Raw genomic sequence first — 57103 nt, 5'->3', positions numbered from 1 at the left:
CGCGACACCTTACCATCTGTGGATGCCTTCAGCACCATACGTCCACGCTGCAATTCCAAAGTTTTGAGTTGAACACTCAATGCCTGCTTTTGTTGAGCCAGAAGATCCACATTGTATTCGCTATTCTTAACATCTTTTCGTGTTTGCGAGGTTTGAGTCAAGGCTTCCTTGGCCTTTTCTGTTTTGATACGAGCCTGCTGGCGTTCCTCAGCAGTTGCACCCGCCTCCATTTTATCCAAAGCGGTTTGCTGCTGAGCGATCCCATTTTTAGCAATGTCCGATTGTTTGCTAGCCGCTGTAATCTGGTTATTGGCAATTTCAACCTGATCCTTAGCTGTATCTAACGCGATTTGGGCATTATCCAGTTGGTTTTTAGCGTTATCCAGTTCTGCTTTGGTTCCAGCTCCGGCATCATATAACGCTTTGATACGGTTGTAATTCACTTTAGCCAAGTCCAGAGCCTGATGTCTGGATGATACTGTTTTTTGTGCGATTTCCGCATTTCTTTTGGCTGTCTCTACTCCTGTCAGAGCTGCGTCCAACGATTGCTGTGCTGCTTCAATAGCCAGCTTTTGTCTTACAATATCCTCCGCACGTGTGCCTTGGTTTAATAAGGACTCTCCCGCTTGCGCGGCTTGAATGTCCAATTGCCCCTGTTTTTCTGAATTCGAAATTTTCTCCGACTGATTTTGCAACCCGTCTTTAGCCTGTTTTATTTTCACATCAGCCTGTGCGATATCCGTTTTTAATTTCTCAATTTGCAAATCAAGGTCTACAGGATCGAGGGTCATGAGCACATCCCCTTTTTTCACCTGTTGTTCTTCCTTCACCTCAATCGTGTTTACTCTTCCCCCTACGCCCTGAAAAGCAACATTCACGGTATCTGCCGTAAGCAGTGTATTTTTTTGTTGGGCTGCCATACTCACAGCATCCTTGCCGCTCATTGCCATTAGCGTACCCCCGGTACCTAACGCGACAACAAGTAAAACGTACACGATGATCTTTTTGTTCATTACAATAAACTCTCCTTCATGATGATTTAGCCAATGATAGTTAAAAATAATAGTCAAAAACAAATAAGGAGCCTGATAGTACGACGTCTAACTATTTAAGCCGGGAAATTTGATTATTCCTGTTTTATCCGTTCAACACCTGAGGAAAGCTTCTGTAAGAGTGTTGCAAAAAGATCATGATCCTCCTGCGTAAATTCATTCATCAAATCCGAAAAAAGCTGAATGAACAGTGGAATTCTTTCCGTCATTAACTGTTTTCCTTCATCAGTCAAAGAAATCGCGGTCATACGTCGATCCGACAACGTACTTCTTCGGATGATCCCGTCCCGTTCCAGCTTGTCAATTACGCTGGTTACTGTTGAACGTGTAACTCCGGAATACTCAGCCAACTCGGACGGAGTTAATGAACGGTCATACAAATACAAAGGCATTAGAATTTTAAGATTTCCAATAGATACCCCATACTCAGACAGTCTGGAAGACACCCCATTGTACACCTCGTGAGCTGTCTGCACGAAAAGTACTAACGTATTCAACGATCGGGAATCCACATTTGGAAACTTTTCAGTCAATAAATTTATTTTCCTGGGATCAGCATTGATGTTAAAATCAGAATTCAACGTGAAGGTCCCCCTCTATAATTTGTAACCATACTATACGTCGCCATATAGTTATAAGTCAATACCTTTTTTTTGATTACCTCTACTTAAAAAAGGTCTCCAAGCTCCTGTATTGGAGTCGTGGAAACCTTTCTGCCTTAGAAAAACCGTCCCTTTTTCAGCACTAGCGGAATCCCGCCAATGATGAACAGATAGCGGATATCTACGATTTTTTTCAACTGTGCTGCGATCCAGCCTTTTATTTTACGTTTGCCCACCACGGCGACGGCTTCGCCTTTTCCAAGCGAAGCAACCGTCCCTTTGTTGGAAAATACAAACTTGTGCAATTCCTTTTTGCGAAGAGTAGCGGCCAGATTCTTGGCACAAAGGACCCCTTGCTGCATCGCAATTTGGGCAGTCGGTGGATAAGGACGTCCTTCGGGATTAAACATCAGGGAGCTGTCCCCGATAATAAAAATATCATCGTGGCCCGGTGCACGCAGAAAATCGTCAATTTTCACCCTTCCGCGCATCACTTCGAATCCGGCTTTCTCAATTAATCCGTTCCCACGAATCCCTCCCGTCCAGACCACCGTGCACGCTTCGATTTTCTCACCCTCACCAACGATTACACCATCCTGCAAGCATTCCTTAATCGGAATTCCAATGCGGAAGGTGACCCCCTTGCGCTTAAGGACATCCATCGCATATTCCACCAGCTCAGGATCGAACCCTGGCAGTGCCGTAGGAGCTGCCTCGACGTTAATGATTTGAATCCGGTTGAAATCGATGTCGTACGCTCTAGCGAGCTGTGGTAAACGATCCGCCAACTCCGCTACAAACTCAATGCCGCTGAAACCAGCGCCCCCGACTATAAAATTGAGGCGACCTGGCTTACCGTCATTTTTATACAAGGCCAGCTGGTATTCAATATGCTCACGAATCAGGCGAACCGAGTTAATACTGCGAATCGTCAGCGCGAACTTATCCATCCCCGGAATACCGAATGTTTCGGGCTCCCCGCCTAGTCCGATGACCAAATAATCGTAGGACAGCGAGCCATCCTCCAGCACGATTTTTTTCTCCTTTGGTATGATTTCCTTAACCGTTCCTTTGACTAAATCCACCTTGAACTCATCGATTAGCTGCGCAATTGGAATCCTTGAATGTTCAATCGTATCTGTACCTGCCGCAGGCATATGAAGATGTGTCGTAATATAGTGGTAATCATGACGGTTGATCAGCGTGACATCCGCCTCATTGTGCTTGAGCTCCTTTTGCAATTGCTGTGCCGTCAATATACCGCCATATCCGGCGCCCACAATGACAATTTTGGGAATACTGCTCATGCTTCTACCCCTTCCGATATACATAATTATTCAAAGCTGTTCTCTCAAAACGGTTAATTGATACTCACAGAAAAGTCTTCATCAAATATTAATCGCTTTAACTTTGCAAGCGGAACCCAGCAGTTTATAATGATAAACAGTGAATCATGCGTTCGGCGGCTATCTGAACCTCTATGCGGCTGATTCAATATCTACAAATCCCATACTATCCCTTTCGGAGGTGTTTTTAGAGTGACAGCTCAATCCACAGGTGCGGAGATCCGCGATCTGATTATTATCGGAGGCGGTCCAGCCGGTATTTTCGCCGCTTTTTACGGAGGAATGCGTCAGGCATCCGTCACCTTAATTGAAAGTATGCCCCAACTGGGCGGCCAGCTTGCAGCCCTTTATCCTGAAAAATATATTTATGACGTTGCTGGCTTTCCTAAAGTGACTGCACAAGAACTGGTTAACAATTTGGTTCAACAAATGAACCACTTTAATCCAGAGGTGCAGCTAGAAGAGAAAGTCGTATCGTTAGAGAAAAAGGAAGAACGCCACTTCATCGTAAAAACAGACAAAGGTGGCGAGTATCATGGTAAAGCGGTTATTATTACCGCTGGCGTTGGTGCTTTCGAGCCGCGCAGACTGGAGCTTCCAGGTGCCGAGCGTTTTGAAAAAACGAACCTGCATTACTTTGTCAGCGACCTGAGCAAATTTGCAGGCCGAAAAGTGCTAATCAGTGGTGGTGGTGACTCTGCTGTAGACTGGGCACTTATGCTAGAACCGATTGCAGAACAGGTTACATTGATTCACCGCCGTGACAAATTCCGTGCGCATGAACACAGTGTCGAAAACCTCCTTGCTTCCAAAGTAAACGTTATTACACCAACGGAAATTACAGAATTGCATGGAGAAGACACGATTACAAAAGTCACTCTTGCTCATGTAAAAACCAAAGAAACACAGGAAATCGAAGTGGACGATGTGATCGTTAACTTTGGATTTGTATCCACACTTGGCCCGATTGCTGAATGGGGAATTGAAATCGAAAGTAATTCCATCGTGGTCGATTCTCGCCAGGAAACCAATATTCCCGGCATTTTCGCCGCAGGGGATATTACAACCTATCCAGGCAAGCTCAAGCTGATTGCGGTCGGCTTTGGTGAAGCTCCTACGGCAGTCAACAACGCCAAGGTCTATGTAGATCCAGATGCCAAGTTGTCTCCCGGCCACAGCAGTAACATGAAATTGTAGTCTAGTTTAGACTATGACAAAAAAGGGTATTTCACTCCAAATTTGAATCTTTGGAGTGAAATACCCTTTTTTACGGTGTGCCTATTCGTTGCAGTGATTGTCTGTAAAGTCATTCGAACCCTGAATGACTTTACAGTCGCAGTACGAGAGCTTGTCCGGTCTAATGAAGGACTACGGCTGTATTCATCTCTAGATTTCTTTTGTGAATCTCAGCCAGCAACAGTGCAATGAAGTCACATTCAAGTTTAAGCTCGATTGCCATCTGATAGGAATCCAAAAGCATTTCATCCGTCAGCATAGCCATCCTCGACACAACCTTTCCTTTTATTTCAAAATCTATTCTATCAAAATACCAAAATCGGAACAAGCGTTCTGTTATCCACAGTCAATTGTGGAAATCCTGTGTATAAATTGTTGGTAAGTGTCGTTAACCCATATATGTGACAGGGGATAATGTGGACAATATTTATACACAGAATTTTGACGCTCGAACACAAAAAAAATATTTTTATTATTTATACAAATATATTATATTTAGCGTCTTGTTAATAGATTAAATTGGAATTTTATTGAAGAAAACAGAAATTATTGAGGTCTTGTATTAACCTCTAAAATCCATACCCGTCCATTCTGATCAAGCCCGTAATCAAATCCCAGTTGTCCGATCCCGGGAAATCTCCTTTCCAGTACAGGAATACAGCGTTGTGTAAGTTCAATGATCTCTCGCCGCTTTTGAATAGCAAGCCGCCGGGGATATATCATCCGAAGTGCCTCTGTTCCCTTCAGCAAAGTGCCCCCCTTGCACAGATTCGTAATGACCAGCCCAGGCCGAGCATGACGTGCAACCACCGCACGAAAATCCCATCTCTGCCCTTCCTTCACAACTTTGACTCGATAGTCGACAGGTCTACCTTGAATACTTGCCAGTTGGATGCCTTGTTGAATGAGATATGGACGTTGGATTCGGAGCTTATGGATTCCGATTACAAGCGCTCTAAAATGACTGAACCGGTGCGTGTGCTCCATACGCGTACAGGTGTATCCCCTACGCTCCTTTGCCACACGCATGACTCCGACTCCTCCGCCTCCTTTCACTGGTTTTATAAATACAAAAGCATGCCGCCGCAGCATCATGCGCAATTGTTCTTCACTATATAGACAGGTTTCCGGTATATAAACGGCGGTATGTGGATGGTGGAGCAGCGCCTTCGTCTTTAGCCATTTGCTTGCAAGTTGTCTCATCTAACCCTCTCCTTTCGCCGTCAGTTATACTTATACATACTCAACAGGAATGTTCTATTCTTGGATGATTGTCCGCGGCATGTGCCTATTTCGACAAGATCATGGCGAACGGTAGCATGCACCGAACATCACTGGTACAATGACAATAATCTACTACCATTTGCACGGAGCAACGGAAATTACCGGCAAATCGTTTTTTCAACAAGGAGGTCAACTCATGAATAGCAAAATTGGCATCATGGACATTGGCTCAAACTCCATACGTCTGGTGATCTATGAAATGACAGAGACAGGAGCCTATCGAATTGTGCAGGAATGCAAAGAAGCTGCCCGACTGAGCGAAAAGGTTGGGGCCAACGGCCGTATGGAACGGGAGGCGATTCGAAGCATCGCTCCATTGCTGCGCCAATTTATGGCGGTATGCCATATGCACGGGGTGGTCCGTATGCGTGCAGCAGCAACAGCAGCCATCCGCAATGCCACGAATTCGGACGAAATCGTCCAATGGATCGCGGAGGAGACAAATTTAACACTGGAAATACTGAGCGGGGAGCAAGAAGGCTATGCCGGTTTTCTGGGCGTAGTGAACACTATGAATGTGAGTGACGGAATCATTATTGACATCGGGGGTGGCAGTACCGAAATTACGCTGTTCCGCGATCGAGAGCGGCTGCATACGGTGTCATTTCCTTTTGGCGCCGTCAATATGAATTGGCGCTTTGGACGTGAGGTTAAGAATGGCGAATGGTCTCCTCAGCAGATTGAGGAAATGGAGAGCTTTGTCCGTTCTTCACTGCAAAATCATGATTGGATCTTCTCCAATCCGGGTCTGCCATTCATCGGGCTGGGCGGAACCCTGCGTACTTTGGCTAAAATCAATCAGAAGCGGCAGGATTACTCACTTCCTGTGACGCACCATTACGAAATGACGATAGAAGATGTCGATTACTTCTATGGCAGTCTGCCCCATCTTCCCTATGAAAAACGCAAAAAAACAGCCGGCCTGTCCAAGGACAGAGCCGACATCATTGTACCGGGTCTTATTATATTGAAAACGATATTTGAAGCTGCTCAAGGCTCCGCGTATTTGGTCAGTGGAGCGGGGCTGCGAGACGGCCTATTTCATGAGCTGGTCAACGCTGAACAGCCCGTGGTAGCTAATCCGCTTATCACATCCATTCGCAATATCCTTTCGTTTGCTGTCCCGGTTAGCGAAGCGCATGTCAAGCGGGTTAACGAGTACGCCGTCCGTCTTTATGACACATTAGCTAACGGAACCTCAGCTGCTATGGACAAGCGCTTGTTACTGACCGCAGCAACTCTTTACAAGACGGGGGCTGCCTTGAATTATTATCATTTCCGCCAGAATTCCGTGTTCTGGATTTTACATGCAGGCATTGGCGGTTTATCCCATAGGGAAACGGTACTAGCCGCGTTGATCGCGGATTACCATCCCAAGAACCGGACTCCCCGTTTGCTACGCACACATGCCGATATTTTGGAGCCTTCCGACGAGGAACGTGTACATCGGCTCGGCTCGCTGCTCCAGCTCGCGATTGGCATGGATCGGAGTGAGTCGGGAATGATTACCAGCATCAATCCCACTACAGGGGATGACGCACTGCATCTTCGTCTGGAAAGCAAGAGTGAACCCATATTAGAACAACGGGAGCTAGAATCGGTGGCCAAGGATTTTCAAAAGGCGTGGAACCTTACATTGTCGTGGTCCATTCTACCTTCTTCCAATTTCTAACCTTCATCGCTTCAGATTGGCTCCTGATAGGAGCCTCTTTGTCGTTTCTGGATACAAATTGATAGCTGCCGTTAGGCAAAAGCTGGCGCGCCTTCACATTATCCCTTAACGATAAATGCAGAATATCTGCCAGCATTTCTTTGATCCCGTCATCATAAATCGGGCACATCAGTTCAATTCGGCGGGTCAAATTGCGCGTCATCCAATCTGCACTGGACAGAAATAACTCGGACTTGCCTCCATTTTCAAAATAAAACAATCTGGAATGCTCCAGGAAGCGGTCTACAATACTGATGACACGTATGTTCTCGCTGAATCCTTCCACACCGGGACGCAAACAACAAACCCCTCTAATGATAAGATCAATCTTCACACCTGCCTGGGAAGCTGCATATAGTTCATCGATCATCTCTTGATTGGATAAGGAGTTGATCTTGGCAATAATCCGGGCGGGCTTACCTGCCAATGCTTGCTCAGCTTCCCTACGGATGAGTTCAAACAGCTTGTTCTTCATCCCCGTTGGAGCCACCGTAAAAGCTTGCAAAGTCTTGAGCGCAGAGAATCCCGTGATTTCATTAAACAGTTCGGAGGCATCCTCGCCAAGTACCGGATCTGACGTAAACAATCCGATATCCGTATACACGCGCGCCGTGCTTTCATTATAATTGCCTGTGCCTACGTGCACATATCGTTTGAGTGCGTTGCGCTCATGACGTATGACAAGAATGATTTTGGCGTGCGTCTTCAAGCCAACCAACCCATACACTACATGACAGCCTGCTTTTTCAAGCTTACGCGCCCAGGCAATATTACGTTCCTCGTCAAAACGGGCTTTCAGCTCTACCACCACCGTTACCTGCTTGCCCGATTCGGCCGCACGTGCCAATGCCGGAATCAACTTCGATTCCCCGTTGACACGGTACAGGGTCATTTTGATTGCCATCACATCCGGGTCTTCTGATGCCTCAATGATAAAATCAGTTACCGCATCGAATGATTCATATGGATGGTACACGAGCACGTCCCGTTTGCGAAGTACGTTGAAAATATCCTCTTGTGGGGGCAGTTCTTCCGGATACAGTGGTTTGATTGCCGGAAATTTCAAATGCGAATACCCCTCCAAATGATCGGCAAAAGACGACAAAAATGTCAGATCCAACGGCCCGTCCATCTCAAACACATGATCGAACAGCTTGAATTCGCGTTGAAGCTCCATCAAGGCATAGGGATGAATCCCTTTTTCTACTTCCAGTCTAACCGGCGCCCCCCGGCGTCTTCGACGCAGCTCTTTTTCAATCTCTTCGAGCAAATCTTCGATCTCTTCTTCATTAATGGATAAATCGGAGTTACGCGTAACACGAAAGGCATGAACCGCCTCCGGAACATATCCGGTGAACAGCGTTTGGATGTGATGCTTGATTAGTTCCTCAATTAAAATAAATGATTTCTTCTTGCTGTTCGACCGCAAAGGCACCGTAACAACACGTGGAATATTCGAAGGCACCTGCACAATGGCAAAAAGCGGTTTATCCTCCTCCGTATCCCCGGGACGTCTCAAGACGACCGCTAAATATACGTATTTATTGTGAACGAGTGGAAAAGGACGGCTCTGATCGACCGCCATCGGCGTGAGTACCGGAAATATAATTTCATGAAAATATGCATCCAGCGACTTGCGCTGTGTTGTATTTAAGTCTTCATATTCGAGCAGTAAAAGACCTTTTTTCGTCAAGAGGCGAGAAATATCACGATAGGTCCGGTATTGTTCCGATACCATCGAGGCGGTACGCTTGATCAGCCGTTTGTACAAACCGGAGGGGGTATATCCCGTAAAATCCTTTTGCATAAAACCCGCCTTGATCTTCTCGCGCGTCTCTGCAACACGAACAGCCATAAACTCATCCAAATTGCTAGATACAATCGCCAAAAATTTGGCTCTCTCCAGCAACGGTGTATCTGCATCCTGAGCTTCCTGAAGCACACGGCGATTAAATTCAATCCAGCTTAAATCTCGGTTAAAGTAACGTTCTGACCCGGCTTTATCCTTATTCTGACTCTCTATCAACATATGGCCTCCATCAATTCATGCAGTATAGTTACCCTTTATTGTACTATTAGATGAAACGCGCTAGCATCACAGAAGTGTAAACGCAATGTAAAATGTGTGTAAACACAAACTGGATGTTTGAAAAGGTCATTCGGATGCTTTACAAAAATAGCATTAAGCGGTACAGTGTTTACGTCTGTTTCATAGAGTAGATTGACGAACCGTTCCTTTTTCAGTTGTTTATGTTCATTATGATGTGTAGTAACCACTTAGAAGCCACGTTCAATTGCTGATTTTCAAATGGCATGATATAGGGAGGATTTACGTTATGGAACCCAAGAAAACGCCACGCGTACTGCAAAAAAACATCGAATTTTTCACCGCGGCGCTGTCTCAACACCTCGTTTCGGTCTGGCAAGAGGACCCTACAGGTGTGTACTGTGAGATTGGCTGTGGATATATCGAGTTATTCAGTAGCGAGATGATTCGGGTGCGCAATCAAGATGGAACCCCAAGCCATTATGACCGCAATATCACCATGTTTCAGTTAATCACGAAGGATCAGCCGATATAATTATTATATGCTATGCCTGCGCTGTTCTTCCAGATTAGAATTGTTTTATATTACAATTACCGATTTTGATATCTGCTGAATCTTGCAGATTTTCCAAAAAGCGCCTCAGAGCGCTTTTTTTGTCGACTTTTTTTGAACATCGTTTCGAAAAGCAGTATGATAAGGGAGCATATTACCTAAATTTAAAGGGGAATCAACCGATGGAGCATACAACATCAGATGGGCGCATCCTGGTTATGACCGCGGTTGAAGCCGAACGGGAAGCTGTACTGCGGGGCCTGAAAGGCGATACCCGTTTTGTGGTCGAGCTGGCTGGCGTGGGCGCACCGTCCGCAGCGGCTTCAACCGCGCTAGCATTGGCGACAGCTGGTGACTACCGTCTGGTCATCAGCGCCGGAATTGGTGGCGGCTTCGTGGAGGTCGCTGCACTGGAGAGCGTCGTTGTTGCTGACGCGATCATTGCCGCCGACCTGGGAGCAGAAACGGCAGAGGGCTTCAGCAGCGTGGACGAGCTGGGTTTCGGCTCAAGCCGAATTGCCGTGAACGTTGCCACCGCGCAGCGATTCGTTCAGGCGTTGCGTGCCGCTGGACAGACGGCTGTCGCGGGGCCGATCCTGACCGTTTCCACAGCCACCGGTACGGCGGCAACAGAGGAACGGCTGGCCAAACGCGTTCCCGGAGCTGCTGCCGAAGCGATGGAAGGCTACGGCGTAGCCGTGGCGGCAAATAGACTGGAACTGCCGACGATGGAAATCCGCACGATTTCCAATGCTGTCGGTCCACGTGACCGTGCAGCCTGGCGGGTCAAAGAGGCTTTGCAAGCGTTGGAAGCCGCATTTTCTACATTAACGGAGGTTATATAGATGCAAATTGCTTTTTCGCCTTGTCCCAACGACACTTTTGTCTTCCATGCCCTGGCGCATGGATTGATTCCGGACGCACCCGCGCTGGACATTACATTTGCCGATATCGACATCACCAACAATCTGGCGATCACACCAGACGGACTGGATATCATGAAAATTTCGTATGCTGCACTCCCTTGGGTGCTGGATGAATACGCCCTGCTGCCTTGCGGAGGCGCACTGGGCCGGGGGTGTGGTCCGCTCGTGCTGACCAAGGAAGGTTCCGGCGTCGAAGGTCCGGAAGCCCTGTCCGGCAAGCGTGTAGCCGTTCCGAGTGAACGTTCCACTGCCTATCTGCTGTTCCGCCTGTGGGCAGCCAAGCATGTGCCTGGGGGTGTCGGCGAGATCGTCGTGATGCCGTTCGACCAAATCATGCCTGCTGTCCGTGACGGGGAGATAGATGCCGGGCTGGTCATTCATGAAGCACGGTTCACGTATCCGTCCTACGGACTTAGTAAGCAAGTCGATCTGGGGAACTGGTGGGAAGAAGATACAGGGCTGCCGATCCCGCTCGGAGCCATTATTGCCCGCCGTACGCTGGATTTGGATGCGATCACAAACTGGATACGTGCCTCTGTCGAATACGCTTGGAAGCATCCAGAAGCTTCGCGTGAATATGTATTGTCTCATGCGCAGGAGCTTTCACCCGATGTCGCCCAATCGCATATCGACCTATATGTTAACGATTTTACCGCCAATCTGGGCGACAACGGATATGCCGCCATAGAAGCTTTGCTCGGTCGCGCAGCGCAGGAAGGGCTGGTACCTTCGTTTGATTTAGCCCAACTGCGCCCTACTTCCACAACAACACGTTAAAAGGAACAGACATGCCATGCATGTTTTCCTGCTGAATAGATTAGTTTAAACATATAAAACCTCCCGAACGAGCACATGGCCTAGCCATGCGCCCCATTCGGGAGGTTTTATCATTTCATATGGCGAATCCACATTCGGACTCGCTTGATCCTTATTCTTAGTTCTGTTCCTGCTCCACAACCTCGGTCTTAAATACGTTATCCAATTTGGTACCCAATCTTTTGACCAGTGGTACCTTGATATCCCGGCTCAGCTCCTTGAAAAAAGCGTCCATGTCACAATTAATCTTATCCAACACGACCTTTACGGTGCCCTCTGCCAAGATCTGCTCATTCAGATCCTCCGGTACGGTAACCGAGATATCATACTTCTTGCTTAACGTTTTAATGTAGCGGGTAAAGATTTCGATAAGCTCCTCATTGTTGAACTTCTCAACTGCAACTTGCCCTTTGTTGGTAAATTTCAAATTCACTCTCACGTTAGCATTTCCCCTTTTCCTTTTGACCATTTATTTTGGATAAACGTTGAACCTTTCAGAGGCTCTTCAAAGAAAGGGCCTTACCGGTCGTTTTAGACTCTTGTCCTTTGATATACTAAGTATAACACATTAAGGCCGTTTTCATTTCCCAACTTGTCGTTTTATGATAAAAAATGATACAATTTGCGCATTTTCAGCATAAATTCTTTCTTTTCATGCCAATCATTAGAAATAGTTTATACACAAATACACAAAAAAACGCCTATCTCGCAGAAGAAAGACGTTTCCGTGTAGATGCTTAAGTGGTATGCATTTACAGAGGTTTCGTACATTCCCAACCGTGTGAACGATACTCACGCACAGCGTCTCGTATATCCTCAATATCATCAGAATGCAGCAAAATGGCAGGTAGAATTACCCAATACTCATTCTCCGCTAGATCAATAAATACGTCCTCGACATCATAATATTGCATATCGCCAAATGCCATATCCCTGATTTTCTGTCCAACCAAAGGTGTAAACTGGGAATCAAATGTTTTCATTACCTTCGTATATTCCTTCACGCCCGTTGCCGAGATCTGCTGTGAAATAATGACGCTCAATGATGTTACCTCCCTGACCTAATAATGCTCATTATACCCTTCTCTCAGACCTTCTACAAAACCTTGTGCAAAATCTTGTGCAAAAAAAATCATAAAAATTAATAGTCCAATACCAATAGCTACGGAGCTGATTACGATAATGAAGATACCCTGCGTGTCTCTTTGTTCCATCTTTTTAGTCAAAATTCCGAAAACAAGACCTATGATCCCCAACAAGCCTCCAACGACAAAAAAACTAAATACGAACCCCAAACCTGCAAAAATCCAGCCAAATAGAGCGAGCACCCAGCCCTGCGGCTGTGGCTCACTCTGTTTCATCTGCCAGCGTTCCCTCGCTGTAGGTGTATATCTGTCCATTCCTTAGCTCCCCCGCTCCACTTGCATTCCTTAAGACAAAAATTCGCTCGCCTTCTCCCGATGGACAGGCTTGATATGCATGTCCAACACTTTCAAAGCTGCTAGCACAACCCCCGCATCATCTGTAAAACCCAACATCGGAATAACATCTGATATAGCATCTAGTGGAGAAATAAAATACGCTAAGGCTCCGAATGCTACCCCTTTGGCATAAAGAGGCGTTTCAGGATCTATCGCACAATAGTACATAGCCACCGCATCCTTCACAAAGGGAACTTTTCCAGCCGTGGACTTCACCTTGTTGAAAAATCCCTTTTTCACCTGTTCTTCCTGTTTTGGATCATACTTGGCTTTGGTTACGTCAAAATCCTTCATAGGTTCCTCCTATTGCTGACCGGTGAGTTTGAAAGTGCCACCTTCCCGCTTACCAAGCGGATAATTTTGAACCGTCATTTCCACTTTCGTGTTCTTATCCCATACCGGAAGCTTGTCAGATGTACCGTACCCTTTCATAGCTATGTTTATGACTTCCTCCGCCTTCTTCGTCAATGCAGCAGAGGACATATTATATTTACCATAACCTTGATAAGCACCGCCAAAACTGAGATTAGGTTGATTGTTCACATTCAGTAGCACACCCTTCAACGTGCCATCTTCTGTTACATCAAAAGTCACTTTTTCCAATACAAAATCATCGGTGACGACAGATGTCTGCTCTAACATATGCGTTATGGCTGACAGGTTTGCTGTTAATCTAACTCGTTCCAGTAGCGCCGCTGTATCGTTTTGTTGCTTCGTTAATGCTTGTGTTGTCTTATTTAGTGAAGCGTTCGCACTAGTTAAAGTATTTACCTTCGTATTCAGATTATAATTCCATACCCCCAAGGCTATACATCCTAGTACGGCTACTCCTGAAATGACTGTTGCTACAACTGCGAGCTTACGAACAGAATGTGGTTGCGGCTCCACAGACTGAGTATGACTGCTTAATTCTCCCATACCAAACTTCCTCTCTACTTATATAGTCATATTTTACTATCCCCCTCTCTGATAATCTAGTATATTTTTCCTAATTGCATATTACTATGCATTTGTACAGGAATTCGTTTCATCAGTCTTTGAGCTTCGGTTCTTTCGTTTTCCGGGAGATGCTGTATTTACCAGATACACACTGCCTGCAATCAGCACCAGCCCCACAACAAACGTCAAAGTAAGTGATTCCTTGAGCATTACCATACTAAAGACCGTGGACAACACCGGTACCATAAACGTATATGAGCCGACGGTTCCTGCATCTCCGTTATCGATCAGTTTAAAATAAATCATCCAGCCCATCGCAATCACGAATATCGAAATAAACAATAAAATCGCGATAAAGGAGGTCGTCCAGTGAATATCGCTCCATTTCTCGGTCGTAAATCCAATCCCATTGAGTATGATTCCCCCAAAAATGAGCTGCATCGTCACCGCCCAAATGGAGTCCAATTGATTGCTTTTTTTCTTCATATAAATCGTTCCGAGCGCCCAGCACAGTCCTGAAGCTAGCCCCAACACAATGCCCAGTACCGACAAATGACCTGCCATCCCACCAGAGCTAATCACAATCACCCCGCCAAAACCCAGTACCAGTCCAATGACCTTCAGGGGAAACATGCGCTCCCCCAACCACATCCAGGAGAATAATCCCAACAGGATCGGCTGAAGGAATACTAAAGTGGAAAATAACCCAGCAGGCAAATAACGCAGCCCTACCGTCTGCAAGCCATAGTAGCCTGCAATATTAAATATGGCCAGCACAAGATAAGTCCACCCATTCTGTCTAAGGCGCAAGGTTTCCCGGCGACGCATAGCGAACAACAGTAGAATCACACCACCCAGTAGGGTACGGAGTCCTGAAAAAAATATCGGCGGGGTATCTGGCAAAGCCAGCTTGGTCAACGGCCAGTTGATCCCCCATACCATCAATAATATCAAGACAAGCCACAGCGTAGCTTTAGGTGTTAATTTTTTCATAGATGTCTTCTCTCCCTTAGATTTATCGCTCATTGCTTTACGTCTACAATCTGAATAGCCGTTTGCAAAGTTTTGCTTTACTAGCGTATACTGTGGTCACTAATAAATAAAATGAATATTTTCAATAAGGGAGATAACTTTTCACTTATGACCATTACTCAAATTATGATCTTCGTTCGCGTAGCTGAAACACTAAACTTCACCCAAACTGCCCATGAGCTGCATATGACGCAGCCCGCGGTCAGCCATGCCATCGCCAGCATCGAAAACGAGCTGGATGTCCAGCTATTGCTGCGCGACCGAAAAAAAGGAGTGCTGCTGACCGATATCGGGCACAAGGTACTGCTGGAATTCCGTATGATGCTGCAAAGCATGGAAAAGGTACAGCAGCAGGTGGCTGCTGAAAAAGGTCTAGACGTTGGCACGATCACGATCGGTGCCTTTCCTTCTGCCTCAGCCTATTTTCTGCCCCCGATTATTCATCATATTCGTCAGCATTATCCGAACCTTGTTTTCGATCTACATGAAGGCTCCACGAATGAAGTCAAGGAGTGGGTGCATACCAGAGAAATCGAGGCGGGTATTATCCTGTTGCCAGACCCTCAGGTAGATGTCATCCCTTTATGTCAGGATGACATGGTTATTCTCCTGCCAGACGGTCACCCTCTACAATCGCACAACAAAATCGCCATTCGAGACTTGAATGAGCAGGATATGATCTTTTGTAAAGGTGGACATGAGGTCGCCATTATGGAAGGTTTTGAACGCGAGCAAAGTCAGTTGCAGGCACAGTTCATTACTCATAATATCAGCACCTTGGTTAGCATGGTTCGACAGGGACTAGGTATGGGTATTGTCTCTTCACTTGCCTTGTCCACGTTCCCTCATAATCTGACCGTTAAGGAAACTTCGCCTCTGATCACACGTCAAATCGGTATAGCTGTACCGTCCCTGCACAATGCTTCACTTGCTGTACAGTTATTTGTGCGGACCGCGCAGGAGCTGTTTACGGATGTGAAGCAATAGAAGCATTGGTAACGAGATTTTGGCAGGTGTATAATGTTTCCTAAATACTTTTCTTGTCTTAATATGGTGTACTTAAAAAACAAATAGGAGTTTTCCATAAACGGAAAACTCCTTCGCACGTTAAGCTATTTACTGCTACAGCTTGTTCAATGTCGGACCACCAATTCTCCGGCTACATCATCCCAGCGCCAAGAAACTTCATGTCCATGGAGATGCAGCCCCCCAAACCACTCATCGATCCCTTGAACTGCAATGCGGTCCGCTGATCCATTCAGTACCTCTTTACCCAACTCTGTCAGAATTACCTTTCGGTTCAGAAAATCCGGAATTTGTCTGAAATCCAAGCCGACCTCATCCCCGTCAATGATCAGCAAAGGATGTTCGCCTTGCGCCAAAGCACGAATAAATTTCCAGTATTCGAGATCACCCATGCCGAGCACATGCAGGACGTCAGTTACCTGACGAAATAATTCCAGGGGCGTATTCACTCCATTATGAACGGCCTGAAGCGTGGTCTGTTCCACAATGCCAAGACCATTCTGCTCCGAGGGCAGCCGCTTGAGGTGCGCTGTGAAAGCTTCATAGGCAAAAGGCAGGCCGGATGCTGCCAATTCTGCCTTCTTGTCTTCCAGCAGATTAGCCATTTGAGTAGGATCAGGAGAAGCATACGCCTGCCAAAGCTTGCTTCCGAGTTCCATTTCTTGCCGCCCAATAGTCCGCCAAGTACCGGATAATGTCTGAAGCTGTGCCGGAGTGAGCTGTCCCAGACCATGAAACCGTTCGATTCCCGGAAACTCCCCAATACAGAGCAGGCTCAGCTTCGTGCGGCCCAGTTTCTGTCTTTTGAACCAGTGGAGCAGATAGGCGAGCATGCTCTGATCAAACAGGTCATGCTCAAACCACAATACGACTTCATCATACTTGATAAATTCACGAAGTTTCTGCTCTTGTTCCTCACATGCCGTAATATATTCGCTGGTCGGAATACCCATCGTTTCCTCCAGAATCCGGGCCCGCAGTGCCCGTTCTTCAGCCCCCGCTGGATTTGCAAATATCGGTCCTGCCGGATATACCTCTCTCCATACAAGCACGTCACCTTGTACAACACCCTGCTTCAACATCTCACCTACAACATCACCGTTAACAATATGTAGCATGTTTTGCCCTCCCTCATACAAATGATTGAACACGGAGACGAGGTCGGCCACCGGGAGTGTACCTTTCAACTTTCGGCGGGCATCGTGCAGCCGCTTCTTAAGCGTCGGGACCGGAGTGCCCAGATAATCGGAAATTTCCTGAAGAGAGTAGCCGTAAAAATAAAACAGCCGCAGAGGCACGCGCAGCTTGGCAGACAGTGCCTTCACCGATTGTTGCAGAACTTGGCTCTCTTCTCTACGCTCCGCAATTTCTGCCAGACCCGGTACTCCTCCCGATACCTGCACAGCCTCATCCAGAGGAAGCATCGAATGATGCTTGCGCCGCAGCGTCCGCTGGCACTGTCTTACGACAATGGTCTTGAACCAGCCTGGAAAAGCTGCCGGGTTCTGTAGCTTCTCCAGATTCTGATAAGCCTCTATGAACGCATCCTGCACGGCATCTTCCGCGAGATGGACATCCTTCAGCATGTCATAGGACACCGCATAGGCCATCCCGCGAAAATGCAGCATTAGCTGCCCGAACGCTTCTTCATCCCCTTGCCGTGCCTTTTCAACCCACTCCCTCATACGTCCCTAGCCTCTTTTCTTTCGTGTTCTTATTCTTAAGTGCCAGCTCAGTGGGGGAAGGTTACAAATCATGTTGATGGAAAAATTAAATTACTGATAAAGAACGTCACTGAACACAGCAACCATATTAACAGATTCTTTCTCAAAAGAAGCATAATATAGTTACAGGCTGTTGGTTTTCAACAGAAATATATCATCCTTTATTTTTCACGAGGTTAAGCTCAATATGACTTCGACCATGTAGCCATAGCAGTTCATCCAGTAAAAACCCCAATCCATCCTTACTACGCAAACGCTCGATCAGTTCTGTAACGACTTCCATAATCTCACGCTGTACATTGTTCGCTAGTTGGAGGCCCCCACTTTCCCCATCCACATAAAGATGTGGATGATCCGGTTGATCTACCTTTCGTACATGCCGCAGACACAATATCCCATGTTCAAGATAAAAGAAATAGCTACGATCATACAGAATTCCCTCAAATAATTCATACATATGAGGATCATCATCAGGTCCATATACCATGGCAACTCTATTCAATTCAACCGATTCCGTCATAAATAATTTCTCTCCTTCTGGATTGATTAATTTTTTTGTCAAATAAAGAACAAAAATTATGTATATATGTATTTAATGTACGACTTCTTATACATATAATACACTTTCACATGTACATTTTCAACACTTATCGAATAAAATGTACGCATTATTGTAATTTAGGTTTGACTTCTCTAAGATTTAAGTACATATAATAAGTTGAGGGGGATTGCTCATGGGATTGAAACCAAGTTATAAACCAATGGAAATCACTCTAATTAAACGAGATAAAACACGAACTTACCTTCGCACTCAATTAGGAATATCACCATCCACTTTGGCGAAAATGTCTAATGGGGAATTTGTAGCTATGAGTGTCATTGCACGCATTTGTGAGGAATTAGACTGTAGAATTGAAGAGGTTGTAGAGTTTATAGAGGAGCAACCATTAGATACAGAAAAAGAGCGCTAGCCTTTTTGAAGAGGATAGCGCTCTTCCTTTTTTATTAACTATATTTTCCTATTGTTATCTACCCGCTGCATAAGGAACCGATCAATTAGTTCAATTTTTTGCTATATAGTAAGAAATGTACACGAAAAACGGAGTAGACGGAATGGTGCTGTACAAGCGAAGCGGTCGCTTTTGTCCCCGGATTTCTACCCTAACATAATCTTTATTCAAGAAATCCGGGGGCGGTGGCGATGGGAAGCACCATCCGTCTGCGGAGTGGCACTAAAGTAACTTTTAAGTTCCATTTATATATTCGATCTTTTGATAGGTTGCTCCATTGCTTTATAAGTCATGCCAGAGTAATCACTTATAATAAAATGGAGAGTGATACAATGCACTTTATAAAATCGATGTACACAAAACAAAACATAAATACCTCAGTACTCTTTTTTGCATGTTTAGTTCTATATAGTGTTTTTTCTGAGATTGAAATTAAACCCGTAGCACTCTTACTTTTTACAGTTGTATTTGCCTTTTTTAATGCCCTGAGTAAATTTGTCCAATCCACACGTAGTGATAATGATCATTAAACACATTCAAAAAGGCCTCCTTAGCAATATAGTACGCGACTATACCGCTATAGAGGCCTTCATTTATAGTTGGATCTTTTCTTGCTTTCGTCTGATCATCACTTCGATTGCTTTGTGGCTTCGTACAAACGCTGTAAAATGGTAACCGCTTCAGCCCGTGTGACTAGCGCTTTGGGGTGAAGGTATCCATCATTGGCGGTAAGGACGCCCATATTAGTCAGGGTGTAGAATGCTTCTGCCTTTTGAGTTTGGGAATCTTCATAAAAGGGCTCCTCTTGAGTCGTGTCGATGTATATTACTGGATAGCTGAACGAGTAATTGTCATTGTAATTCGCCTGACGAATTTTTATATCCTTATACTGCGCAGCTGCAGAGATTACTTCCTTGATCTCAGGATGAAGAGTCTGATTCGTATAATCCGTCCGAACGGAAGCAATCATCATCACATCCCAGCGGGTCAGCGGTTTGTCGGGATTGATATAGAATTGATAGTTTGGATATTTGCCTCCTACTCTTTCAGTGAAGCCCCAAACATAATCCCCATTGAATAATGCTGCAAAATCTTTATTCGCCCAGTGCTTACGCGCATCAACAAATTCTGAAGCTTTTCCAGACGAATGATTGATCTCTGGAAAAAGCTTGTGAAACATATTTACAAATTCCGCTTTCGTTATGGTTTTGCCTGGCTTGAAGGTGCCATCCGCATAGCCCTTGACAACACCTTTGTCGACCATCGAACGAATAGATTCAGCAGCCCACTCATATTTTGTCCCGTTCACATCAGTAAACGTATTTGCCGCGAATGCGGATTGACTAAAAAACAGTGCCACCGCAACCAACAGGGTGATAAGCCATTTCTTTCTTAACATCTCTTTCCACTTCCTTTAGGTAAAATTTATGTAGAACATAGTTCTCCAAACTCCATGTTATATCGGTATTTCAAAAGCAAATGATGATATTAGACAGAAGAAACAACACAAAAACGACCTCCGCAACGAGTAAAATCCCGTTACAAAGGCCGTTATCCGCAACCTAAACACATGTTTTAGGGAACCATCCTGACATTTAGGCTTCTATAATTCAGACCACTACTCGAAAAACCTTAATTAACAAGGCTCTTCGTTCGGTTTCCCGGCATCCGTAGCCGTACGGAAGCTTGAACCACAGCCGCATGTAGCTACGGCATTCGGGTTATGAATCGTGAAGCCGCCTGACATTCCAGACTCTTCAAAGTCGATTTCCAGACCGTCCAGGTAGCGGATGCTTTCCTTTTCCACTACAATCTTCATATCCTGTACGTTCATATATATATCCTGATCCGTCTCGTTGTCGTCAAAGCCCATTGCATACGAAAATCCGGTGCAACCGCCCGGCGTAACACCCAGACGCAAAAACATATTCGGCGTTTCCTGCTGCTCCAGCATATCCTTCAAACGCTCAGCAGCGGAATCGGTGATGTTAATCATAGCTCCATCCTCCTCTTTTACTTCATGTTCTCCTTCAGTATACTCCACTATTTGCAGGTGCTCAAGTCATGGAATGTCCTTCCCTTACAGGCTTAAAGACCTGTTTTTCTATTCGTTTGTATTGAACACCAGTGGTGTGAGGTTTATAATAGGTGAAGAGTGTGTAAAAGAAACTGTCGGAAATTTGTCATTTCAAAGGCGATATTTTGAGATATTCATCATTGTAGCCTGGCATTGTAACATTTTTCACATATCGTATATCCGCGCTGCCGGATTCTTACCGACGGAACGGGACATCCTGTGCGCACTTAGCGCTTGTGCCGCTGATTTGGCGGACAGCCTCGCACAGAGCAACTTGAAGGAGGAATAGGCATGTCCACATTAGTTACACCTTTTACAGACCGCAGAATGGCGGAAATTGTAGAAAAGGTACAGAACGGTATTCGTTTGAACCTTGAAGACGGTATATATTTGTATGAAACTGACGATATCCTCACACTGGGTCAGTTGGCTAACGAAGCTAATTTACGCAAGAACGGAAAAAAGGTTTATTTTATCGAAAACATGAGCCTGTACTTCACCAATGTATGCGAAGCGCGCTGCGCGTTCTGCAATTTCCGCAAGGATCAGGGGGAGGACGGCTCTTATACGTTGTCCGGGCAGGAAATGATTGATTATGTAGAGCAACACATCCATCCGGGGGTAAGAGAATTTCATATCGTCGGTGGTCATAATAATCATGTGCCTTTCCAATACTATGTAGACTCATTGAAGGCACTAAATGAAAAGTATCCCCACGTTACACTGAAAGCTTACACAGCAGCGGAAATTGACTTTTTCACACGCATAAGCGGTTTGAGTATTAAAGAAGTGCTTCAGGAGCTGCAAAAGGCTGGACTTCAATCCCTGACTGGTGGTGGCGCGGAAATCTTGTCCGACGAATATCGGAAGAAGATGCGTGTTACGAAAGCCAACGTGGACCGCTATCTCGAAGTACATCGCACGGCCCACAATCTCGGCATGAAAACTCATACGACTATGCTGTACGGTTCGGTCGAATCGTATCAGGATCGTATTGAACATATGCTGCAAATTCGTGAATTGCAGGACGAAACGAACGGATTTATGGTATTTATTCCATTGTCCATGCAGCCGAAAAGCAAAAACGCCAACATCATGCGCCGTAACTCCGCTTACGAGGATCTCAAAACCATTGCGATCAGCCGCCTGATGCTGGACAATATCGACCATGTCAAAGCTTACTTCATTAATATTGGCCCGCAATTGACGCAGGTCGCTCTCACCTTTGGCGCATCAGACGTCCATGGCACGATTGTGCGTGAGCAAATCAGCCATGCCGCAGGTGCGTTGACCCCTGCCGGATTGACCCGTAAAGAGCTGATCTGGCTGGTCAAAGGTGCCGGACGCATACCTGTAGAACGGGACACCTTCTATAACGAAATCGAAGTTTTCGAATAAAGGTAATATCGGATTCAGATTTCCCGCGAGCATTTCATCCCCATTACTCACACCATGCAGCATCATGCTGCCTCGGAATACGCTGGTCTGCCTGCCAAAGGCAGGCCCGATTCTCGGGTTTTATAACAACAAAAACTTGTGTTAGATCGATAAGACACCAGACCATTTGCCGGGGACACGGTAGCGAAAGGAAGGCGGATTTTGATGAAAAATTTCGTTATTCTGGGGGGCGGCTATGGCGGCCTTACCATTGCCAAAGAATTGCTGGATAAACACATTCCCGACGATGTTCAAGTTATTTTAGTGGATCGAATGCCCTTTCAGGGATTGAAAACAGAGTATTATGCCCTCGCGGCTGGTACGGTTTCTGATTTTGATTTGCGGGTGCATTTTCCAGATGAGCAACGTCTTATTCGCAAATATGGCGAGGTCACCTCAATGGATCTGGAGAATAAAATGGTCCATTTTCAAGACGGTGAACCCTTGCCCTATGACCAGCTCGTCATTGCGTTGGGTTGTACCGACCGCTTTCACAATACACCGGGGGCTGAAGAACACAGCTGTACGATCCAGTCGTTTAACCATACTCGCCAAACCTACCTGCGCTTAAACGAAATCAAACCATATGGACATGTCCATATTGTAGGCGGCGGTCTTAGCGGTGTTGAGATTGCTGCGGAGTTACGTGAAAGCCGCACGGATTTGAATATTACCATTATGGATCGGGGCGAGCGGGTGCTGTCGGCATTCCCGCAACGTTTGTCTGCCTATGTACATGCTTGGTTCAAGGAGCATCAGGTTAATGCCCTGAATCATGTTGCGGTTTCCCGTATTGAGCCGGGGGCTATTTATAACCGTGACGAGCAAATTGTAACGGATGCAGTGGTATGGACAGCGGGGATTCAGCCGGTAAAAATTGTGCAGGATTTAGCCGTCCCTAAAGACCCTCAGGGCCGCATCGTGCTCAACGAATATTATCAAATACCGGATCATCCTGAGGTGTATGTGGTCGGAGACTGTGCGAGCCTTCCCTACTCTCCAAGCGCTCAAGCAGCAGAAGTGCAAGGGGAGCAAATCGCACACATTGTACGCGACCTGTGGAAAGGCCAAACGCCTCACCCGCATCCTTTAAAGCTGCGCGGTACATTAGGCGCACTTGGCAAGAAGGCCGGGTTCGGCTATGGCTTTATGGGCAGTACCTCATTGCGCGGACGAGTACCACGCCTGCTTAAAAGCGGTGTGCTCTGGAAGTCCAAACGCCATTTTGGCTGATCACATGCTAAACAAACAAAGAAGGCCCGCTCCCAGAGCAGGTCTTCTTTGTTTCTTGAGTGTTTGCATCATGTATATTCTCTACAAAAAGGAGCTGGCTAACAAATCCTTTCAATCCAAATCTAGGTTATCCCATGCTTCAGCTTCCTTAATTTTGTTCATAATCACTTCGTACAGAAGCTCTGCTGAATCTGCAGATACAATCTCGCCGTTGACCATCGCATAGGGTTCGGCGTTGCACTGACCGCAATTGCTTAGGCAGCCGTATTCAATCACATCATAATCTGGATTCTGTTCCAGCTTGGACATGATCTCATCGGTACCCCAATGCATATTACTGGTGCAAAACTCAATAATAGGTCTTAACATTTTTTCACCTGCTTTGGATGACGGGCATTTTAATTTGGCCCGCTTTGTAATATAATAATAAAGGTATAGGAAAGGAGTTGAATTCTAATGAGCGAAACACAAAGCGTTCAAATGTATGATGAAGTAGCTGATGTACTGGATAAGCTCCGTCCGTTCCTGCAACGCGATGGTGGCGACGTTGAGCTGGTTGACGTTGAAGACGGCATCGTTAAGCTGAAGCTGGTAGGCGCTTGCGGCAGTTGCCCAAGTTCCACAATCACGCTGAAAGCAGGGATTGAACGTGCTCTTCTCGAAGAAGTCGACGGCGTCCAAGAAGTGGTACAAGTATTCTAATGCTTGATGCATAATGATCATGAGAGTCTTGACTTCGGTAACGAAGCTCAAGACTCTTTTTTGTGTTACAGCGTCTGAGGGATCACTCAAGCTTATATGGTTGGCCGAATGGGGTCCAATCCTCCCGATACATCCATAATATTACCTGTTATAAAATCCGAATGCTCCTCACACAAATAGGCGATCACTCGCGCAATGTCCTCTCCGCTCCCCGGACGTCCACGCGGTGTCTCTTTATCCTGCATGCCGATGACATCGGCGATTGACATTTCCTTATTTGCTCCTCGGATATCCCCTGGACAGATCATATTGACCGTAATGCCATAAGGAGCTTCCTCCACAGCCAGTGACTTCGTAAAAGACACCAGCCCCACCTTGGCGGCTGCGTAGACGGCGCGATGCGGCCAAGCCCTTGCTTCTCCAGCATGACCAAAGCCAAAATGAATAATACGTCCCCAATGCTGGCTACGCATGTGGGGCAATACCAAATGATCCAGCAACATGGTACCGACCAGATTCCCTTGTATCATGGCATGAATCTCAGCTACACTGTAATCCGCAAACAGACGGCGTTCCCGGATGAACGGTCCGGCATTGTTCACCATAATATCGACTCCGCCCAGCCGATCCTGTACTTCGCCAATCAGCCTCGTAATATCTTCCTGAACAGAGATATCCCCTTGTAAAGACAAGCAGCGTACTCCCTTAGACTCAATCACCCGCTTAAGCGCTTCAGCTTCTGCTTGGCTATGCACATAATTCAGTGCAATATTACAGCCTTCATCCGCCAGACGCAGAGCGGTCGTTTTACCTAAACCTTTGGCACTGCCCGTTATGAATGCGACTTTATCTCTCAACAATTTTCCTCCTGTTCACAGAGAACGGTCACCCCCAAGTATAAAATATTTAAGCTTCCCCTACAACTCCATTCAAAAAGAAACCCCCAGTCCTCTTGTTCAAGAGAATCTGGGGGTTGCGTGCAATGCGTTCTTGTTCCCTACTTAAAATGCCGGGATAATTGCGCCTTGGTATTTATCTTCGATGAATTTTTTAGTTTCTGGAGATTGCAAAGCTTTGATCAACTTCTGAATCGCTTCGGAATCTTTATTATCAGGACGTGCTACCAGAACGTTAGCATAAGGAGAATCTTTATCTTCCAGTGCCAGTGCATCCTTCGTTGGATTCAACTTCGCTTCCAGAGCGTAGTTCGTGTTGATCAACGCAATATCCACTTCAGGCAACTGACGTGGCAGCATAGCCGCCTCAAGCTCCTTGAATTTCAGGTTTTTCTTATTTTCAGTAATATCTTTTACCGTAGCTTCAATGTTGCTTGCGTCTTTCAGCTTGATCAGACCTTGTTTCTCCAACAAGAGCAATGCGCGGCCTCCGTTTGTCGCATCGTTCGGAATGGCTACAGTTGCGCCATCTGGGATTTCATCAAGCTTTTTATATTTTTGGGAGTAGATACCGAATGGCTCCAAATGAACTGCGCCCACAGAAACCAAATTCATTTTGCGCTCTTTGTTCATCACATCCAAGTAAGGTACATGTTGATAGAAGTTAGCATCCAGCTGCTTGTCAAATAATTGAACGTTCGGTTGTACATAGTCGTTAAACTGAACGACTTGGAGGCGAACCCCTTCTTTTTCCAACTGAGGCTTGATTGCTTCCAAAATTTCCGCATGTGGCACAGGAGAAGCTCCAACTTTCAGCTCCACTTCACGTGGTGATCCGCCTGTATTTTCGTTCGCATTGTTTGTATCCGATGTTGTGCTCTTTGTACCACAAGCAGCCAGCACCGCAATTAATGTCAAGCTTAATACAGCCAATACCCATTTCTTCATGTTATTACCCCTCCAATAAGTTTGTAATATTCAGGAGCAGACGTCCTGATCAATAAGGATATCTATATGTTTTCCCTATTTTCGAGTATAATGCCGCACGAGGCGATCTCCCGCCATTTGCAGCAATTGTACCAATACAACCATCAGCACGACCGCAACGATCATTACAGCCGTTTCATAACGATAATAGCCGTAGTTGATAGCCAGTGTACCTAGTCCACCGCCCCCGATCATCCCGGACATTGCCGTGTAGGATACGAGCGTAACGACGGTAATGGTTAATGCGGCGAGCAGACCCGGAAGTGCCTCACGTAACAGCACACGCCGGATAATTTGTCCTGTCGAGGCACCCATCGCTTGTGCGGCTTCAATGACGCCCTTGTCCACTTCACGCAGAGACGTTTCGACAAGACGTGCGAAGAATGGGGCAGCCCCGATAACCAATGGTGGGATGGTTCCCAGCACCCCGGTCGAGGTACCTACCAGCGATCGTGTAAAAGGAATAAGTGCAACGATCAAAATGATAAAGGGTACGGAACGTAAAATGTTAACGATGAATGATAATACAATGTATATCACCTTCATCAGAGTCAACGAGGAGCGGCTCGCCAGAAACAATAATATGCCGAGCGGCAAACCAATGATGAGGGTGAACAATGCGGATGCCCCAAGCATCTGAAGGGTTTCCAGCGTAGAATTCCCTAGCTCATCCCAACTCACTTGTGAAAAATCAAGTTCGCTCATTGTCCGATCACCTCCACATCAAGTCCTTGCCCAGACACTTCGCGCAGCGTATGCTCTATATCCTCATGGTTTCCTTCAAAACGAACGATTAGCTGTCCATAGGGTACATTTTTAATGGTAGATATGGTTCCCTGCAAGATCGCAAAATCAACACCAGTGCTTCGAGCCGTACGCGACAGAATCGCATCATATGTTTTGCTGCCCAAGAAGGAGATACGCACCACCTGCGCCGACTCGCCGCCACCTGCTGCCGCAATCGCTGCTTGCAACTCCTCGGGATGCTCTGACTCCCGCTGGATAAAGTCCTTGGTTACCTGGTGCTGCGGCTTCAAAAATACTTCCGCCACCGGACCTTGCTCCACGATGTCACCCTGATGAATGACGCCAACTTTATCACAAATGCTTTGGATGACATGCATTTCATGTGTAATGAGCACGATAGTCAAATTAAAGCGCTGATTAATATCCAGCAGCAATTTCAGGATAGACCCCGTCGTCTGCGGATCAAGCGCAGAAGTCGCTTCGTCACACAGTAATACATGAGGATCACTAGCCAGCGCCCGTGCAATTCCTACCCGCTGTTTCTGCCCACCTGAGAGCTGTGACGGATATTTTCCACTGTGTTCTTCCAGACCCACCAGTTCCAGCAGTTCACGGACCTTCTTGTCCAACTTCTGCTTGGGCGTGTTTACCAGCCGCAACGGAAATGCAATATTGTCATATACCGTCGCCGAAGACAACAAATTAAAATGCTGAAAAATCATTCCGATTTTTCGGCGCTGCATTTGTAACTGGGATTGACTCACAGTAGTGAGGTTTACCCCGTCTACCCATACTTCACCTGAAGTAGGGCGTTCCAATAAATTAATACAGCGAATCAATGTACTTTTCCCCGCCCCGGAGTGACCAATCACTCCGAATATTTCTCCACGCTTTATAGAAAGATTCAACCCAGACAGCGCATTAACGCGTCGGTTGCCTTTGCCATAATGCTTGGTTAACTGCTTAAGCTCTATCAACGTGCTGCGACCCCCTTCACTTCTTCCTTACCCTTTTAACAGTTCTTATCTCTCAGGATTGCATAAAATGGCTATTTATTCATACAAAAAAGAGCCCCTTTCACAGAATGAAAAGGGCCCCACCTTGCGATCCTTTTCTCATCTGCCAAAATCGCTATAACTCTAGCGGTTTTGTAGGAATTAGCACCATCATGTTCCCTCCCAGTGTATTACACCGGGAAAGAACGGGTTGCCGGGCTTCATCGGGCCAGTCCCTCCACCTCTCTGGATAAGAAAAATATGTTAAACTCCAGCTTTAGCTGTCCGTTAAGTTTATATAAAAAAACATAATTCAAGCATTTTTCTGAAACTAGGTTTCAGTATAGATAGTTTACATTGCTTTGTCAAAGGATATTTTCTATCATATTCTTGGGCGTACTGCCCGATTCTCCCATTGTTTCGCAGTATAAGTAAAGGCGTTTGACAGCGATCGACATACCATTTCCAAGCCCTGCTGCAAATCTTCCAAATGGTGATCGAGGTCCTCCAGTTGGATTTTTCCATACAAAGCTCGGTGTCGTTGCCAGAGATCATCCTGCATTTCCGTATTCATATAGTGTATCTCCGTATTCCGACGCTTACGCAGCCGATTGATGGCATCGTTGTAAGTGTCCTTGATATCATTTAAATTATCGGTCAATACAGGATGCATTTTGAGATACTTGAGCTGCCGCAACACGGTAAAATACGAATAATGCGCCTTATACTGCCCTGTTTTTAAATCACACAGATCATTTAGCCAGTTGCCCAGCTTATCTAAAATGGAAAATACCCTCACAAACCCATCTTTATAAAAGAAAACATACAATGCATAATCGGATTTTTCATCCTCACTCATATCTTCAGCATATCCGGCTTTTACTTTCATACGGAAAAAGGCGGCAGCATGATGGCTCTGCTCCAGTTCATCCAGAGATGACATTAGACCGCGTGTCAAAATATCCGCCTTTCGAAAATCGTGGGTCGGATCTCCACCAGCCTGAATTTGCCGTTCCAGCAGGTGCAACATATCTGACATGCTATTCATGGCATCCAGCAAGATGCCCTTGTTCACACGTGGCGGCTCACCCAGTAGCTTGCGTATCATGCTTACACCTCCTTATAAATGTAAAATCCGGCTGTAGGTTTAATTAGGGCGTCAAGCGAAATAACTCGTCCATCGTTGATCTACAAGCTTAACAATATCCTCACGCGGTAACACCTCATCCGGATACCCCGGCTTCATACGCGCATCCACTACAATCGGCAGCTTATAGTTCAGATGATGCAAACGCACTTCGCTGTCCGCGTACATATCCGTAGCCGGGTTAAAGCGTGTGAACACTGTCCACAGGAACGAGGCTTGAGAGCGAACAACTTCTTTGGCATCGTCCACAATGAAGACGAGCGGCCACTCTTGCTCACCTGCAGCTAATCGCTCCAAAACACGTGCCGCCAGCTCAGGCTCCTGCTCAAAGGACGCACCCGATACGACGAGGCAACCTCCGCAATAGGGCTTAATTTCACGAATTCCCGGCAGATCGCCTCCCTCATAAGCACGAGGCAATTCACGTACAGGCTCACCTATCCCCATCAGGATCGCCTTACTACCATGATTCAGCTTGCGACCTGTGTAATCGAGCGTATCGTGTGACGTGTGATTGAAAATAAATAAATCCGTTGCTGGATTAAATCGCTCCAGAATGGTTTCCAGCAGCAGGTTAAAGTCAGATAAATCAATGACTCGATCTGTCAGCATCAGGAACTTGGTCAACGACAATTGACCTTGACCCAAAATGGTAAAACCGGATACAAGCGCTTCACGGGAGTAGCTTTCACGTACGACTGCCGCTGCCAGCGCATGTACGCCCGTTTCCGCATACGCCCACAGGGACTTGACGGAAGGCATCACAAGCGGATAGGCAGGCGACAGCAGACGTTGCAAAAACTCACCGAGATAGTAGTCTTCTTGCCGAGGCTTACCTACAATGGTTGCCGGATAAATGGCATCCTTGCGGTGATGCATATGTTTGACATGAAATACAGGGAAATCATGCTGTAATGAATAATATCCAAAATGATCGCCAAACGGGCCTTCCGGACGGCGTTCATGAGGCGGCACATAACCGCTGATTGCAAATTCTGCTTCTGCTGGAATCCGGTGACCCCCAAGCGGGTCTTCTGTCATGGGCAGCTTGCCTCCCATAATAAGCGAAGCCAGCAACAGCTCAGGCAAGTTTTCCGGTGCTGGAGCAATGGCAGACGCAATCAGGGCAGGCGGGCCACCAATGATAATCGTCGTAGGCAATGGCTCATTACGCAGCTCCGCTTCATGATAATGGAAACCGCCGCCTTTATGAATTTGCCAGTGAATGCCCGTCGTCTGATCATCATAAATCTGAATGCGGTACATCCCCAGATTATGATCCTTGGACTGACCTGGCTTCTCGGTATACACAAGTGGAAGCGTAATAAACGGCCCCCCGTCCTCATGCCAACTGGTCACTTTAGGCAGTGGCGCTAACGGAGCCTCTGTACGGCGAACTCCCAACACAGGGGCCTCGCTGTGAGATACTGTTTTTAGCCCTACTTTTAGCATGTCCTTAATCAGGCCACGTTCATTCCACAATGCTTTGGGTGTAGGTGGAAACAATGTTTTGGTGGCTCCGACAATCGCATCCATCAGTTGCTCTGGTCGCGGGCCAAAAGCCATATCCACACGGCGATTCGTGCCAAACAGATTACTGGCTACAGGAAACGGGGTTCCTTTTACATTCGTGAACAGCAGTGCTGGCCCTTCTTCCTCAATGACTCTTCGATGAATCTCAGCCAGCTCCAAGTAAGGATCGACAGGTGCCTCTATAATTTTAAGATGATTTTCTTTACGCAGCGCTTCAATAAATTGGCGCAAATTCTGGTAGATCAACTGGACGACTCCTCCTAAGCAAATCAAGCCCTCGAGAAACTCGTGGGCCTGGTTTGTTTCTTATATGCTATTATACGTGTTTAAACGCCTCTTGGGCAAAAATCCGCTTCACTATGATCTATGAAATGCTTAAGTACGTTGTGCTTGGGTCGGAACAAGCTTGCGGTCCGGTGACAATTGCCATACACGATAGCTCAGATAAGCTAAAATGGAGAACAACGATGCAATCACCAGCATATGTCCCAGCACGATAAACATGTAGATTTCAGGTCTGTTGACGTACAACAAGATAATTCCAATCACCACTTGAAGCAAAATTAACAAGACCGATACGACACCCAATATACGGATATCTCGGTGATTCGGGTGATAACGGTATGAGTAGTGACCCACAGCCAAGATAATGACGAACAGCAGACCGGCTGAAATCTGATGAAGCAGCAGTGGAGATATGAAGCCCCCAATATTTACAACCTTCTGGATGACCGAGTGACTAAGCAACGCCCCTGAATAGACAGCAATATAGGTATAGATCGTCGATAACCATATAAAGTTACGAAAGCCCCGACTGACAGGCCCAGGAATCAGACGCGGGGTGTGGCGTGAATCTGCATGCTCCTGCCAGGCCCCCAACGTCATCATAGTCGCACTGGCAAAGGCGATAAGCGCAAAGCCAAAATGCAGTCCCATGACTGCAGCCGATTGGGAGAAGACGACAGCCAACGCCCCCATTGCACCTTGTATGATGACAAACATGAGCGTGAGCAGCGAGAATAGCTGCAAATCCTTCCGATGCTTCATAAACAGCAAAAAGCCAACAAATGAGGCGATAGAAAGAATCCCGGCCATGGCACTGACGGAGCGATGAGAGAACTCAATAAGGGATGCGATCGTATGTGCCGGAACCAGCTTACCATTGCAAAGCGGGAATTCTCGGCCACAGCCAAGACCTGAATCCGTCCGTGTCACTACACCTCCACCGAAGGTAGCCAAAAACATGACAATACATGTTACGAGTGCCAGCCATTTTAATATTCTAATTTTGTTATTCAAATTCACCCGTATCCTTCCAAATATAATATTTATTCACTTTATATGTTGTGAAATGATCACTTATAGTAATTATAACTGATATATCGTTCCTTGACATACGAGCTTTGTTGACAAAATGTGAACGTGTCCGTGAGAAAGCCGCCCCCTTGAAAGGAAGCGGCTTTCTGAATGTCTTGATGTTTAAAATTCACTTTGGAACCTTCATGCATGCACAGCATTCATTATTTTGCCAAGCTCGCATGGACTTCAACAGCCCGATCCAAAAATTGCTCAATCTCCTCGCGGGATTTGCGCAGTCTGTTTACCAGACGTACCAGTTCTCTCCCTTCACTGTAGGCGATAAAGCTAGGAATACCCAATACATTCTGCTCTTGGCTGACGCTTTCAGCCTGTTCTACATCAATCTCAATTAATGTAAGCTTATCTGCATATTGTTGTTCCACATCAGGCATGAACGGATCAATGAAATGACAATCCCCACACCAGTCCGCCTTAAATACAGCCACCGTTACGCCGGAAGTAGATATTGCCTTATTAAAGTCTTCATGAGAGACGATTTTTTGCATGGATGATTCCTCCTTAAATTCTTTTTATGCTAAAGAGATTGCACTTTCTATTGTAACGCCAAGTGAAGCTTTTGCACACTCCCCCATTCTGCTCACATGCCGATTGGAAGCCCTCTCATTGAGGCATACTAAAGATATACTTAAGAATCCACATAAGCGACGACATCCTAACAGCATACCCAACTTACTTGGCAGGATACGGGAATGCTTGCAGTTGGAAAGGAGGTTATTTAGTCATGTCTCTCACCGAATGGCTCCATACAGCATCTCGACAGCTTCAAGGAGGGCTAAAGTTACTGGGTTCCGTTCCCCGTGTTGCAGAGGAAGCTTGGGAGGGCAAACGGGCGGCTTGGACCGAATCCCGCAAATTACGCTACCCCTTGCGTGAACTAGCGTGGGATTATCATACAGCACAGGCAGCTATGAATGAAGCTGAAGCGTTAATGCTGGTGAACGGACCCGCAACGCGTCCCTCTTCTCTGAATATGCCCTTATGCGAAACAGACTGTGAGCTGCTGGAGCGTATCAAGAACGATACAGCACAGGAGAATCGCAGCAACGTCACTCGGACTGCTGCTTACCTTGAATGCTATCGTGGCTACCCGGAGTTACACTGGGCATTACTGGCCCACCTGGTTTCTCGTAATGGCGGCTATAATATGACCGATCTGAAAGGGGGACTGATTAGCAACCTGTTCGGCGAACAGGAAAAGGAATGGCTGTATCGGCTACTGGAGCGCTGTAACGCCCTTATTTTTCAGGACGCTTATCCGCAGTTGCAACTCTACATGCACAGCCGCCATTTGGGTCGGAGTTGCTTTCATTTGTTGCCTTATTTTCACGTTTCGCCATTTATGAAGCCCTTTTGGGAACGTTTCTGGGCTTGGCGTGATAGCTCTCTGTTGACTGTGGCGCTCATCATTAATGAACAAAACTATATTGAAGGACGTGTGGTAAAAGATCCGTATTTTCAGAAATTTGTGACACACAAGCCGGGCTTTTATTTGCATGACTGGCTCCAGCTTAATCAGGTTATATTTCCACTTGGGCTGAATGGTGGACTTGCTGGACTAGTGATGGAGCGTTTCGGCCATTTGGATGAGCGGATCGGCTTTGGCAAAAGTCTCTATGCTATGCTCTTCGGCCATCAGCAGGTGCTGGACCAGGTATCCGCATTCGCTAACAGTGTGCCGCATACGGGTTCACGCAGCGACTATTGGCCCGGATTGTTCACACCGAATGAACAAAAAGCGTTGCACTCTCCAGATGAAAGTGCAACGCTTTTAGCACATAAATGGCTACCGCCAGGACAACGTCTGTACAGCCCGGAGCTGAACGCCGTCTGGTCCGATACAGCTTATGATCCAATCCCCCGGTATGACTGGTTTCAGGACGGCTCCACACTTGGACATCTCAGCGAACCAAGGCGACCGCTGTTATTTGCCATGCGCCATGAGCATCGCCATGGCATCCAAAAAACAGCAATGGCCCACGTTGCCCATAACAGCTTGCAACCTTTCCACTGAAAGACTGGAGGACTCTTTTAGCCTCGTTGTCCTATAGACTCACGCTGTAGACGCATTAACGGGCGCAGTACCTTTTGCAACATACGTGGGTAGTTGCCCAGCTCGTCCCTGCGCAATACGCGCAGTACAACCAGCAACACCAAGTAGCATACCAGTACAGTCGCTCCGGCAATGCAGCATGCGATCAAGAAGGCCACACGCGCAGGCATCAGATGCACCAGCAGAATACAGGCTTCATTTACACCGTATCCGATAGCTCCCGAGACGACGACTGCGGTTAAGAACCCTGCCCAGCGACGGCCCATGATGGAAAAGGAGACGATCCCTTTAAGCACACGCAAATTCAGCAACGTGATCACGAGAAAACATAATCCGGTTGCGGCAATGATCCCGTAAATCCCAAGCCAACCAGCCAGCAGCCAGCTCGCTGCAAACTTGACGACGATACCGACCATGACATTAACCATTGAAATACGCGGCTTGCCCATACCGATCAGTATTGAATTAGAAGTCATCATCGTAATCTGGAATATCGTTCCGAGTGTCAGAACAGCGATGATACCACTGCCTCCAAGCGAGCTAAACAGTAAACCATTAATAGAATAGGCGGTTACACATAAAGCCAGCACAATTGGCATTCCAGTCAAAATAGAGATACGCAGGGCCAGCGTCATCTGATTTTGTAAATGCTGCTCATCCTTACGGGCAAATGCCGCTGAAATGATCGGAATGAGCGATTGGCTGAGCGCAATGGCCAAAATCGGGGGAATTCCCGCCACACTCTGTGCCCGAGAGCCTAGATAACCCAACTGAGTAGTCGCCTGATCCAATCCGACTTGACCAGATAGCAGTCTCACCACAATCGACGTATCAATAAAGTTGACCGCCGGAACCGTCAGAGACGACAATACAATCGGAATGGAAAGCTTGAAAATATCTTTGTAAATGCGCATCATCGGTAGCGCGGAGCTTTCCTCTTGGAATTGATCTTGACGATCCTGTCGATCCTGGCGACGCAATTTCACCGTGTAGTACAACATGACCGCCAGAGCGCCAAGACTTCCCATGACACCTCCAAAGGAGGCCCCGGCCGCAACCTCGCGATCTCCATAACCTAGCTTCAAAATAATAAAAGCGAGTACAATAGCGGTCGCTACCCGTGCAACCTGCTCCACAATTTGTGAAATACCGCCTGCGGTCATATTACCGCGCCCTTGGAAGTATCCACGCATCATGGCAATGGCAGGGAACAGCAGTAATGCTGGTGCCAAAGCCTGAATGGCCAAAGCGGATTGCGGAACCCCTGCTACATGCTCGGCAAAATAAGGCGCTCCAAAATACAGCAGCGCTGTAATGATAATGCCTGCCGCAGCCGCGAATATCAAAGCCGCACGATACACACGTCGCGCTTCCGAAGGCCGATCCAGTGCATAACGTTCTGAAACCATTTTGCTCAACGTGCTTGGAATGCCAGCCGTAGCCACCGTGAGCAGCATCAAGTAAGCGTTGTTCGCAATGGTAAACGAGGCGTTCCCGACGGAACCGAGCAGATGCTCCAATGGAACACGCTGTACCAGACCAAGCACTCTCGCCACCAAGGCAGCAGCGGCTAAAATGAGCGTACCTTTAAGGAATGTTTCTTTATTGGACAAAATGCGTTCCCTTCTTTCTTGCTGTTCACACGCATGCAAAAGCCCCGCACAAGCAGTCATGGCCTGAGCCATCACCGGTGCGGAGCCGCATGTCGATTCTGTCTCTGCAAATCATAATAAACGAAAACGAATCTCGGGTCATAACACCCAAATCAAGAATACAATAATCATGGCAAGTTGCAAAATCACTTTCATCACGGTGCTGGTAAAAAGGCCTAATACAGAGCCAAAGCCCACTTTTATAGCTCGATCCAGCGGAGCTTTGCTTATCAGCTCACCTAGCACAGCGCCAATAAATGGTCCCAAAATCAGGCCAAATGCCGGAATAACGAAGGGGCCGATAATAATCCCGATGGTACTCAGTATCGCCGACAGACGCGAGCCGCCAAATCGCTTGACTCCCCACGCATTCACAGCATAATCCGCAACAAAAAGGGCAACGACGATTAGTGTTTGTATAATCCAAAACAATGCATTGTATGGAGCAAACGAGAAAAACCAGCCGTATACAAAAAATGCAAAATAGATGGCGAGCGCCCCTGGCAATACGGGATATACCGCCCCGGCCATGCCCACAATGAATAGCACAATAACAACAATCCAGCCTACAACGTCCATGGGCCTCCTCCTTCTCGTCCATTCATCCTGCTAGCTGCATCATTCGTTTTATTACACAAGCACATAATCACGAATCACTTCTACAATGCCGTCGTCATTGTTCGAAGCCACGACCACATCAGCGGCTTCTTTAACCGTATCCTGAGCATTACCCATTGCTACGCCCAGTCCAACCGCTTGAATCACTGCCATATCATTCAGACTGTCGCCAACGGCAACCACCTGCTCCAGAGTAATGCCAAGCAGGTCGCACACTTCAGCGATTCCACTGGCTTTGGATATACCAGCCGGGTTAATTTCCAGATTTGTCATCGAAGAATTGGAAATTTCAAGTCCACCCATGTCCTGAAGCTTAAGCAAAATTTGGTGGCGAATTTCGTCATTTTCCGTATTATAACCGAATTTGAGCCACTCCTGTGTGTCCAATGTATCCGGCCAGCGATCTCTGTTATATAATTCCTCCGTGGAGTAAGCCCAGAACCAAGAGCCTGTTTCTACGGCAATCTGGTGCATCTTGCGAACGAGCTCCTTATCAAGTAAATACCGGCGCCACAACTCGTGGGGTGATTTCCACACCTCACTACCGTTTACGGTTACCATGGGCGTCTCCAGGCCGAGTTGCTGACCGTAAGGCAGAGCATGCATCGCTGCACGTCCGGTGGATAAGCATACATGAATCCCTTCCTGAATCGCCTTGTTAATCCAGTTAATCGTTTCCAGGGAAATTTCATGATTATCATTCAGTAAAGTTCCATCCATGTCGAGCGCAAGCAGTTTGTATTTATATTGGTTTTCTCCCATAGTCTCTCTTCCTCCTGTTGTCCCTTATGTCCAACGACATTTTACCATGAAAAAGAGAAGCCCACAAAAGTATTCAAGTCCTTACTTGGCTGCAAGAGGCTTTTTAGGAGTACCATCTAGCCCGTAAACTTCGTCATACGCATCAAATATTTTACGCGCAACCGGTCCCGCGCTCGTCGCACCAAAGCCCCCTTCAGGAATGATGACCGCTACCGCCAGCTTCGGATTTTGACGCGGAGCAAAAGCGATGAACACCCCATTATCTTTAACCGTACGTCCTACCACCTGCTGGGAAGTCCCTGTTTTGCGGGCATAATCATAAGGAAATCCGTTAAAGGCTTTAACATCCGTAGCCATACCCCGAATCACTGTATTCCAGTACGTATCTGAAAAGGCGACCTCATTCAGCACCTGCGGCTTAAACTCACGTACGAGATTCCCCTGATCATCTACAATTTTGCTGACCAAATGAGGCTGCATACGCTTGCCCTTTGTTGCCAGTACAGTCGTATACTGGGCCAGCTGCATGGCCGTATACTTTCCCTGCTGACCAAAGGATGCCTGTACCAAACGTGTCAACGCACTTTCCTTTTTGCTCGTATACTCGAGTCTGCCTGCCCACTCGCCCGGCAGATCTACTTCTGTCGGTACGCCTAATCCAAATTCCTTCATATACTTGTCCCATACGTCAATTCCCTGATGCACCCCTGCATTACTTCCGTATTTGCCATACAGCGGCTTGCCGATCATATCTACCATAAACGTATTCGACGAGACCTCAATTGCCCTGCTAGGTGTCAAAGAACCATACACATGTCCGCTAGAATTCCCAACCCGGCTGGAGCGATTTTTGCCGTAGTACGCACTTCCCGTATCCAGATAAGTTTGTCCGGGAGAAAACAGGTTTTCCTTCAACCCGATCAGCACGGTTAGCGGTTTAATGGTTGAACCCAAAAGCACTGAGGATTCTGGATGTGGACCCGCTTTTCCGCTAGGCACGGATTTAATGGTTCCATTTCCCATTTTATGCTGAATTTCGTCATATACCGAAGGCGAGGTACTTCCACTTTTCCATACATTAGAGTCATAATCCGGCATACTGGCCATTGCCACGATATTTCCAGTCTCTACCTCCATCGCTACAGCGAAGCCAGTGGTAGCGTCTTGATGAAGCTTCCCCGATACGGCATGAGTATGAAGCCAGCGAAGCTGATCCATAATGGCCTGTTCGGTTTTCTGCTGAATTTCCTTGTTGATGGTGGAATATAAATGATGTCCTTTTTCAGGAGGAGTAATGGATTCAATGCCCTCTGGCATGCTGCGAGGATTGACCTCTACCGTTTTATATCCATTTTTTCCTCTCAGCTCGTCCTGGTACTGAAGCTCTAAGCCATCATATCCGACCGTTTCACTTTCCGAATACACCTGTGTCGGTCTTAGGACCTCCGAATTAGCTTCATAGAGCTCTTTATATTTGGGTCGGTTCGTTCGAGCTCCTTTGAACTTGTACATATATCCAATCGCTTGGACCGCCACCCGATCCGGGTCATAATGGCGTACACTTTCTTCTACAACCTCTACACCAGGAAACTCTGTCCGATGCTCCAGAAAATAAGCGATTTCCTCCCGACTCAGGTCGGATTTGACCAAACGCGGGGTAAATCCCCTATATTGATTATAGTCCGGGTCCAATCGTTTTTTTATTTCCTCTGCATTGAGCTGCTCTCCTTCGGTACGCCCCAGTTCGTTTAATTTGGCAGCAAGCTTGGTAGCAAAAGCATTGAGCTCAGGGAGCAGCTTTTCCCCTGGTTTGCGGTCTTTCTCCGTATGCTTGCTATAATCCTTAGATAAAGTTACATATAGGGACTGTACTGGAGTCGAATACGCCAGCTTAACCGTACCTGTGGAATCATAAATCGTGCCGCGACTCGGGACTAACGGGACATTTTTCGTATTTACGGATTGCTGCTGACTCTTCAGCTCGTCCGATTGTACAAACTGCAATACAGCTAGTCTGGTAATGATCAGGGCAAACAACACAAAAGCACTAAAAAACAGTAGGTTGGTTCGTAAAACCGTCCGTTTTTTTCGTGACTCTTCATCCTCTTCTTGATTTTTCTTTTTGAATGAAAACTTTTTATCTAAACTTCTTCTGTCCATATTAGCTGCATTACTCCTTCCAATAGGTTTCATATTCCCTGATCCTACCATATCTAAAACAATAAACGATGAATTCTAAGATGACAATTTTGTAAGAAAACGTAGAAAAGACATAAAAAAGCTTCCCTCAGCCCAAAGGCTAAGGGAAGCTTTCATGAAATGACATCGTATAAAAGGATTATGGCTGTTTGATTGCATTAGGATCGGTTGCTGTTTCATCCTTTTTCTTTGGAACACCGTCCAGACCGTACACTTCATCGTAAGCATCAAAGATTTTGCGTGCAACAGGCCCAGCACTCCAGGCCCCAAAGCCCCCTTCAGGAATGACAACGGCTACGGCCAGCTTGGGATTCTGACGTGGGGCAAAGGCGATAAATACCCCGTTATCTTTGAGTTCTCTGCCCACACTTTGCTGCGATGTTCCCGTTTTGCGAGCAAAGTCATAAGGGAAACCTTTAAATGCGCTAACATCTGTTGCCATCCCACGTATGACTTCATTCCAGTATGCATCAGGAAATTTCACCTCATTTAGAACCTTCGGTTTAAATGTTTGAACTACATTGCCGTTGGTATCTTTAATTTGGCTGACCAAATGCGGCTCTATCCGTTTGCCCTTAGTAGCAATCATCGTTGTATATTGGGCAAGTTGCATAGGTGTATATTTACCTTGTTGACCAAAGGATGCATATGCCAATTTAGAAAGTGCTGACTCTGATTTGCTTGTGTACTCCCGCCACCCCCGGAACTCACCGGGCAAGTCTACTCCAGTAGAAACACCTAATCCAAACTCCTTCATATAACGATCCCATACGTTAACGCCTTGGTCTTCTGCTGCATTATTGCTGTATTTGTTATATAAGCGTTTGCCAACCATATCGACCATAAAGGCATTGGAGGAATGGCGTATAGCGGTAGCCGGGTCCATTGAACCGTACACATGACCAGAGGAGTTCCGCACCCGTGAGGAGTTGTTACGTCCGAAATATGCAGCTCCTGTGTCTTGATAGTACGTATTTGTTGTAAATAGTCCTTCTTCCAATCCAATAAGAACAGACAGCGGTTTAATAGTTGATCCGAGAAGCACGGTAGAGTCTGGGTGCTGTCCAGATTGGCCTGAGCCAACGTTCTTAATTGTAGCGTTTTGATACACATGTTTTATTTCTTCATATTTGTCTTTTGAAATCGTACCCGTCTGCCAATAATTCGCATCATAATCCGGCATACTAGCCATAGCTACCACATTTCCTGTATCTACTTCCATCGCTACAGCGAAGCCTGTTTTCGCATAAGGATGAGTCTTGCCAGATACAGCGTGTGAATGGAGCCATCTCAATTGATCCGTAATGGCTTCTTCTGTTTTGACCTGAATCTCTTTATTAATGGTGGAATAAATGTTATTCCCTTTTTGCGGAGGAGTAACAGAATCTACACCTTCCGGCATATTGCGCGGATCAATCGGAACCGTTTTATAACCATTTTTCCCTCGTAACTGTTCCTGATATTGATATTCCAGTCCATCAAAGCCAACTGATTCGTTATCCATATAAATGAGGCCCGGATCATTTTCAGCTGACATGGATTTTTGGATGTTTTTATATTTATCTAACGTTTCACGCGCACTTTTATAGCTTTTAATGTAGCCAACCGTTTGGACAGCTACCGTATCAGGATCATAATGGCGTACCGTTTCCTCAACGACATCTACGCCCGGGAACTCACTCTTATGCTGCATAAAATAGGCAACTTCATCTTTATTAAGATTCGTTTTAATCAGACGCGGCGTAAAACCGCTAAATCTCTGATAGTTTCGGTCCATAGCGTCCATAATTTGCTCTGCAGTCATTTTCGGCTCATCTTTATTACCATATTGAGCAAACCGATTTGCCAGCTTTTGTGTCATATTTTCCAGCTCAGGCAACAGCTTTTTATCAGGATTACGTAACTTTTCCATACTGTCACTATAGTTCTTGGAGAGTGTGATATACAGTGATTGTACAGGTGTAGAATACGCCAGTCTATTCTGCCCGGTCGAATCATAAATCGTTCCGCGAATCGGCGTAAGCGGTACATTTTTGGTAACATTACTGGCCTCCTGCTGCTTAAGCTGAGGTCCATCTACAAATTGAAGTATCGCCAGTCTTACAATAATGACCGTAAATATAATGAACGAGCTGAAAAAGAACAGATTGATCCGAAAGCTGAATCTTTTTCGATCAGACGTCTCGTTGTCTTTTCCCTGCTCGTTGTCTATCTTTCTCATGTGCCCTTTTCCACTCCTTATTAAATCACTTTATCCTTGATATGTGTTTGGGCAAAACCAGGCGGATTAAACCAGTCCCCACTTTGCGCCCAGGTTGGGTCTAACGGTACCCACTGATCCTGTGCGCTCAAATACACTTCATTCCATGCGTGGGACCCGTATCCTCCCTGTCCGTTATAACCAAGCCCTGTCACCACCTTGACCTGTAATCCCTGCGAACGAGCCATCATCGCATACAGGCGGGCATAATCAATGCAGACTCCTTTACGTGTATCAAACGTATCTCTAGGGGTCTGTTCATGCCAGTCACCACGCTGCTCATAGGCTTCTACCTTACCAAAATCATAGCTAATACGGGTACCTACCCATTCATACAACGCTCTGGCTTTTTGCTCATCACCGCTCATCCCCTGTGTAATCTTGGCCGCAGCTCGATCGATATCGTTCGGAATTTCCCGGTCAATCATTTCGTATTTACGCTGCAGGATACCGTTTAATTCCTTGGTAACGGCCTGCGTAAATACGGGCAATTTATCCTTAATCAGTGTACCGGATAACGGCTCAATGACCGATTGCGCTCCCTGCTTATAAATCGGTGAAGCTTGGACGTAGCTGCTAAACCCGCTGTCTGGATACAGACTTACGCCGATGAATAGCAGGGCTATAACCATGATAGCGCGTGCTCCACCAATAAGAGTACCTATTCCAGCCCCTGCCACCCTGCTGAAAAAGCCTGATTTTTTTTCATGCTCATGGAAAGAAGAATCTGACTTGCCACCTACCATCAATACATAAATTGCACGTAGTACAAATTGGGCGATCGCATAACTGAGCATGAATAATACGGCGAACCGCAGCAGCGGAAAACCTTCTAACCCCGCCACCAACGTATAATAAAATTGCTCAATCCCGCTTAGTTCTCGTTGAGGCAAATGTTCCATATAAGTCGCCAGCCACTGTTGTACTTTTGGTGAAAGCCACATGGCTAACCCGAGCGAGCACAAAATACCCGCCACAGTCAGTATGCCATCTACAATAAGACTGAACAGCGCCCCTACAGATCTCGAAGCTCCTCGTCTCCAGCCCTGAATCAACGACAGCAGTACAATGACAATCAAAAACACCGTCACGCCATTCCAATGAAGAATAGGCTCCAGCCAGGATGGTTTCATTGTGTTCCTCCTGTCTCTACGGCGACTGTGGCGACTGTATTACAGCCGAGCCTTTCGCACTTTCGATATATTTCTTGACGGTATCGCCCATACTCCACTCGCCCAGCGACATCCCCTGAAACCATACCTTGACCTTGTCACCATCAAATGGACCTTTCACTTCCAAGTTGGAGCTGGTTACCGAAAACGTACCATCCGCGTTGGATGTGTATTGGGCATCCCGTCCCTCCTTGATCATCATGTTCAAGGCCTCGCCTTGAACCTTGTTAATCGCATCATCCTTTGCCTGAGTAACGACCTTGCCGACCTGTTCAAAGGAAATGCCACTGTAGATAAGCAAGCCCGCAATCACGACAATGACAATCAGCCATTTTACGAGAGTTCTTACAATCTTCAATATGACTAACAGTAGGACAAGCCCAATTAATATATACATCCAGTTATCCTGAACGATCTGCCAATTATGTTCCAAAAACTCTGTCCAGATGCCCTTATCCATTTCGCTACACTCCCGTTTTCAACTACATCATTCAAATCACAAAATTGTCTCTGTAATTATACATGATTACGTGATGCCCTGTCAGCTTAGCTCTTTTACATACCTTGTTATTCAATTCTTGTCCATACAAAGTGGTCTATGTTCGTCCACTCCAGCGTACAACTTAGGAAGGGCCAATACGTGGTGCAACATGAAAGTTTACATTAGGGAAGGGGGTCATCCTATGAAAACAGCCCTCTGGCTGTATCTCTTTTTATTCATTGCCTTTTTCGATTTGCATGCACAATATCCTATTTTGACACCATTCGCCATCTCCCTCGGTGCAGCACCTACTTTTATCGGCTGGATGATGGGGATTTACTCTCTAACTCACCTGCCTGGTAATTTGATGGCCGGTCCCAAGGTCGACAAACACGGCAGCCGCCGATATATTATGTTTAGCCTAACAGCCGCAGGCATCATCCTCATCATTCAATCGTACATCCACACACCTTGGGAATTACTTTTTCTTCGTGCGATTAGCGGTTTTGTGTTGGCCTTTTTATCTCCGGCCTGTCTGGCCATGTTGGCACAGCTATCCGATCATCCAGTTACGCAGGGCAAATATATGTCGGGACATGGTGTCGTTCACACATTGGCCTCTGTCCTGTCTCCAGCTGCCGGCGCATTTATCGTAGCCAGTTTCGGCTTTAGTGAGACGTTTAGTTCCCTTGGCATCATTCTCGTAGTCACGGGGCTTATGGCTTATTTCACCTTGCCCAAAACAGCACCCGCTCCACAGGCCCAATTATCAGATGGTCATGCGACATCTGCTCCACTATCCGGGGTACAGAAGACGCGTTTACCATTCAATTGGCGTTACCTGCTCCTGCCTTTTGTTTTGGCGTGTGCACAAGGCATTTTATTTTACGAAATTCCATTACGGAATAACGGTTCTGCGTCTATGATGTCCACCGGATTGCTCTTTTCCATCATTAGTTTGGGAGCACTTTGCACGCTCAGTCTGCTGTTTCTGAACAAATATTCACCCATGGTGCGACTACTTTGTGGCATTATTTTGATGTCTCTAAGTTTTTACGCACTCGCCACCACGCCCGAAGCGGCGATTGGCATTATACTTTTTATTTTAGGAACAGCCAAAGGCATCATTTTTCCAGCGCTGGCCTCCCTTTTCATACGAATTGGAGGTGCGCGACTGGGCAAAACCTTTGCACTACAGTCTATTGCAACATCTATCGGCTCCTTTGCCGGACCTGTACTAGCAGGTCAGCTACCCGATCACATTTCTCCTTTTTTTATCGCATTTCTGATTCTGATGGCTGGCCTGCTATTCGTTCCTATTAAGCGATTATCTCCGACGCCGCCACTGTCTGCCTCAGGACCTTATCATTCCTAGCTAGTCTGAGACAGCGGTACGCTAATATGCTACCTTTAAAGCCCAAAATGTCGTTTCAGAGGACAAATGCACAGTACGCTATGCCTCTATCCACATAGACTATTTTGACTGAACATTCACTAACAAAGGGAGGTGCAGCCTGTGAGCCACTGTCATCCTGTAAACCCTTGTTCTGTTTTTGGAACTTCAACTGGCATCATTCTTGTTCTTTATATTCTGCTCGTCATCATTCTCCGTACTTGCTGGTTTTAATGTCTGAATTCCCCTAACATGTTGCCCCTTGTACCCATGCCTGCCACTTCTGGCAGGCTGTTTTGTTATTTTTTGCATGAGAACCCTATTTGGAGCTACACTATACACATATTCTTCATTTCCCGGGGAATTTCGAGCATATGTATCAGACAAGGGGTGAGCTAAATGGCGATAACCGTGATCGTCGAAGGGAAAAATGACCGCAGCAAACTTCGCCGATTACTTGACCCGGAGGTTCACATTTTATGCACCTTCGGCACACTAAACTCTATAAAACTAGAATCCCTACACAAGCGGGCCAAGCACGACGAAATATATTTATTTATGGACAATGACAGCTCAGGGAAAAAAATAAGGGGTGTGCTTGCAGACTCTTTTCCGGATGCATTTCATATGTATACACGCAAAGGCTATGCTGGCGTAGAAGGCACTCCAGATGAATATGTGATCACTCAATTGGAAAAAGCAGGGTTGGAAGAATACATTATATACCCGCCACCTGTTCTTTAGTCTTGAAAATAACAAAAAAGCTGTCCTCAGGCCGCTTTTATGCCTGTTGGACAGCTATATGATGCACTATAAAATGCCTCTAAAATGACATTAGAACTTATGAACCGTATCGACGATCATCAGCAAGAAGCTGAGTGTCAGATGGTTAATGGAAAAGAAAAATACTTTTTTTGCCCAGGAATCCGTTTCTTCTTCCTTAATCGTAAAACCTTTAAAGGCATAGAATGCCCACAGCACGGACAGTAACACGGACACGATCATAAAAATCATACCGGCATATCCATAAGCATACATAAGGATGGGTACCGGAATCAGCAATACAATATAAGGAATCATCTGAATCTTGGTCCGATGAATACCTTTTACGACTGGCAACAACGGAAATCCTGCTGCGCGATATTCCTCAACTCTGCGAATAGCAAGTGCCCAAAAGTGAGGCGGCTGCCATAAGAACAAGAGAGCGAATAAGAGCCAAGCGCCCATATCAATACGACCCGAAGCGGCCACATAACCAATCACAGGAGGCATTGCACCAGAAATACCGCCAATGGATGTACTCCATGTAGACGAACGTTTTAACCAAAGTGTATAAATACCGACGTAGACGAACATACCAAGTAATCCCAGTAATCCTGCCTTTACACCAGAGAAGAAGAATAGAACAGCTAACCCGACAACACCCAAAATAATAGCGTATGACAACACCGTTGTAGGGGTCAGACGCCCTGTTGGCAGTGAGCGATTACGTGTACGTTCCATTTTCAAATCCAGCTCACGGTCAAAATAGTTGTTAAAAACACAAGAAGACGCCATAACCAGCATTGTACCTAAAAGTGTAAGAATTAGCTTTATATAATCAACGTCCCATTGCGATGCTAACCAAAAACCACCAAAGGCTGCAACCAGATTGGTACGAAGGATGCCTGGCTTGGTAACTGTAATAAAATCTTTCCAAGTGCCCGCTTTGCCGGGTGGTTTAGATTTTACAGAATAGGTAGCCGCATCCGAAGAAGTCTTATAACTTATATTATCCATTGTGAGTAACTCCCCCTTAGAGATGTATGAATTCGGGAGTAAGTTGAACTCCGATATAAATTTTATCATATACCTACCCCAAAAAGTTTGACAGAAAACGCACAAAACGTTCACAATTCCGATGGCAAATCGCCCCTGTTGATCGTTTACAGTAAATTTGGGTAGTAATAAGTACAGGAAACAATACAAAAGGAGCGACAGATATGGATACAGCCACACACTTTGTCATGGGAATCGGATTGGCCGGGCTGGCCTACACTGATCCTGTCGTCGCCGGAGATCCAAAGTTGGCCGCAGTCGTACTGCTCGCTACAGTCGTAGGGTCACAAGCTCCGGATTTTGACACTTTGCTTCGGTTGAAAAACAATGCAGCCTACATTCGCAATCACCGTGGACTGTCGCATTCAATTCCCTTCTGGTTGATATGGATCTTGTCCATAACAGGACTGATTTGCCTGATCTTCAGAGATGTGCCCCCAGGTCATGTAGCATTATGGGTAACGATTGCTGTCTGCCTGCATGTATTCACAGATTTATTCAATACGTACGGAACACAGGCATTCCGGCCGTTTACAAACAAGTGGATATCTTGGAATATCATCCATATTTTCGATCCCTTTATCTTTGGCACCCATGTTGCTGCGATTATGCTGTGGGTCACCGGATTGATTCCACCCGCTCCCTTATTTATTACGCTGTACGTTATTATTGGCCTATATTACATTTGGCGAACCTGGAGTCATTTTATAACCAGGAAAGCGGTACGTGATATGGACAATGAGCGTCAGGAGGGCGACATCTATTATATCATTCCCACCGTATCATGGAACCGGTGGCATGTGGTAAAAGCTCATCAGAATGGAAGTTATGACATTGGCGGTTTAAATGGCAAACACTTATTTTGGACGAAACATGCAATTCCATCCACACATCCTGCCGTAGAAGCATCCAAATCCTATCGCGATGTGCAGGCATTTCGCTATTTTTCCTCCTTTGCCGTTGCCGAGGTGGAAGAACTGGAATGGGGCTACATTGTGCGATGGGGAGACGTCAGGTACCGACACCGGAGACAATATCCATTCGTGGCTGTGGTCGCGATGGATAAGCAGTTCGGACTGATCAACAGTTATATCGGATGGCTCAGTGACGAAAAGATGCAAAAACGCCTTTCCCTGCATACGAATTAAAACTGCTTCCAAGCTAACAACCAGCCTTATGAACAAGAGACAGCAAGTTCCCCCTTAATCTGGGAGCTTGCTGTTTTTTTGGGTCTTTCGCGCCAAAAATCACATCTCATGAAAGCGCCCTCTTGACGAAGCGGACTTGCGTGATTCACAATGGTCATAAGCCATGCGTAAAAAAAATCCGGAGCATGATCGCTCCGGATTTTCTTCATCACAGTTGCTCATAATACAGCTTCCAAGATGGAGTGTTTATGTGTATTACTGCAAACGGCTGCTGCCCGACAAGGATTGTTCTGCTTGTTGGACCAGCTTTTTCGTGATATATCCCCCAAGAGAACCTGTTTCGCGGGAAACAACATTACCGAAGTAACCGTCCTGAGGGATGGTGATGCCAAGTTCTTGAGCTGCCTCATATTTTAATTGTTGTAAAGCGGCGTTGGCCTGCGGTACTTGCAGGTTGTTTGAACGACGTCTGCTCATATTTGAATCTCCTTTCAGTTCTTTGTGAGTGAGGTTCATTGCAAGCTTGCAAGATTATTATGGCTCGCTTACAACTACTTATTCCTGAAATTCAACATTCGAACACTGGAGGTTTTTACCAATGAGCAAAGGTTTATCCCTATGGTTCGCCGTTTCATCCATTGTCCTGCTGACCGCGGCCGCAATATCCATCAGTTATTCCGCATGGCTTGCCATTCTACTGGGGTTATTATCTGTCGGCAATATCGGCTGGGGTTTCGTGGTCAAAGCCCGACAACGCCGCTCCTAATCCAATCCTTTAAAAGGCCTAATCCGTTTCGTCTCAATATGCTTTAGCGTACACGTGGCAGAAAGCCCATGCGCTCTTTGACCGCAGACAGCGTGACTTCAGCCGCCTCTTGTGCACGCTCTGCGGATTGGGCTAAAATACGTCCAATCTCACCGGATTCCCGGATGTCGCGATAGCGTTGCTGAATCGGTTCAAGCATAGCTACAACGGTCTCTGCCAGTTCTTTTTTAAATGTTCCGTACATTTGACCTTCATAACGATCCTGCACTTCTTGGAGTGACAAACCGGAACACTGGCTGTAGATGCCCATCAGATTACTAATTTCAGGTTTATTGGCCGGATCATATCTAACCTCACTACCGGAATCGGTAGTAGCGCGGCTGATTTTCTTGCGTATGACTTTCGGTTCGTCTAGTAGCGCAATAAAGCTGCCTGCATTCGGATTGCTCTTACTCATTTTTTTGGATACATCATCCAGGGACATAATTCTCGCCCCTACTTCAGGGATATACGGTTCAGGAACAGTAAAATAATCTCCATAACGGTGATTAAAGCGACCCGCCAAATCGCGTGTCAGCTCCAGATGCTGTTTCTGATCGTCGCCTACCGGGACGAGATCCGCGTTGTAGAGCAAAATGTCAGCTGCCATCAACGATGGATATACGAACAGCCCTGCTCCTACAGAGTCCTTGCCTGCCGCTTTGTCCTTAAACTGAGTCATCCGTTCCAACTCGCCCATATTCGTCAGTGTTGTCATCAACCATCCCAACTCAGCGTGCTGAGGAACATGGGATTGTAAAAAGACATTGGATTTCTCCGGGTTAATACCTGCTGCGATAAATAATGCTGCTACCGCCTCCGACTGCTCACGTAATTGAGCCGGTTCCTGCGGTACGGTAATTGCATGAAGGTCTACGACCATAAAGTAACATTGATGATCCTCTTGCAATTTGACAAAGTTTTTCATGGCACCAATGTAATTGCCCAAAGTAAGTTGTCCGCTAGGCTGAATACCTGAAAGTACAGTTTTCATATTCTTCCTCCTCAGTATTTCAAAATTAGAACGCAAAAAGGCCCCGCATCCTCAAGGGACGCGAGACCGTGGTACCACCCTTATTCATTGCCGTCAACCTATTACTTGTCGGAGCTATGCTCCGTGGCTGCCTGCAATCTTAAAGCTCCGTTAACGGGGAGCAATCGGCCGTCATACTGAGGACAGTAAATTCCTGTTCTGTGCGGCACTCCAAGGTCCATTCAGCAGTGCAGGCTCACCGGTTCCCATCCACCACCGGCTTTCTGAAGAGCTTATGCGAAAGCTTACTTGTCCTCATCATCGCGTTATCCATGTCATTACTTTCTAAACTACATTAATGATAATTCCGCATAATGTTATTGTCAAATGACGATTGTGCCCTACGACCAAAAATCTGTTATCATAATGACACGAAGCTTCAACCGATTATAGTGGACAAAGGAGCATGGATATGAAACAAGTGACCAAAGAACACTGGAACGGTTACGACACGTATGTTTTACATAGTGGTGAACTGGAAGTTACGATGATCCCTCGCCTCGGGAATAATATTATTTCAGTGCGTGATCTGAAGCTCGACCGGGATATCGTACGTCGGCCCGGTGAGGAAGAATTGGCTTTCTATTTACAAAAGCCTTATCATTTTGGCTTGCCCATTTTGATTCCTCCAGGCCGAATTCGCAAGGGAAAATTTGAGTTTGACGGTGTTCCTTATCAGTTCGACCGAAATACAGCCAATGACAATCATATACACGGTCTGCATCGTAATCAGTCCTGGCGCTGCAGTGATATTGAAGAGGATGAAGAAGGTTGCAGTGTTACTACCGAGCTTTTAACAGAAAGTGATCCGCACTGGATGGAACAATTCCCCATTCCTTTACGTCTGGAGATGACGTATCGCTTGCAGGGTGCTGTATTAAGTCAAACGCTGCGCGTAACGAATTTGGGCGAAAAAGCAGCCCCATTTGGCTTGGGATATCACACTTGGTTTATGGTGGACGGAGAACCTGAGCGCTGGCGTCTAAAGCTACCTGTGAACGGCGTATATGAGCAGGATGCTGAACAGCTACCTACAGGTATCATTACTTCGTTAGATGACTTGGAACAGCTCTCTTCGGGACTTTCTCTGAAAGGAACAAATCTAGACACTCTGCTGCGGGCAACTGATGGCCCTGCTGAAGCTCTTTTGACTCGTGACGACGGTTATCAAATCCGCTACACAGCAGATGAGCAATACTATAAGTATTGGGTTTTATATACCAAAGGTGAATGCGACCAGTATCTTTGCATTGAGCCTTATACATGTCTGCCTGATGCGCCCAATTCACCTGATCCTGTCGGGGGAGCCGGACTGATCCGTTTGGAGCCTCAGCAATCCATCGATCTCAAAACTCAGATTCATATCATATATCCGTAATTTTCCTCTAGTCACTTTTCTTCCTTCGGCGCATATTTTCATAACTCTGTCGCATACTAACCTCATCACAGCCGAAGGAGGTGACTACACATGAATGAAGCTAATCAAGGCAGAAGCCGTCGCAGTAACAACTTAGTTGTTCCTCAAGCCAACAACGCATTGCAACAATTGAAATATGAAGCTGCACAAGAGCTGGGCATCACCATTCCGGCAGATGGTTACTACGGTGACATGCCATCCCGTGAAGCTGGTTCTCTGGGAGGTTATATCACTAAACGCTTGGTACAGCTGGCCGAACAGCAATTATCAGGTCGTTCAGGTCAATAAGCGTCATTATTCCACATGAGCATTCCGTTCATCGTAATTTACCAAAATGCGTTATAACGGGCATATAACAAAGGCGGTCTTCCCTAGGAAGGCCGCCTTTTCTTTACTCTTTTTTTAAAATCAGGATTTTGCAAAATTCGATTCCAGTCGCTTCGAAGTGCAAGATATAGACGAACTAAACCATTTCGATCTATATCTTGTTCATTGGAAGTCGCTTATGGATTTGCAAAATCCTCATATTGATAATTATTCCGAATTAGCCGCTCGGTATGTAGGCTTGTTGTAGCGGATCATGAGATTCGCCATGTTGTAGTTGGACTCCAGTGTTGCATCTACCAAAATCGTTCCTTGTCTAATGGCAAAATCGAAAGCAATCTCACCATGAGTCCAGCTACGCTTATGATTTAGCGTTTCTAGAGCCATACGCCGAAAATCCTCCCGATGCTTTGCTGATAACCCCGGTTCTACTGCTGCAAATGTGCCCCCTTTACCTGCAAGCGGGTTATGGCGAATCCCAAATTTCCCAACTACATTGTTACGTATTTGTACAAATACGATACCTGACGACAAACCCGCCAGTTCATTATCCAGTTCTTTTAAAACGATATCCATCTGCCTTGCTAACGACAATTGACCTACTTCATCCATTACAAAAACCCTCCTATATACCTTATCAAGAAATAATTAATAGGTCTTACGGCTCAATTATATGCGAAGATTTTTAACCTTACAATCAAAACCAACATAATTGGGTATTTATAACTATTTTCTAAGTATATCCATCATTTTAAATTTCACCAACAGGTAATGTTAATTACACTTCGACATTTTGCGACTTTGTTCATCATCTTCTGCAAAAATAACAAAAAAGGCCTCCCTTATGGGAGACCTTTCAAAAGTGTAAATCTGTTATTTTGTCATTTGTAAAAATTGCTCAATATCCTGAACAGTAACTTGCGCAGCATTACGCCAGAAGTCAGCCTGTGTTAAATCGGTACCTAAGTGCTTGGAAGCCAATTCTTCGACTGTCATGCGACCCGTATCACGCAGCAAGGCATCATATTGGTCGGCGAAGCCGTCAGGATTTTCCTTCGCAAAAGCGTAAATTCCTGCACTGAACATATACCCGAATGTGTACGGGAAGTTGTAGAAAGGAGTGTTCGTAATATAGAAATGTAGCTTGGATGCCCAAAAATGAGGATGAGCCTCATCCAGGACACCACTAAACGCTTCACGCTGCGCTTGTTCCATCAACTCGCTTAATTGTTGTGCTCCCACAACTCCTTTTTTCCGCAGCTCGTAAAAACGGGTTTCAAACAGGAAACGAGCATGAATGTTCATAAAGAAGGCTACACCACGCTGAATTTTATCCTCCAGCAAAGCGACCTTCTCCTGACCCTCGGCAGCTTCCAGTAAAGCATCTGATACAATTAGTTCTGCCAGCGTCGATGCCGTCTCAGCTACGTTCATGGCATAGTTTTGATTCAATGGGTGCAATTCATTCATCACATGCTGATGATAACCGTGTCCGAGCTCATGGGCCAGTGTCGAAACGTTGGATGGTGATCCGGCATAGGTCATAAAAATACGGGTCTCTTTGCTCAGACGCAGAGATGTACAGAACCCACCCGGACGTTTGCCTGGACGATCCTCTGCTTCGATCCAGCTTTTCTCAAAAGCCATTTGGGCAAAGTCAGCCATTCTCGAGCTAAATTTACCAAATTGCTCAACAATCGTTACAGCAGCATCGTCGTAAGGGATTTTAGTAGTTGACGTCCCCAGCGGAGCTTCAACGTCATGCCAGGACAGCTTCTCTAAGCCCAGCAGTTTTGCTTTCCGCTCCAAGTATTTGACTACAATAGGCTTTGTTTCATTAATAACCTGCCACATCGTATCTAGCGTTTGTGCAGACATACGGCTGATTTCCAGCGGTTCCTTAAGCACATCTGTCCAGCCTCGTTTTTCATATAGCTTCAGACGAAAGCCTGCCAAATGATTCAATGTATCCGCGCAATAGTCCTCTACCTGAGTCCATGCCTCTTCCCAACGTGCAAACACGTCTTTACGTACGCTGCGGTCTGCTTCATCCAGCTTATTAGCAGCCTGACCTACAGACAGGTTTACGATCTCGCCATTTTCTGGCATAGGGATCGTCATATTTTTGACAATGGTATCATAAAAGTCGCCCCAGCCATGGTAGCCATCCACTGCCAGATCCAATGCAAGGCTTTCCAGCTCAGGAGCCATTTTTTCACGTGCTTCGTTCCGATATTCAGTCAGGACAAAAGAAATCGGCTGGATAGCTTCGCGCTCCATCCATTTCTGCCAAATGTCTTCACTGGTTTGTGCCAGCAAGTTCTGGAAAGATACTAAAGCACTTTTCCCTTGGGCATACAGCGTGTTGACACGCGCCCCCAGTTGAACAGCCAGCTTGTCGTGCTGGTTTTGAGCAGTTAGACAAGAGACAAAGGAGCCCGCCTGCGACGCGCCATTAAACAGCTCCTGTATGCTATTCAGTACACTATCCAGACGCTCGGTGTCCAATACCGTTTGTGGTACTTTGGCTGCTTTAAGCTGGGATTGCAGTTGTTGGACCTTGCTCTCCATTTCTTCCAAGAATGCATGAAATGAGGCAGAGGAAGATCCTCCGCTAAAAATAGATTCCAGATCCCATGTTTGCTTTAACGGTGTTTTCATAATAGTTCCACCTTTCTTTTTTGGCGAATTCATGTGGTTTCATATACAATAAAGCTACATCGTGATAGTAAATCACTACAATTGGGAGGAAAACAGGATGAGACCCTTACAAATTTCGCCGGAAACGGCTGTGAAATTATCCGAAAAGCTCGGCATTCCGCTGGAACACCTTATGCATACACCCCAGCACATTTTGATGCAAAAGCTGGCCGAACTGGCTAAAGAAGAAACCGCTGACCCGAACGGCGGAGAATCGGACAAATCATGATCCCTTTTCATAAAACCTGGCCTTATGACATCGTCATGGGAGACGTTTATGTACAGTCTTGTCCGTTTTGCAACCATGATAATGTTTTGCTGCCCCTGAAGCCAAAAGAACTTAAGCTCATACACGAAGGTATGAAAAAGTTGCTTGTGTTTCCATGCTGCCATAACAAGGTTACTTTGGTGGATTGTGATGACGATTATTTGCTGTCAGATACCACATTGCGTCATCATTAATTCATGAGCAGTTGTAAGATAAGATAACCCGTTTTACAAACAAGGTGTGAACCATGAGCCTAAATCGGCCATAGTGCACACCTTTATTTCTTCAAGAGGAGCTTGCGTTTTGCATTTCCTCCGGCAGTTGGAAATTTTTAGCCAACATTTGTTCTCGCAGTACAGACCACTGTTCACGGGAAGCCCGGATCATGGCTGCATCCATAATCTTTTTGTCATTTATGACACGCGAAAACCAGCGTACTGCTTCGTGAAAGTTGCCTGTACGTCGATGCAGTTCACCAATCAGATAAAGCAGTTTGGCATTATTCGCCCCGACACCCTCCAGCTCATAGACCCGAACATACGAATCCAGACTAAATTTGAGAAAGCGAAGCTCCTGCTCCTCATTTCCCTGGTATCTGTACATCCATGCGATATGCTGTAATAGACTGGCTACTACGCGTTCCTTTTCTCCGATGACCTGGGCACAGAGTAAACCCAGTTTATACGTTTCTAATGCCTCTTCCCAGCTACGATGCCCGCCATATTCGCGAGACTGCCAGCGATTACCGATTTTATCCTTGAATATCTTGGTTTGCTGATCGCTTAACTGAACGGTAGAGTGCTCTGTCGAGGTAAATCCACAATGAGGACAGACCCTTACGACATAAAAATCCGGATTTTCATTCTTATAATAAGCACAAAAATCTGAATCCGTACGAATGGCCTTCTTTAGGCTTGGTCTGACACGGGATGTCTGAAATTCTTCTTCGCAATGTGGGCAAGCGATTTTGATCTGATATAACGGTTCAAGTTCCAATGTTTTTACAACCCTCTCCAAAATTCGGCAATCCCCGAAAGCTTACGGGGTATTTACAAAATGATGCGCAGGACCAGACAAACGGTTAAGTATGATTGAACGAAGCGGCTCCTCAATGCCCGTATCCGTTAACGCACCTGCCATACAAGACAACCATGCCTCTGCTCGCTCCTCCGTTACGGGAAACTTCATATGTCTGGCACGTAACATCGGATGACCATATGCATTAGAAAAAAGAGACGGTCCTCCAAAAAACTGGCTCAGGAACATATACTGCTTTTCCTTAACCGGTTCCATGTCTTTAGGAAACAGGGGACTTAACAACGGATCTTTATAAACTCTCGGGTAGAAGGCCTCAATAATAGCACGAACACCTTCCGCACCCCCAAGGTTGTCATAAATGCTCAGGCTAGGATTCACTTTTCTCCAACTTTCTGTGCTATGGTAATAAATATACACCCGTATTATAACAAAAAACAAAAAATGACGCTAAAAATAAGCGTCATTTTATCAATTTAACATATGAAGAGGGTGTGCTTCGTTGCACACAGCTTCGTCATTCTATAAACACAACTAATAACTCCGCCAATCCTCTTCACCGGGATGGACGAGAGAGGCACGAATAACATACACAAAAGCACATACGAACAGACCGGCAACGATACTCATCCTGATCACTCCATCCTTAAGGTTATGGATCGTTGTTTTCCTATTTTAACATACTATTTACAAAAATACAGCATTAGATGTAACCGTTTTCTTTGATTTTTTGTACTCTTTGTCCATCCCCCACATAGGTATATTAGTACAACTCCAAAGGAGGGGCCTCTATGTCGCTATACCGTCGTTACTCACTTCCTCTGCTCATCCTTACACTGCTATTCTTATTTATGCTTATGGCTGTATACCCGCAATCTTCTCTGAATGCCGGGCTTCGGGGGCTTGCCATCTGGTGGGACGTGCTGTTTCCGTCTTTATTCCCGTTTTTCGTTATTTCCGAGCTTCTCCTCGGTTTCGGAATTGTTCATTTCATAGGTGCGCTGTTGGATCCGCTGATGCAGCCTCTATTCCGTGTACCTGGCTGTGGGGGTTTTGTAGCTGCGGTCAGCTGTGCATCCGGTTACCCGATTGGAGCTAAACTAACAGCCAAGCTGTGGGAGCAAAAATGGATCACACGCATTGAAGGAGAGCGTTTGGTCGCGTTTACCACTTCCTCTGATCCGATATTTTTGATCGGTGCGGTTTCCGTTGGCTTCTTCCATCAACCAGAAATTGCACTCGTACTGGGCGCAGCCCATTATGGTGGCGTGCTCATCATCGGGCTGCTTATGCGCTTCCACGGTTCCCGTTCAGGGGAAATAGATACTCGCAGCGACCGCCCTCAACCTACTCAAAAAGCTTGGTCGAAGTCCAAGAATACAAAAGCAGCAGATCGCAATAGTCAGCCTGGACCCCTACGCCAAGCATTATATGCCATGCATACAGCTCGTTTGGAAGATGGTCGCCCATTGGGTGAGTTACTTCGTCAGGCGATTACTTCCTCCCTACGCCTTATTATTGTCGTAGGAGGGCTAGTTGTATTCTTCTGCGTCATTTTAGAAGCTTTGACGAACTCCGGTTTAATGAGCGGGCTTCACCTGCTTACGGCAAGCCTATTGACTGCATGTGGTCTTCCTCCTACGTTAACGGAGTCCATCGTGGGTGGTATTTTCGAAGTCACTTTAGGAGCGCAAGCCGCAGGTGAAGCCACGGCAGCAGCGTTACCATTCAAGGTAGCCGCAGCCGCTTTTGTTCTCTCCTGGGGCGGGCTGTCGGTTCATGCGCAGGTCGCAAGTATTTTAAATATGACAAATCTCCGCTATATGCCATTTTTGTTGGCCCGGGCTGCGCACGGCATCATCTCAGCACTGCTAGCTCTCGTGTTATGGCGGCCTCTGATGGGACAAGGAAGCTCTCCCGTCTTTTCTCCAATATACGACATCGCGTGGTCTCCTGGCTTCTCGTCCGCCATGCTGTTGCAAAGTCTGCTGTTTCTTGCCTTTATACTGGTTGGAATGCTTAGTCTCTCATGGTTGAGTGTGGGTACAA

60 protein-coding genes and 1 riboswitch (2 of these 61 running past the window's edge) are annotated in these 57103 nt (G+C 46.2%); of the genes, 21 read left to right on the top strand and 39 right to left on the bottom strand.

Annotated features, from left to right (window positions below; all coding sequences use genetic code 11):
- The 3 genes from MHB46_RS19875 to MHB46_RS19865 form a co-directional block, all read right to left on the bottom strand.
- On the bottom strand, positions 1–1013 hold the 5' portion of the coding sequence (locus MHB46_RS19875; protein ID WP_341163187.1) for an HlyD family secretion protein. 325 nt of this gene lie to the left of the window's left edge; 1013 of the gene's 1338 nt are visible here — the first part of the coding sequence; its start codon is at positions 1011–1013; the stop codon falls past the left edge of the window.
- 113 nt (positions 1014–1126) lie between these two features.
- Entirely contained in the window at positions 1127–1633 is a 507-nt protein-coding gene (locus MHB46_RS19870) for a MarR family winged helix-turn-helix transcriptional regulator (protein ID WP_341163186.1), read from the bottom strand.
- Between the two features lie 137 nt (positions 1634–1770).
- On the bottom strand, positions 1771–2961 hold the full coding sequence (locus MHB46_RS19865; RefSeq protein WP_341163185.1) for an NAD(P)/FAD-dependent oxidoreductase: 1191 nt from the start codon (positions 2959–2961) through the stop codon (positions 1771–1773).
- A 231-nt stretch (positions 2962–3192) separates the two neighbouring features.
- Between MHB46_RS19865 and MHB46_RS19860 the strand changes: the two genes are divergently transcribed.
- A complete protein-coding gene (locus MHB46_RS19860; protein WP_023990157.1) occupies positions 3193–4197 on the top strand; it encodes an NAD(P)/FAD-dependent oxidoreductase in 1005 nt (334 codons plus the stop codon).
- 160 nt (positions 4198–4357) lie between these two features.
- Here MHB46_RS19860 and MHB46_RS19855 read toward each other — a convergent pair whose 3' ends face one another.
- Positions 4358–4501, bottom strand: coding sequence for a sporulation histidine kinase inhibitor Sda (locus MHB46_RS19855; protein WP_007431918.1), 144 nt, complete (start codon positions 4499–4501; stop codon positions 4358–4360).
- Between the two features lie 281 nt (positions 4502–4782).
- Complete coding sequence (locus MHB46_RS19850) at positions 4783–5439, bottom strand: YheC/YheD family protein (RefSeq protein WP_235308433.1); 657 nt, start codon at positions 5437–5439, stop codon at positions 4783–4785.
- 217 nt (positions 5440–5656) lie between these two features.
- On the opposite strand from MHB46_RS19850, the gene MHB46_RS19845 reads away from it, so the two are divergent.
- Positions 5657–7192, top strand: a complete 1536-nt coding sequence (locus MHB46_RS19845) for a Ppx/GppA phosphatase family protein (protein WP_341163184.1) — start codon at positions 5657–5659, stop codon at positions 7190–7192.
- Here MHB46_RS19845 and ppk1 read toward each other — a convergent pair.
- Positions 7152–9260, bottom strand: coding sequence for a polyphosphate kinase 1 (gene ppk1, locus MHB46_RS19840; protein WP_165179088.1), 2109 nt, complete (start codon positions 9258–9260; stop codon positions 7152–7154). The two genes, MHB46_RS19845 and ppk1, sit on opposite strands and share 41 nt — an antisense overlap.
- 307 nt (positions 9261–9567) lie before the next feature.
- On the opposite strand from ppk1, the gene MHB46_RS19835 reads away from it, so the two are divergent.
- The 3 genes from MHB46_RS19835 to MHB46_RS19825 all read left to right on the top strand — a co-directional run bounded on the left by MHB46_RS19835 (position 9568) and on the right by MHB46_RS19825 (position 11534).
- A complete protein-coding gene (locus tag MHB46_RS19835) occupies positions 9568–9813 on the top strand; it encodes a hypothetical protein (RefSeq protein ID WP_007431922.1) in 246 nt (81 codons plus the stop codon).
- 200 nt (positions 9814–10013) lie between these two features.
- Positions 10014–10676, top strand: a complete 663-nt coding sequence (locus MHB46_RS19830; protein WP_341163774.1) for a futalosine hydrolase — start codon at positions 10014–10016, stop codon at positions 10674–10676.
- Entirely contained in the window at positions 10677–11534 is an 858-nt protein-coding gene (locus MHB46_RS19825; protein WP_341163183.1) for a 1,4-dihydroxy-6-naphthoate synthase, read from the top strand.
- A 157-nt stretch (positions 11535–11691) separates the two neighbouring features.
- Here the strand turns inward: MHB46_RS19825 and MHB46_RS19820 are convergent, their stop codons facing one another.
- The 6 genes from MHB46_RS19820 to MHB46_RS19795 form a co-directional block, all read right to left on the bottom strand.
- Complete coding sequence (locus MHB46_RS19820) at positions 11692–12012, bottom strand: hypothetical protein (RefSeq protein WP_014277849.1); 321 nt, start codon at positions 12010–12012, stop codon at positions 11692–11694.
- Between the two features lie 313 nt (positions 12013–12325).
- Entirely contained in the window at positions 12326–12616 is a 291-nt protein-coding gene (locus MHB46_RS19815) for a hypothetical protein (RefSeq protein ID WP_341163182.1), read from the bottom strand.
- A gap of 18 nt (positions 12617–12634) precedes the next feature.
- On the bottom strand, positions 12635–12973 hold the full coding sequence (locus MHB46_RS19810) for a hypothetical protein (protein ID WP_165179084.1): 339 nt from the start codon (positions 12971–12973) through the stop codon (positions 12635–12637).
- A gap of 30 nt (positions 12974–13003) precedes the next feature.
- A complete protein-coding gene (locus tag MHB46_RS19805; RefSeq protein WP_013311822.1) occupies positions 13004–13348 on the bottom strand; it encodes a YkvA family protein in 345 nt (114 codons plus the stop codon).
- Positions 13349–13357: 9 nt separating this feature from the next.
- Positions 13358–13972: a hypothetical protein gene (locus MHB46_RS19800; RefSeq protein WP_341163181.1), complete on the bottom strand. Its 615-nt coding sequence runs from the start codon at positions 13970–13972 to the stop codon at positions 13358–13360.
- Between the two features lie 84 nt (positions 13973–14056).
- Positions 14057–14986: a DMT family transporter gene (locus MHB46_RS19795; RefSeq protein ID WP_341163180.1), complete on the bottom strand. Its 930-nt coding sequence runs from the start codon at positions 14984–14986 to the stop codon at positions 14057–14059.
- Positions 14987–15133: 147 nt separating this feature from the next.
- Here MHB46_RS19795 and MHB46_RS19790 point away from each other — a divergent pair, with 147 nt between their 5' ends.
- The gene (locus tag MHB46_RS19790; RefSeq protein ID WP_341163179.1) at positions 15134–16012 is read left to right on the top strand and encodes a LysR family transcriptional regulator; all 879 of its coding nucleotides are present in this window, start codon (positions 15134–15136) and stop codon (positions 16010–16012) included.
- 146 nt (positions 16013–16158) lie between these two features.
- On the opposite strand, the gene MHB46_RS19785 is transcribed toward MHB46_RS19790, so the two are convergent.
- Positions 16159–17736, bottom strand: a complete 1578-nt coding sequence (locus tag MHB46_RS19785; protein WP_341163178.1) for a sigma-70 family RNA polymerase sigma factor — start codon at positions 17734–17736, stop codon at positions 16159–16161.
- Positions 17737–17929: 193 nt separating this feature from the next.
- A complete protein-coding gene (locus MHB46_RS19780; RefSeq protein WP_341163177.1) occupies positions 17930–18295 on the bottom strand; it encodes a hypothetical protein in 366 nt (121 codons plus the stop codon).
- A gap of 214 nt (positions 18296–18509) precedes the next feature.
- On the opposite strand from MHB46_RS19780, the gene MHB46_RS19775 reads away from it, so the two are divergent.
- On the top strand, positions 18510–18746 hold the full coding sequence (locus MHB46_RS19775) for a helix-turn-helix domain-containing protein (protein WP_103049988.1): 237 nt from the start codon (positions 18510–18512) through the stop codon (positions 18744–18746).
- A gap of 667 nt (positions 18747–19413) precedes the next feature.
- Here MHB46_RS19775 and MHB46_RS19770 read toward each other — a convergent pair.
- A complete protein-coding gene (locus MHB46_RS19770; RefSeq protein ID WP_341163176.1) occupies positions 19414–20184 on the bottom strand; it encodes an S-layer homology domain-containing protein in 771 nt (256 codons plus the stop codon).
- 237 nt (positions 20185–20421) lie between these two features.
- Positions 20422–20781, bottom strand: coding sequence for a HesB/IscA family protein (locus MHB46_RS19765; protein ID WP_013311832.1), 360 nt, complete (start codon positions 20779–20781; stop codon positions 20422–20424).
- 372 nt (positions 20782–21153) lie between these two features.
- Between MHB46_RS19765 and mqnE the strand changes: the two genes are divergently transcribed.
- Positions 21154–22260, top strand: coding sequence for an aminofutalosine synthase MqnE (mqnE, locus tag MHB46_RS19760; RefSeq protein WP_023990177.1), 1107 nt, complete (start codon positions 21154–21156; stop codon positions 22258–22260).
- Positions 22261–22464: 204 nt separating this feature from the next.
- Positions 22465–23532 carry an NAD(P)/FAD-dependent oxidoreductase gene (locus MHB46_RS19755; RefSeq protein ID WP_076294236.1) on the top strand — a complete coding sequence of 356 codons (1068 nt, stop codon included), beginning with the start codon at positions 22465–22467 and terminating at the stop codon, positions 23530–23532.
- Positions 23533–23643: 111 nt separating this feature from the next.
- On the opposite strand, the gene MHB46_RS19750 is transcribed toward MHB46_RS19755, so the two are convergent.
- Positions 23644–23901, bottom strand: a complete 258-nt coding sequence (locus MHB46_RS19750) for a YuzB family protein (RefSeq protein WP_023990179.1) — start codon at positions 23899–23901, stop codon at positions 23644–23646.
- A gap of 87 nt (positions 23902–23988) precedes the next feature.
- Between MHB46_RS19750 and MHB46_RS19745 the strand changes: the two genes are divergently transcribed.
- Entirely contained in the window at positions 23989–24234 is a 246-nt protein-coding gene (locus MHB46_RS19745) for a NifU family protein (protein ID WP_013311836.1), read from the top strand.
- Positions 24235–24326: 92 nt separating this feature from the next.
- Here MHB46_RS19745 and MHB46_RS19740 read toward each other — a convergent pair whose 3' ends face one another.
- The 8 genes from MHB46_RS19740 to MHB46_RS19705 form a co-directional block, all read right to left on the bottom strand.
- Complete coding sequence (locus MHB46_RS19740) at positions 24327–25091, bottom strand: SDR family oxidoreductase (RefSeq protein ID WP_023990180.1); 765 nt, start codon at positions 25089–25091, stop codon at positions 24327–24329.
- 144 nt (positions 25092–25235) lie between these two features.
- On the bottom strand, positions 25236–26078 hold the full coding sequence (locus MHB46_RS19735) for a MetQ/NlpA family ABC transporter substrate-binding protein (protein ID WP_341163175.1): 843 nt from the start codon (positions 26076–26078) through the stop codon (positions 25236–25238).
- A gap of 75 nt (positions 26079–26153) precedes the next feature.
- Positions 26154–26822 carry a methionine ABC transporter permease gene (locus MHB46_RS19730; RefSeq protein ID WP_023990182.1) on the bottom strand — a complete coding sequence of 223 codons (669 nt, stop codon included), beginning with the start codon at positions 26820–26822 and terminating at the stop codon, positions 26154–26156.
- Positions 26819–27841, bottom strand: a complete 1023-nt coding sequence (locus MHB46_RS19725; RefSeq protein ID WP_165148501.1) for a methionine ABC transporter ATP-binding protein — start codon at positions 27839–27841, stop codon at positions 26819–26821. Before MHB46_RS19725 ends, MHB46_RS19730 begins: the two co-directional genes overlap by 4 nt.
- A gap of 135 nt (positions 27842–27976) precedes the next feature.
- Positions 27977–28116: riboswitch (SAM riboswitch) on the bottom strand.
- A 125-nt stretch (positions 28117–28241) separates the two neighbouring features.
- Positions 28242–28967 carry a Cthe_2314 family HEPN domain-containing protein gene (locus MHB46_RS19720; RefSeq protein ID WP_341163174.1) on the bottom strand — a complete coding sequence of 242 codons (726 nt, stop codon included), beginning with the start codon at positions 28965–28967 and terminating at the stop codon, positions 28242–28244.
- A 51-nt stretch (positions 28968–29018) separates the two neighbouring features.
- Positions 29019–30785: a UbiD family decarboxylase gene (locus tag MHB46_RS19715; RefSeq protein ID WP_061829846.1), complete on the bottom strand. Its 1767-nt coding sequence runs from the start codon at positions 30783–30785 to the stop codon at positions 29019–29021.
- 129 nt (positions 30786–30914) lie between these two features.
- On the bottom strand, positions 30915–31844 hold the full coding sequence (locus MHB46_RS19710; RefSeq protein ID WP_341163173.1) for a COX15/CtaA family protein: 930 nt from the start codon (positions 31842–31844) through the stop codon (positions 30915–30917).
- 215 nt (positions 31845–32059) lie between these two features.
- A complete protein-coding gene (locus MHB46_RS19705) occupies positions 32060–32404 on the bottom strand; it encodes a thioredoxin family protein (RefSeq protein ID WP_013311844.1) in 345 nt (114 codons plus the stop codon).
- 236 nt (positions 32405–32640) lie between these two features.
- On the opposite strand from MHB46_RS19705, the gene MHB46_RS19700 reads away from it, so the two are divergent.
- Positions 32641–33930 (top strand): DUF2515 family protein, encoded by a 1290-nt coding sequence (locus tag MHB46_RS19700; protein ID WP_341163172.1) that lies wholly within the window; start codon positions 32641–32643, stop codon positions 33928–33930.
- A gap of 17 nt (positions 33931–33947) precedes the next feature.
- Here the strand turns inward: MHB46_RS19700 and MHB46_RS19695 are convergent, their stop codons facing one another.
- From MHB46_RS19695 to MHB46_RS19665, 7 genes are all read right to left on the bottom strand, one after another.
- On the bottom strand, positions 33948–35582 hold the full coding sequence (locus MHB46_RS19695; protein ID WP_341163171.1) for a putative polysaccharide biosynthesis protein: 1635 nt from the start codon (positions 35580–35582) through the stop codon (positions 33948–33950).
- Positions 35583–35720: 138 nt separating this feature from the next.
- Positions 35721–36200 carry a DUF456 domain-containing protein gene (locus MHB46_RS19690; RefSeq protein ID WP_023990190.1) on the bottom strand — a complete coding sequence of 160 codons (480 nt, stop codon included), beginning with the start codon at positions 36198–36200 and terminating at the stop codon, positions 35721–35723.
- 51 nt (positions 36201–36251) lie between these two features.
- Positions 36252–37001, bottom strand: coding sequence for a Cof-type HAD-IIB family hydrolase (locus tag MHB46_RS19685; RefSeq protein WP_250270231.1), 750 nt, complete (start codon positions 36999–37001; stop codon positions 36252–36254).
- Positions 37002–37082: 81 nt separating this feature from the next.
- Positions 37083–39161: a peptidoglycan D,D-transpeptidase FtsI family protein gene (locus tag MHB46_RS19680; RefSeq protein ID WP_341163170.1), complete on the bottom strand. Its 2079-nt coding sequence runs from the start codon at positions 39159–39161 to the stop codon at positions 37083–37085.
- Positions 39162–39339: 178 nt separating this feature from the next.
- Positions 39340–41421 (bottom strand): peptidoglycan D,D-transpeptidase FtsI family protein, encoded by a 2082-nt coding sequence (locus tag MHB46_RS19675; RefSeq protein ID WP_341163169.1) that lies wholly within the window; start codon positions 41419–41421, stop codon positions 39340–39342.
- Between the two features lie 20 nt (positions 41422–41441).
- On the bottom strand, positions 41442–42593 hold the full coding sequence (locus MHB46_RS19670; protein WP_341163168.1) for a transglutaminase domain-containing protein: 1152 nt from the start codon (positions 42591–42593) through the stop codon (positions 41442–41444).
- A gap of 16 nt (positions 42594–42609) precedes the next feature.
- Positions 42610–43092 carry a hypothetical protein gene (locus MHB46_RS19665; RefSeq protein WP_341163167.1) on the bottom strand — a complete coding sequence of 161 codons (483 nt, stop codon included), beginning with the start codon at positions 43090–43092 and terminating at the stop codon, positions 42610–42612.
- A 223-nt stretch (positions 43093–43315) separates the two neighbouring features.
- Between MHB46_RS19665 and MHB46_RS19660 the strand changes: the two genes are divergently transcribed.
- The 3 genes from MHB46_RS19660 to MHB46_RS19650 all read left to right on the top strand — a co-directional run bounded on the left by MHB46_RS19660 (position 43316) and on the right by MHB46_RS19650 (position 45250).
- The gene (locus MHB46_RS19660; RefSeq protein ID WP_250240290.1) at positions 43316–44488 is read left to right on the top strand and encodes an MFS transporter; all 1173 of its coding nucleotides are present in this window, start codon (positions 43316–43318) and stop codon (positions 44486–44488) included.
- A gap of 141 nt (positions 44489–44629) precedes the next feature.
- Positions 44630–44740, top strand: a complete 111-nt coding sequence (locus MHB46_RS19655) for a YjcZ family sporulation protein (RefSeq protein WP_250240291.1) — start codon at positions 44630–44632, stop codon at positions 44738–44740.
- Positions 44741–44905: 165 nt separating this feature from the next.
- Positions 44906–45250, top strand: a complete 345-nt coding sequence (locus tag MHB46_RS19650) for a toprim domain-containing protein (RefSeq protein WP_341163166.1) — start codon at positions 44906–44908, stop codon at positions 45248–45250.
- Positions 45251–45340: 90 nt separating this feature from the next.
- Here MHB46_RS19650 and cyoE read toward each other — a convergent pair whose 3' ends face one another.
- Entirely contained in the window at positions 45341–46285 is a 945-nt protein-coding gene (gene cyoE, locus MHB46_RS19645; protein ID WP_013311855.1) for a heme o synthase, read from the bottom strand.
- Between the two features lie 203 nt (positions 46286–46488).
- Here cyoE and MHB46_RS19640 point away from each other — a divergent pair, with 203 nt between their 5' ends.
- Positions 46489–47472 carry a metal-dependent hydrolase gene (locus tag MHB46_RS19640; RefSeq protein WP_061829858.1) on the top strand — a complete coding sequence of 328 codons (984 nt, stop codon included), beginning with the start codon at positions 46489–46491 and terminating at the stop codon, positions 47470–47472.
- A 255-nt stretch (positions 47473–47727) separates the two neighbouring features.
- Here MHB46_RS19640 and MHB46_RS19635 read toward each other — a convergent pair whose 3' ends face one another.
- Positions 47728–47949 (bottom strand): alpha/beta-type small acid-soluble spore protein, encoded by a 222-nt coding sequence (locus tag MHB46_RS19635; RefSeq protein ID WP_013311857.1) that lies wholly within the window; start codon positions 47947–47949, stop codon positions 47728–47730.
- Between the two features lie 121 nt (positions 47950–48070).
- On the opposite strand from MHB46_RS19635, the gene MHB46_RS19630 reads away from it, so the two are divergent.
- On the top strand, positions 48071–48238 hold the full coding sequence (locus MHB46_RS19630) for a hypothetical protein (RefSeq protein ID WP_007431986.1): 168 nt from the start codon (positions 48071–48073) through the stop codon (positions 48236–48238).
- Positions 48239–48281: 43 nt separating this feature from the next.
- Here MHB46_RS19630 and trpS read toward each other — a convergent pair whose 3' ends face one another.
- The gene (trpS, locus tag MHB46_RS19625) at positions 48282–49271 is read right to left on the bottom strand and encodes a tryptophan--tRNA ligase (RefSeq protein ID WP_061829859.1); all 990 of its coding nucleotides are present in this window, start codon (positions 49269–49271) and stop codon (positions 48282–48284) included.
- Between the two features lie 451 nt (positions 49272–49722).
- Between trpS and MHB46_RS19620 the strand changes: the two genes are divergently transcribed.
- Both MHB46_RS19620 and MHB46_RS19615 read left to right on the top strand, forming a co-directional pair.
- Positions 49723–50688, top strand: a complete 966-nt coding sequence (locus MHB46_RS19620) for an aldose 1-epimerase (RefSeq protein ID WP_341163165.1) — start codon at positions 49723–49725, stop codon at positions 50686–50688.
- A gap of 90 nt (positions 50689–50778) precedes the next feature.
- Positions 50779–51015 (top strand): alpha/beta-type small acid-soluble spore protein, encoded by a 237-nt coding sequence (locus tag MHB46_RS19615; protein ID WP_013311861.1) that lies wholly within the window; start codon positions 50779–50781, stop codon positions 51013–51015.
- Between the two features lie 246 nt (positions 51016–51261).
- Here MHB46_RS19615 and MHB46_RS19610 read toward each other — a convergent pair whose 3' ends face one another.
- Both MHB46_RS19610 and MHB46_RS19605 read right to left on the bottom strand, forming a co-directional pair.
- Positions 51262–51663 (bottom strand): hypothetical protein, encoded by a 402-nt coding sequence (locus MHB46_RS19610; protein ID WP_013311862.1) that lies wholly within the window; start codon positions 51661–51663, stop codon positions 51262–51264.
- 261 nt (positions 51664–51924) lie between these two features.
- Positions 51925–53712, bottom strand: a complete 1788-nt coding sequence (locus MHB46_RS19605; protein ID WP_341163164.1) for a M3 family oligoendopeptidase — start codon at positions 53710–53712, stop codon at positions 51925–51927.
- Positions 53713–53809: 97 nt separating this feature from the next.
- On the opposite strand from MHB46_RS19605, the gene MHB46_RS19600 reads away from it, so the two are divergent.
- Both MHB46_RS19600 and MHB46_RS19595 read left to right on the top strand, forming a co-directional pair.
- The gene (locus tag MHB46_RS19600; RefSeq protein WP_014277894.1) at positions 53810–53980 is read left to right on the top strand and encodes a YycC family protein; all 171 of its coding nucleotides are present in this window, start codon (positions 53810–53812) and stop codon (positions 53978–53980) included.
- Entirely contained in the window at positions 53977–54213 is a 237-nt protein-coding gene (locus MHB46_RS19595) for a hypothetical protein (protein ID WP_341163163.1), read from the top strand. The genes MHB46_RS19600 and MHB46_RS19595 overlap by 4 nt, the downstream gene beginning before the upstream one ends.
- Before the next feature lie 91 nt (positions 54214–54304).
- On the opposite strand, the gene MHB46_RS19590 is transcribed toward MHB46_RS19595, so the two are convergent.
- A complete protein-coding gene (locus MHB46_RS19590; RefSeq protein WP_341163162.1) occupies positions 54305–55015 on the bottom strand; it encodes a DUF2225 domain-containing protein in 711 nt (236 codons plus the stop codon).
- 42 nt (positions 55016–55057) lie between these two features.
- Positions 55058–55435: a globin domain-containing protein gene (locus tag MHB46_RS19585; protein WP_341163161.1), complete on the bottom strand. Its 378-nt coding sequence runs from the start codon at positions 55433–55435 to the stop codon at positions 55058–55060.
- A gap of 410 nt (positions 55436–55845) precedes the next feature.
- Between MHB46_RS19585 and ylbJ the strand changes: the two genes are divergently transcribed.
- Positions 55846–57103, top strand: the 5' portion of a protein-coding gene (gene ylbJ, locus MHB46_RS19580; RefSeq protein WP_341163160.1) for a sporulation integral membrane protein YlbJ. The gene runs 41 nt beyond the window's last position; only the first 1258 of its 1299 coding nucleotides appear in the window; its start codon is at positions 55846–55848; the stop codon falls past the right edge of the window.

It is taken from the genome of Paenibacillus sp. FSL H7-0703 (assembly GCF_038003485.1).
In the GTDB taxonomy this organism is placed as follows: domain Bacteria; phylum Bacillota; class Bacilli; order Paenibacillales; family Paenibacillaceae; genus Paenibacillus; species Paenibacillus polymyxa_B.
This window is presented reverse-complemented; position numbering and strand designations above follow the sequence as displayed.

What these genes read in the sequence shown, in the direction of transcription:
- MHB46_RS19765 (WP_013311832.1), bottom strand. Translation starts at nt 20,781, where the DNA reads ATGATTAACATCACCGATTCCGCTGCTGAGCGTTTGAAGGATATGCTG.
- MHB46_RS19605 (WP_341163164.1), bottom strand. Translation starts at nt 53,712, where the DNA reads ATGAAAACACCGTTAAAGCAAACATGGGATCTGGAATCTATTTTTAGC.
- MHB46_RS19835 (WP_007431922.1), top strand. Translation starts at nt 9,568, where the DNA reads ATGGAACCCAAGAAAACGCCACGCGTACTGCAAAAAAACATCGAATTT.
- MHB46_RS19775 (WP_103049988.1), top strand. Translation starts at nt 18,510, where the DNA reads ATGGGATTGAAACCAAGTTATAAACCAATGGAAATCACTCTAATTAAA.
- MHB46_RS19600 (WP_014277894.1), top strand. Translation starts at nt 53,810, where the DNA reads ATGAGACCCTTACAAATTTCGCCGGAAACGGCTGTGAAATTATCCGAA.
- MHB46_RS19595 (WP_341163163.1), top strand. Translation starts at nt 53,977, where the DNA reads ATGATCCCTTTTCATAAAACCTGGCCTTATGACATCGTCATGGGAGAC.
- MHB46_RS19610 (WP_013311862.1), bottom strand. Translation starts at nt 51,663, where the DNA reads ATGGATGAAGTAGGTCAATTGTCGTTAGCAAGGCAGATGGATATCGTT.
- MHB46_RS19850 (WP_235308433.1), bottom strand. Translation starts at nt 5,439, where the DNA reads ATGAGACAACTTGCAAGCAAATGGCTAAAGACGAAGGCGCTGCTCCAC.
- MHB46_RS19800 (WP_341163181.1), bottom strand. Translation starts at nt 13,972, where the DNA reads ATGGGAGAATTAAGCAGTCATACTCAGTCTGTGGAGCCGCAACCACAT.
- MHB46_RS19855 (WP_007431918.1), bottom strand. Translation starts at nt 4,501, where the DNA reads ATGGCTATGCTGACGGATGAAATGCTTTTGGATTCCTATCAGATGGCA.
- MHB46_RS19620 (WP_341163165.1), top strand. Translation starts at nt 49,723, where the DNA reads ATGAAACAAGTGACCAAAGAACACTGGAACGGTTACGACACGTATGTT.
- MHB46_RS19680 (WP_341163170.1), bottom strand. Translation starts at nt 39,161, where the DNA reads ATGGACAGAAGAAGTTTAGATAAAAAGTTTTCATTCAAAAAGAAAAAT.
- MHB46_RS19865 (WP_341163185.1), bottom strand. Translation starts at nt 2,961, where the DNA reads ATGAGCAGTATTCCCAAAATTGTCATTGTGGGCGCCGGATATGGCGGT.
- MHB46_RS19705 (WP_013311844.1), bottom strand. Translation starts at nt 32,404, where the DNA reads ATGCAAAAAATCGTCTCTCATGAAGACTTTAATAAGGCAATATCTACT.
- trpS (WP_061829859.1), bottom strand. Translation starts at nt 49,271, where the DNA reads ATGAAAACTGTACTTTCAGGTATTCAGCCTAGCGGACAACTTACTTTG.
- MHB46_RS19665 (WP_341163167.1), bottom strand. Translation starts at nt 43,092, where the DNA reads ATGGATAAGGGCATCTGGACAGAGTTTTTGGAACATAATTGGCAGATC.
- MHB46_RS19805 (WP_013311822.1), bottom strand. Translation starts at nt 13,348, where the DNA reads ATGAAGGATTTTGACGTAACCAAAGCCAAGTATGATCCAAAACAGGAA.
- MHB46_RS19745 (WP_013311836.1), top strand. Translation starts at nt 23,989, where the DNA reads ATGAGCGAAACACAAAGCGTTCAAATGTATGATGAAGTAGCTGATGTA.
- MHB46_RS19770 (WP_341163176.1), bottom strand. Translation starts at nt 20,184, where the DNA reads ATGTTAAGAAAGAAATGGCTTATCACCCTGTTGGTTGCGGTGGCACTG.
- MHB46_RS19675 (WP_341163169.1), bottom strand. Translation starts at nt 41,421, where the DNA reads ATGAGAAAGATAGACAACGAGCAGGGAAAAGACAACGAGACGTCTGAT.
- MHB46_RS19730 (WP_023990182.1), bottom strand. Translation starts at nt 26,822, where the DNA reads ATGAGCGAACTTGATTTTTCACAAGTGAGTTGGGATGAGCTAGGGAAT.
- MHB46_RS19810 (WP_165179084.1), bottom strand. Translation starts at nt 12,973, where the DNA reads ATGGACAGATATACACCTACAGCGAGGGAACGCTGGCAGATGAAACAG.
- MHB46_RS19845 (WP_341163184.1), top strand. Translation starts at nt 5,657, where the DNA reads ATGAATAGCAAAATTGGCATCATGGACATTGGCTCAAACTCCATACGT.
- MHB46_RS19735 (WP_341163175.1), bottom strand. Translation starts at nt 26,078, where the DNA reads ATGAAGAAATGGGTATTGGCTGTATTAAGCTTGACATTAATTGCGGTG.
- MHB46_RS19700 (WP_341163172.1), top strand. Translation starts at nt 32,641, where the DNA reads ATGTCTCTCACCGAATGGCTCCATACAGCATCTCGACAGCTTCAAGGA.
- MHB46_RS19640 (WP_061829858.1), top strand. Translation starts at nt 46,489, where the DNA reads ATGGATACAGCCACACACTTTGTCATGGGAATCGGATTGGCCGGGCTG.
- MHB46_RS19660 (WP_250240290.1), top strand. Translation starts at nt 43,316, where the DNA reads ATGAAAACAGCCCTCTGGCTGTATCTCTTTTTATTCATTGCCTTTTTC.
- cyoE (WP_013311855.1), bottom strand. Translation starts at nt 46,285, where the DNA reads ATGGATAATATAAGTTATAAGACTTCTTCGGATGCGGCTACCTATTCT.
- MHB46_RS19650 (WP_341163166.1), top strand. Translation starts at nt 44,906, where the DNA reads ATGGCGATAACCGTGATCGTCGAAGGGAAAAATGACCGCAGCAAACTT.
- MHB46_RS19790 (WP_341163179.1), top strand. Translation starts at nt 15,134, where the DNA reads ATGACCATTACTCAAATTATGATCTTCGTTCGCGTAGCTGAAACACTA.
- MHB46_RS19690 (WP_023990190.1), bottom strand. Translation starts at nt 36,200, where the DNA reads ATGGACGTTGTAGGCTGGATTGTTGTTATTGTGCTATTCATTGTGGGC.
- MHB46_RS19670 (WP_341163168.1), bottom strand. Translation starts at nt 42,593, where the DNA reads ATGAAACCATCCTGGCTGGAGCCTATTCTTCATTGGAATGGCGTGACG.
- MHB46_RS19830 (WP_341163774.1), top strand. Translation starts at nt 10,014, where the DNA reads ATGGAGCATACAACATCAGATGGGCGCATCCTGGTTATGACCGCGGTT.
- MHB46_RS19785 (WP_341163178.1), bottom strand. Translation starts at nt 17,736, where the DNA reads ATGAGGGAGTGGGTTGAAAAGGCACGGCAAGGGGATGAAGAAGCGTTC.
- MHB46_RS19825 (WP_341163183.1), top strand. Translation starts at nt 10,677, where the DNA reads ATGCAAATTGCTTTTTCGCCTTGTCCCAACGACACTTTTGTCTTCCAT.
- MHB46_RS19615 (WP_013311861.1), top strand. Translation starts at nt 50,779, where the DNA reads ATGAATGAAGCTAATCAAGGCAGAAGCCGTCGCAGTAACAACTTAGTT.
- MHB46_RS19780 (WP_341163177.1), bottom strand. Translation starts at nt 18,295, where the DNA reads ATGACGGAATCGGTTGAATTGAATAGAGTTGCCATGGTATATGGACCT.
- MHB46_RS19720 (WP_341163174.1), bottom strand. Translation starts at nt 28,967, where the DNA reads ATGATACGCAAGCTACTGGGTGAGCCGCCACGTGTGAACAAGGGCATC.
- mqnE (WP_023990177.1), top strand. Translation starts at nt 21,154, where the DNA reads ATGTCCACATTAGTTACACCTTTTACAGACCGCAGAATGGCGGAAATT.
- ppk1 (WP_165179088.1), bottom strand. Translation starts at nt 9,260, where the DNA reads ATGTTGATAGAGAGTCAGAATAAGGATAAAGCCGGGTCAGAACGTTAC.
- MHB46_RS19795 (WP_341163180.1), bottom strand. Translation starts at nt 14,986, where the DNA reads ATGAAAAAATTAACACCTAAAGCTACGCTGTGGCTTGTCTTGATATTA.
- MHB46_RS19750 (WP_023990179.1), bottom strand. Translation starts at nt 23,901, where the DNA reads ATGTTAAGACCTATTATTGAGTTTTGCACCAGTAATATGCATTGGGGT.
- MHB46_RS19630 (WP_007431986.1), top strand. Translation starts at nt 48,071, where the DNA reads ATGAGCAAAGGTTTATCCCTATGGTTCGCCGTTTCATCCATTGTCCTG.
- MHB46_RS19755 (WP_076294236.1), top strand. Translation starts at nt 22,465, where the DNA reads ATGAAAAATTTCGTTATTCTGGGGGGCGGCTATGGCGGCCTTACCATT.
- MHB46_RS19685 (WP_250270231.1), bottom strand. Translation starts at nt 37,001, where the DNA reads ATGGGAGAAAACCAATATAAATACAAACTGCTTGCGCTCGACATGGAT.
- MHB46_RS19635 (WP_013311857.1), bottom strand. Translation starts at nt 47,949, where the DNA reads ATGAGCAGACGTCGTTCAAACAACCTGCAAGTACCGCAGGCCAACGCC.